This window comes from Streptomyces sp. NPDC001714 (assembly GCF_042892755.1).
Classification (GTDB): Bacteria; Actinomycetota; Actinomycetes; order Streptomycetales; family Streptomycetaceae; genus Streptomyces.
In genome coordinates this window covers 1-57671 of the sequence record NZ_JBIAUL010000023.1, presented here as the reverse complement: position 1 = coordinate 57671, position 57671 = coordinate 1, and the positions used below count along the sequence as shown (strand labels likewise).

At 71.0% G+C, this 57671-nt stretch carries 46 protein-coding genes, 2 tRNA genes and 2 pseudogenes; 18 read left to right on the top strand and 32 right to left on the bottom strand.

From position 1 onward, the window contains the following. Positions 1–426: 426 nt before the first annotated feature. The 11 genes from ACFY0P_RS42665 to bldG form a co-directional block, all read right to left on the bottom strand. Positions 427–503, bottom strand: a tRNA-Thr gene (locus tag ACFY0P_RS42665). A 107-nt stretch (positions 504–610) separates the two neighbouring features. Further along, positions 611–2227, bottom strand: coding sequence for an alpha/beta hydrolase (locus ACFY0P_RS42660; protein ID WP_388926502.1), 1617 nt, complete (start codon positions 2225–2227; stop codon positions 611–613). A gap of 109 nt (positions 2228–2336) precedes the next feature. After that, positions 2337–3542 carry a DNA polymerase III subunit delta' gene (locus tag ACFY0P_RS42655; RefSeq protein WP_388926499.1) on the bottom strand — a complete coding sequence of 402 codons (1206 nt, stop codon included), beginning with the start codon at positions 3540–3542 and terminating at the stop codon, positions 2337–2339. Between the two features lie 183 nt (positions 3543–3725). Continuing rightward, complete coding sequence (gene tmk, locus ACFY0P_RS42650; RefSeq protein ID WP_388926496.1) at positions 3726–7016, bottom strand: dTMP kinase; 3291 nt, start codon at positions 7014–7016, stop codon at positions 3726–3728. A gap of 204 nt (positions 7017–7220) precedes the next feature. Continuing rightward, entirely contained in the window at positions 7221–10052 is a 2832-nt protein-coding gene (gene topA / locus ACFY0P_RS42645) for a type I DNA topoisomerase (protein ID WP_388926493.1), read from the bottom strand. 255 nt (positions 10053–10307) lie between these two features. Further along, entirely contained in the window at positions 10308–10505 is a 198-nt protein-coding gene (locus ACFY0P_RS42640) for a hypothetical protein (protein ID WP_388926490.1), read from the bottom strand. A 352-nt stretch (positions 10506–10857) separates the two neighbouring features. Then, positions 10858–12387 (bottom strand): methyltransferase, encoded by a 1530-nt coding sequence (locus ACFY0P_RS42635; protein ID WP_388926488.1) that lies wholly within the window; start codon positions 12385–12387, stop codon positions 10858–10860. 201 nt (positions 12388–12588) lie between these two features. Further along, positions 12589–13224 (bottom strand): small secreted protein, encoded by a 636-nt coding sequence (locus ACFY0P_RS42630; protein WP_388926485.1) that lies wholly within the window; start codon positions 13222–13224, stop codon positions 12589–12591. Positions 13225–13530: 306 nt separating this feature from the next. Further along, a complete protein-coding gene (locus tag ACFY0P_RS42625; RefSeq protein WP_388926482.1) occupies positions 13531–15942 on the bottom strand; it encodes a sodium-translocating pyrophosphatase in 2412 nt (803 codons plus the stop codon). Between the two features lie 340 nt (positions 15943–16282). Beyond that, the gene (locus ACFY0P_RS42620; RefSeq protein ID WP_388926479.1) at positions 16283–16717 is read right to left on the bottom strand and encodes an ATP-binding protein; all 435 of its coding nucleotides are present in this window, start codon (positions 16715–16717) and stop codon (positions 16283–16285) included. A gap of 251 nt (positions 16718–16968) precedes the next feature. Further along, positions 16969–17310: an anti-sigma factor antagonist BldG gene (bldG, locus tag ACFY0P_RS42615; RefSeq protein ID WP_010986038.1), complete on the bottom strand. Its 342-nt coding sequence runs from the start codon at positions 17308–17310 to the stop codon at positions 16969–16971. 162 nt (positions 17311–17472) lie between these two features. Between bldG and ACFY0P_RS42610 the strand changes: the two genes are divergently transcribed. Further along, on the top strand, positions 17473–19845 hold the full coding sequence (locus ACFY0P_RS42610) for a DEAD/DEAH box helicase (protein ID WP_388926476.1): 2373 nt from the start codon (positions 17473–17475) through the stop codon (positions 19843–19845). Positions 19846–19903: 58 nt separating this feature from the next. Here the strand turns inward: ACFY0P_RS42610 and ACFY0P_RS42605 are convergent, their stop codons facing one another. The 7 genes from ACFY0P_RS42605 to ssd all read right to left on the bottom strand — a co-directional run bounded on the left by ACFY0P_RS42605 (position 19904) and on the right by ssd (position 25036). After that, complete coding sequence (locus ACFY0P_RS42605) at positions 19904–20230, bottom strand: Rv3654c family TadE-like protein (protein WP_388926741.1); 327 nt, start codon at positions 20228–20230, stop codon at positions 19904–19906. A 152-nt stretch (positions 20231–20382) separates the two neighbouring features. After that, positions 20383–20712 (bottom strand): TadE family type IV pilus minor pilin, encoded by a 330-nt coding sequence (locus tag ACFY0P_RS42600; RefSeq protein WP_388926473.1) that lies wholly within the window; start codon positions 20710–20712, stop codon positions 20383–20385. A 28-nt stretch (positions 20713–20740) separates the two neighbouring features. Further along, positions 20741–20929 (bottom strand): DUF4244 domain-containing protein, encoded by a 189-nt coding sequence (locus ACFY0P_RS42595; RefSeq protein ID WP_093500124.1) that lies wholly within the window; start codon positions 20927–20929, stop codon positions 20741–20743. Between the two features lie 76 nt (positions 20930–21005). Next, positions 21006–21794, bottom strand: coding sequence for a type II secretion system F family protein (locus ACFY0P_RS42590; protein ID WP_388926470.1), 789 nt, complete (start codon positions 21792–21794; stop codon positions 21006–21008). After that, positions 21791–22651: a type II secretion system F family protein gene (locus ACFY0P_RS42585; protein ID WP_388926467.1), complete on the bottom strand. Its 861-nt coding sequence runs from the start codon at positions 22649–22651 to the stop codon at positions 21791–21793. The genes ACFY0P_RS42590 and ACFY0P_RS42585 overlap by 4 nt, the downstream gene beginning before the upstream one ends. A 109-nt stretch (positions 22652–22760) precedes the next feature. Continuing rightward, positions 22761–23942: a TadA family conjugal transfer-associated ATPase gene (locus ACFY0P_RS42580; protein ID WP_388926464.1), complete on the bottom strand. Its 1182-nt coding sequence runs from the start codon at positions 23940–23942 to the stop codon at positions 22761–22763. Further along, positions 23939–25036, bottom strand: coding sequence for a septum site-determining protein Ssd (ssd, locus tag ACFY0P_RS42575; protein WP_388926461.1), 1098 nt, complete (start codon positions 25034–25036; stop codon positions 23939–23941). Before ssd ends, ACFY0P_RS42580 begins: the two co-directional genes overlap by 4 nt. Positions 25037–25619: 583 nt before the next feature. On the opposite strand from ssd, the gene ACFY0P_RS42570 reads away from it, so the two are divergent. Then, the gene (locus ACFY0P_RS42570; RefSeq protein ID WP_388926458.1) at positions 25620–26444 is read left to right on the top strand and encodes an HAD family hydrolase; all 825 of its coding nucleotides are present in this window, start codon (positions 25620–25622) and stop codon (positions 26442–26444) included. A 392-nt stretch (positions 26445–26836) separates the two neighbouring features. On the opposite strand, the gene ACFY0P_RS42565 is transcribed toward ACFY0P_RS42570, so the two are convergent. Then, positions 26837–27661, bottom strand: a complete 825-nt coding sequence (locus ACFY0P_RS42565; protein ID WP_388926455.1) for an oxidoreductase — start codon at positions 27659–27661, stop codon at positions 26837–26839. A 100-nt stretch (positions 27662–27761) separates the two neighbouring features. Between ACFY0P_RS42565 and ACFY0P_RS42560 the strand changes: the two genes are divergently transcribed. Beyond that, entirely contained in the window at positions 27762–28742 is a 981-nt protein-coding gene (locus ACFY0P_RS42560; RefSeq protein ID WP_388926452.1) for an ATP-binding protein, read from the top strand. Between the two features lie 24 nt (positions 28743–28766). On the opposite strand, the gene ACFY0P_RS42555 is transcribed toward ACFY0P_RS42560, so the two are convergent. Then, the gene (locus tag ACFY0P_RS42555) at positions 28767–30029 is read right to left on the bottom strand and encodes a hypothetical protein (RefSeq protein WP_388926450.1); all 1263 of its coding nucleotides are present in this window, start codon (positions 30027–30029) and stop codon (positions 28767–28769) included. 335 nt (positions 30030–30364) lie between these two features. Between ACFY0P_RS42555 and ACFY0P_RS42550 the strand changes: the two genes are divergently transcribed. The 6 genes and pseudogenes from ACFY0P_RS42550 (at position 30365) to ACFY0P_RS42525 (ending at position 38609) form a co-directional block, all read left to right on the top strand. Further along, entirely contained in the window at positions 30365–32728 is a 2364-nt protein-coding gene (locus ACFY0P_RS42550; RefSeq protein ID WP_388926447.1) for a SulP family inorganic anion transporter, read from the top strand. A gap of 298 nt (positions 32729–33026) precedes the next feature. Continuing rightward, positions 33027–34985: an acetate--CoA ligase gene (gene acs, locus ACFY0P_RS42545; RefSeq protein WP_388926444.1), complete on the top strand. Its 1959-nt coding sequence runs from the start codon at positions 33027–33029 to the stop codon at positions 34983–34985. A 193-nt stretch (positions 34986–35178) separates the two neighbouring features. Further along, positions 35179–36630: pseudogene (gene nhaA, locus ACFY0P_RS42540) on the top strand (Na+/H+ antiporter NhaA). A 135-nt stretch (positions 36631–36765) separates the two neighbouring features. Continuing rightward, positions 36766–37254, top strand: a complete 489-nt coding sequence (locus ACFY0P_RS42535) for a phage holin family protein (RefSeq protein WP_388926441.1) — start codon at positions 36766–36768, stop codon at positions 37252–37254. After that, a complete protein-coding gene (locus ACFY0P_RS42530) occupies positions 37251–38171 on the top strand; it encodes an alpha/beta fold hydrolase (protein ID WP_388926438.1) in 921 nt (306 codons plus the stop codon). Before ACFY0P_RS42535 ends, ACFY0P_RS42530 begins: the two co-directional genes overlap by 4 nt. Positions 38172–38429: 258 nt before the next feature. Further along, positions 38430–38609, top strand: a complete 180-nt coding sequence (locus ACFY0P_RS42525) for a hypothetical protein (protein ID WP_388926435.1) — start codon at positions 38430–38432, stop codon at positions 38607–38609. Between the two features lie 36 nt (positions 38610–38645). Here the strand turns inward: ACFY0P_RS42525 and ACFY0P_RS42520 are convergent, their stop codons facing one another. The 3 genes from ACFY0P_RS42520 to nth form a co-directional block, all read right to left on the bottom strand. Next, positions 38646–39845 (bottom strand): MarP family serine protease, encoded by a 1200-nt coding sequence (locus tag ACFY0P_RS42520; protein ID WP_388926432.1) that lies wholly within the window; start codon positions 39843–39845, stop codon positions 38646–38648. 119 nt (positions 39846–39964) lie between these two features. Further along, the gene (locus ACFY0P_RS42515; RefSeq protein ID WP_388926429.1) at positions 39965–40672 is read right to left on the bottom strand and encodes an NUDIX hydrolase; all 708 of its coding nucleotides are present in this window, start codon (positions 40670–40672) and stop codon (positions 39965–39967) included. A 97-nt stretch (positions 40673–40769) separates the two neighbouring features. Next, positions 40770–41747, bottom strand: a complete 978-nt coding sequence (gene nth / locus ACFY0P_RS42510; RefSeq protein WP_388926426.1) for an endonuclease III — start codon at positions 41745–41747, stop codon at positions 40770–40772. Positions 41748–42023: 276 nt separating this feature from the next. Between nth and ACFY0P_RS42505 the strand changes: the two genes are divergently transcribed. After that, positions 42024–42698, top strand: coding sequence for a Crp/Fnr family transcriptional regulator (locus tag ACFY0P_RS42505; RefSeq protein ID WP_018547939.1), 675 nt, complete (start codon positions 42024–42026; stop codon positions 42696–42698). Positions 42699–42794: 96 nt separating this feature from the next. After that, a complete protein-coding gene (locus tag ACFY0P_RS42500) occupies positions 42795–43625 on the top strand; it encodes a nucleotidyltransferase (RefSeq protein WP_388926423.1) in 831 nt (276 codons plus the stop codon). Between the two features lie 5 nt (positions 43626–43630). On the opposite strand, the gene ACFY0P_RS42495 is transcribed toward ACFY0P_RS42500, so the two are convergent. The 4 genes from ACFY0P_RS42495 to ACFY0P_RS42480 form a co-directional block, all read right to left on the bottom strand. After that, positions 43631–44497 (bottom strand): MBL fold metallo-hydrolase, encoded by an 867-nt coding sequence (locus tag ACFY0P_RS42495; protein WP_388926420.1) that lies wholly within the window; start codon positions 44495–44497, stop codon positions 43631–43633. A 2-nt stretch (positions 44498–44499) separates the two neighbouring features. Beyond that, complete coding sequence (locus ACFY0P_RS42490; RefSeq protein ID WP_388926417.1) at positions 44500–45375, bottom strand: NUDIX hydrolase; 876 nt, start codon at positions 45373–45375, stop codon at positions 44500–44502. 118 nt (positions 45376–45493) lie between these two features. Further along, on the bottom strand, positions 45494–45958 hold the full coding sequence (locus tag ACFY0P_RS42485) for a RidA family protein (protein ID WP_388926414.1): 465 nt from the start codon (positions 45956–45958) through the stop codon (positions 45494–45496). Beyond that, positions 45958–46113: a DUF4177 domain-containing protein gene (locus tag ACFY0P_RS42480; RefSeq protein ID WP_181806301.1), complete on the bottom strand. Its 156-nt coding sequence runs from the start codon at positions 46111–46113 to the stop codon at positions 45958–45960. Before ACFY0P_RS42480 ends, ACFY0P_RS42485 begins: the two co-directional genes overlap by 1 nt. A 107-nt stretch (positions 46114–46220) precedes the next feature. Between ACFY0P_RS42480 and ACFY0P_RS42475 the strand changes: the two genes are divergently transcribed. Both ACFY0P_RS42475 and ACFY0P_RS42470 read left to right on the top strand, forming a co-directional pair. Continuing rightward, a complete protein-coding gene (locus tag ACFY0P_RS42475; protein ID WP_388926411.1) occupies positions 46221–47198 on the top strand; it encodes an ArsA family ATPase in 978 nt (325 codons plus the stop codon). After that, on the top strand, positions 47195–48586 hold the full coding sequence (locus tag ACFY0P_RS42470) for an ArsA family ATPase (RefSeq protein ID WP_388926408.1): 1392 nt from the start codon (positions 47195–47197) through the stop codon (positions 48584–48586). The genes ACFY0P_RS42475 and ACFY0P_RS42470 overlap by 4 nt, the downstream gene beginning before the upstream one ends. Positions 48587–48597: 11 nt before the next feature. Here ACFY0P_RS42470 and wblA read toward each other — a convergent pair whose 3' ends face one another. After that, on the bottom strand, positions 48598–48936 hold the full coding sequence (gene wblA / locus ACFY0P_RS42465) for a transcriptional regulator WblA (protein ID WP_132856581.1): 339 nt from the start codon (positions 48934–48936) through the stop codon (positions 48598–48600). Positions 48937–49485: 549 nt separating this feature from the next. Here wblA and ACFY0P_RS42460 point away from each other — a divergent pair. Next, a complete protein-coding gene (locus tag ACFY0P_RS42460) occupies positions 49486–51762 on the top strand; it encodes a transglycosylase domain-containing protein (protein WP_388926405.1) in 2277 nt (758 codons plus the stop codon). A gap of 82 nt (positions 51763–51844) precedes the next feature. On the opposite strand, the gene ACFY0P_RS42455 is transcribed toward ACFY0P_RS42460, so the two are convergent. Next, positions 51845–52312, bottom strand: coding sequence for a GatB/YqeY domain-containing protein (locus ACFY0P_RS42455; protein ID WP_388926402.1), 468 nt, complete (start codon positions 52310–52312; stop codon positions 51845–51847). A 103-nt stretch (positions 52313–52415) separates the two neighbouring features. On the opposite strand from ACFY0P_RS42455, the gene ACFY0P_RS42450 reads away from it, so the two are divergent. From ACFY0P_RS42450 to ACFY0P_RS42440, 3 genes are all read left to right on the top strand, one after another. Then, a complete protein-coding gene (locus ACFY0P_RS42450) occupies positions 52416–53342 on the top strand; it encodes a metallophosphoesterase (RefSeq protein WP_388926399.1) in 927 nt (308 codons plus the stop codon). A 134-nt stretch (positions 53343–53476) separates the two neighbouring features. Then, on the top strand, positions 53477–54238 hold the full coding sequence (locus ACFY0P_RS42445; RefSeq protein ID WP_388926396.1) for a Pr6Pr family membrane protein: 762 nt from the start codon (positions 53477–53479) through the stop codon (positions 54236–54238). Positions 54239–54311: 73 nt separating this feature from the next. Next, positions 54312–54385, top strand: a tRNA-Pro gene (locus ACFY0P_RS42440). Between the two features lie 97 nt (positions 54386–54482). On the opposite strand, the pseudogene ACFY0P_RS42435 reads toward ACFY0P_RS42440, so the two are convergent. Further along, positions 54483–54734 (bottom strand): annotated as a pseudogene (locus tag ACFY0P_RS42435) (tyrosine-type recombinase/integrase); the annotation flags it as partial. A 178-nt stretch (positions 54735–54912) separates the two neighbouring features. Between ACFY0P_RS42435 and ACFY0P_RS42430 the strand changes: the two are divergent. Then, on the top strand, positions 54913–55347 hold the full coding sequence (locus ACFY0P_RS42430) for a hypothetical protein (protein WP_388926394.1): 435 nt from the start codon (positions 54913–54915) through the stop codon (positions 55345–55347). 1311 nt (positions 55348–56658) lie between these two features. Here ACFY0P_RS42430 and ACFY0P_RS42425 read toward each other — a convergent pair. Next, positions 56659–56832: a hypothetical protein gene (locus ACFY0P_RS42425; RefSeq protein ID WP_382718003.1), complete on the bottom strand. Its 174-nt coding sequence runs from the start codon at positions 56830–56832 to the stop codon at positions 56659–56661. A gap of 330 nt (positions 56833–57162) precedes the next feature. After that, the gene (locus ACFY0P_RS42420) at positions 57163–57432 is read right to left on the bottom strand and encodes a barstar family protein (protein ID WP_388926391.1); all 270 of its coding nucleotides are present in this window, start codon (positions 57430–57432) and stop codon (positions 57163–57165) included. Positions 57433–57671 lie beyond the last annotated feature (239 nt).

Sequence of the window (57671 nt, the reverse complement as noted above, 5' to 3'; positions counted from 1 at the left end):
GCCTGTGGAGGACTCATAAGAGCTTCCAGCGCAGAACCCCGAAGCAGCACTCGAAGGACTACACGGCGCACGCCCGCGCGTGCTTGCACGAGGGGGAGATTGATTTGCCCTTCGCCCGCCGGACCGCCTCCCCTCGGCGCGCCAGGTGTACGTCGGCAGCCGACACACCGCCGGCAGCGCTGGGGGTCGACATGTCCTCGTCGCGAGAATCGTCCGGCCCACCCAGATCAGCCAGACTCGACGGACCGGCCGCATCCTCTCAACGGGCTTGCTGCTCAACATAGGCCCGCCCCATCCCTGGCCGGAGCCCTCGACTGAGACCAGAACTGAGACCAGGAGGTACCGCGCGGACCGCGCCCAGCGGCGTTGCCGGGTCCGCTGAACGACGAAAGGCCAGCTAGGAAGGGTCCTAGCTGGCCTTTCGGCTGGAGCCGCTTTCGGGATTCGAACCCGAGACCTACGCATTACGAGTGCGTTGCTCTGGCCATCTGAGCTAAAGCGGCGCGTCGCCCGCACTATGGTGCGATCAGCGACGTCGGTAAGTCTACACAGTTTCCGGGGGTGCTCCGTACACGCCCCGGAGCGGTGGCTCCGGGGCGGCCCACAGGGGCTATGAGCAGCGCTTTCCCTCCGGCGGTGGGGTGCCGTTGAGGAGGTAGGTGTTGATCGCGGAGTCGATGCAGGTGCTGCCCCGGCCGTAGGCGGTGTGGCCGTCGCCGACGTAGGTGAGGAGGCGGCCCGAGGAGAGCTGCTCGGCCAGGGACCGGGCCCAGGGGTAGGGGGTCGCCGGGTCGCGGGTGGTGCCGACCACGACGATGGGGGCGGCGCCCTTCGCCTCGATCCGGTGCGGCTCGCCCGTGGCCCGCACCGGCCAGTACGCGCAGTTCAGCGACGCCCACGCCAGGTTCGGGCCGAACACCGGGGACGCCTTCTCGAACTCGGGAAGTGCCTTCTCGACCTCCTCGGGGCTGGTGAAGGCGGGCGGCAGGTCCAGGCAGTTCACCGCGGCGTTGGCGAACATCAGGTTCGAGTAGCGGCCGTCGGGGTCCCGCTCGTAATAGCTGTCGGAGAGGGCCAGGAGACCCGCGCCGTCGTTGTCCTTCATCGCCGTGTGCAGGGCGTCGCGCAGTTGCTCCCACTCCGCCTGGTCGTACATCGCCGCGATCACGCCGGTCGTCGCGAGGGACTCGGTCAGCTTCCGGCCGTCCGGATCGCCGGTCGGGATGGGGTGTGCGTCCAGCTTCTGGAAGAACGTCTTGAGGTTGTCGGCGATCTGCGTGGGAGTGCTGCCCTTGTCGCCGAGCGGGCAGTCGGTGCGCTTCGCGCAGTCCCTGGCGAAGGACTGGAACGCCGTCTCGAAGCCCTCGGTCTGCTGGAGGTTCAGCTCGCGCGCGGACAGGGACGGGTTCATCGCGCCGTCCAGGACCATCCGGCCGACCCGTTCCGGGAAGAGGCCCGCGTAGGTCGCGCCGAGGAAGGTGCCGTACGACGCCCCCACGTAGTTCAGCTTCTGGTCGCCGAGCACCGCCCGCAGGATGTCCATGTCCCGGGCCGAGTCGACGGTGGAGACATGGCGCAGCAGCTGCGCCGAACGCTTCCCGCAGGCTTCCGCGAACGTCTTGAACTCCCCGACCAGCCGGTCCGTCTCCTTCTGGTCGTCGGGGGTCATGTCGGTCTCGGTGAACGTGTCCATCTGCGGCCCGTTCAGGCACTCGACGGGCTCGCTGCGGGCGACTCCGCGCGGGTCCACGGCGACCATGTCGTAGCGCGCCCGGACCTCGGCGGGGTAGCCGATGCCCGCGTACTGCTGGAGGTAGTCCACGGCCGAGCCACCCGGCCCGCCCGGGTTGACCAGCAGCGAGCCGAGCGGCTTCGTCTTGCCGGTCGCCTTCTTGCGGGCGACCGCCAGCCGGACGTCACCCGCGCCAGGATCGGCGTAGTCCAGCGGGGCCTTCATCGTCGCGCACTGAAAACCGGGGACGCCGCACTCGCGCCAGCTGAGCTTCTGGTCGTAGTACGGGGCCAGCGTGGACGGGGTCGAGCGGGGCAGCGCGGCCAGCTGGGCGGTGCCGGCCGACGTGGACGCCGACGTCGCCGTCGACGCGCCCCCCGCCGAGGAGCACCCGGAGGCGAGCAGGGCGGCGGCCGAGAGCAGGGCGGCCGCCATGGTCCGGGTGCGGGCCCGGGGTCGAATTCGGGTCTGGCGGGGGATTCGCCTGATGTGCATCAATCGAGCGTAACGCCGAGAAATGATCTCCGTGCCGTGCGTGGTGACTGTGGCTCGTACGGGTGACCCTGGTCAACGCCGTGCACGTCCAGCGCGCCGGATGTCGCCGTCAGCCCGCTCTGAGCGCCATCGTCATCGCCTCCACCGCCAGCAGCGGCGCCACGTTGCGGTCGAGGGCCTCCCGGCAGGCGCCGATCGCCTCGATCCGGCGCAGCGTGGCCTCGGGCGAACCGGCGCGGGCCAGCCGCTCCAGGGAGTCCTCGGCGTCCACGTTGGCGATCGCGACCCTGGAGCCCAGCTGGAGGGCGAGGACGTCGCGGTAGAAGCCGGTGAGGTCCGTGAGGGCGACGTCGAGGCTGTCGCGCTGGGTCCTGGTCCGGCGGCGCTTCTGCATGTCCTCCAGGTCCTTCATCACGCCCGCCGTGCCGCGCGGCAGCCGTCCGCCCTGGGCCGCGCCGAGCGCCGCCTTCAGCTCCTCGGTCTCCTTGCCGTCCATCTCCTCGGCCAGCTGCTTGGCGTCCTCCGCCGCCGCGTCCACCAGCTCCTGGGCCGCCTTCAGGCACGCGCCGATCTCGTCCAGCCGCAACGGCAGCTTCAGCACGGCCGCACGGCGCTCCCGGGCGGCCGGATCGGTGGCCAGCCGACGGGCCCGGTCGACGTGCCCCTGGGTGGCGCGGGCGGCGGCCGCGGCCACCTGGGGCTCGATGCCCTCGCGCCGGACGAGCATGTCAGCGACCGCCTCCACCGTGGGCGTGCGCAGGTTCAGGTGGCGGCAGCGGGAGCGGATCGTGGGCAGCACGTCCTCCAGCGAGGGCGCGCAGAGCAGCCAGACCGTGCGGGGGGCGGGCTCCTCGACGGCCTTGAGGACGGCGTTGGCCGACTTCTCGTTCAGCCGCTCGGCGTCCTCGACCAGGATGATCTGCCAGCGTCCGGTCGCCGGGGCCGTGTACGACTTGCGGACCGTGTCGCGCATGTCCTTGACCAGGATCTCGGCGCCGACGGCGGCGACCGTGGTGACGTCCGCATGGGTGCCGACCAGCGCGGTGTGACAGCCGTCGCAGAAGCCGCAGCCGGGGGCGCCGCCCAGGGCGCGGTCGGGGCTCACGCACTGGAGGGCGGCGGCGAAGGCCCGCGCCGTCTGGTTCCGGCCGGCGCCGGGCGGGCCGGTGAACAGCCAGGCATGCGTCATCTTCGACGATTCCGGGAGCGGCTGGTCGGTCGCGGCGGCGGTGACGAGGGCGTCGGCGTCCCGGGCGGCGGCGGTGAGCATCTCACTCACCCGCTCCTGCCCGACGAGGTCGTCCCACACGGTCATGGGTCACGCCGCCCTTTCGTCATGTCGCCGTACGTACCGGCTCGAAGATCCCGGCTCACCGGCTTCCGTGGTCGGAAGTCCGCCGGTCCTGCGGTCCGGTCTCCATTGTGCGGGTGCCCACTGACAACAGGGGCGGTGCCGGCCGGCATCCCGACCCGCACCGCCCCCGCCGCGCCTGAGCCCTCAGCCGCGCCGACCGCGGCCGCGGCGGCCCCGCTCGTCGTCGTACTCCGACTCCTCGTACGACCCCAGCAGCTCGTCCGCCAGTGACGGCAGGTCGTCCAGGGGGGTCTCCTCGGCCCAGTCCGGCCGGGGGCGCCGACGCGACTGGGCCGAACCGTCGGCGTCGACCTGCGGCAGCTCACGGGTGCGGCCCTCGGAGCCGTCGGGGTCCCCGCCCGACCGCTCGTCCCGGAAGAACCCGGGCGGCATCCGGTCCGCCGGGGCGTCGGAGGGAGCCACGGCATCATCACGCACGGGAGGCAGCACGGCGGTCTCGTCGGCCGCACCGGACGGCACCGACGGCAGTACGGCCGTCTCGTCCGCCGCCCCCACGGGAGGCAGCACCGCGGTCTCGTCAGCGGCGCCCGGCGGCACCGGCGGCAGCACCGCCGTCTCGTCCGCCGCCCCCGCAGGCCGCACCGGCGGCTGCGGCAGCTCCGCCGTCACCTCGGCGTCGGACTCGTGGGCCGCGGGTGCCTGCTCGTCCCGCACCGGGCGCAGCACCTTCGTCTCGTCGTCCCGGGCGTCCGGCTTGCGGTCCACGGCCTCCGGCCGCACCACCGGCGTCGGCATGGTCGTCGCCTCCGGTGTGACACCGGGAGCCGTCGGCTGCCGTGCAGCGGACTGCTGGGCGGCCATGTCGGCCGCTGCCGCCGCCTCCGCCGCGGCGCGGCGTGCCTGCTCGGCCTTGAGCAGCGCCTCCTCTGCCTTGCGCTGCTTCTCCAGACGCCGTTCCTCGGCCTCGGCGCGCAGCCGGGCCTCTTCCTCGGCCCGCTTGCGGCGCTGTTCCTCCTCGGCCTTGCGGCGGGCCTCGGCCTCCGCGCGGGCCTTCTCCTCGGCGAGCAGCCGGGCCTGCTCCTCCTCTGCCCGCTTGCGCGCCTCCTCGGCCCGCAGCCGGGCCTCCTCCGCCTGCCGTTCGGCCTCGCGGCGCTGCGCCTCCTCCAGCTCGCGGCGCTTGCGCTCCTCCTCCTCGGCACGGAGCTTGGCGAGCTGCTCCTGGCGCTCGCGCTCCAGGCGCTCCTCCTCGGCCTTGCGCGCGGCCTCTTCCTCGGCCTTGCGGCGGGCCTCCTCCTCGGCCTTCTTTCGGGCCTCCTCGGCCGCCTTGATCTCGGCCTCGGACAGCGGCAGCACCGTGTCGAGCCGGGCCCGGATGACGGTGGTGACCGACTCGGGTTCCTGACCGGCGTCGACGACCAGGTAGCGGCCGGGGTCGGAGGCGGCCAGCGTGAGGAAGCCGGCCCGCACGCGTGCGTGGAACTCGGCGGGCTCCGACTCCAGCCGGTCGGGCGCCTCGGTGAACCGCTCGCGGGCGGTCTCCGGCTCCACGTCCAGCAGGACGGTCAGGTGCGGGACAAGACCCGCGGTCGCCCAGCGGTTGATACGGGCGACCTCGGTCGGGGACAGGTCGCGGCCCGCGCCCTGGTAGGCGACGGAGGAGTCGATGTACCGGTCGGAGATGACGACCGCGCCGCGCTCCAGAGCGGGCCGGACGACCGTGTCGACGTGCTCCGCGCGGTCGGCGGCGTAGAGCAGGGCCTCCGCGCGGTGCGACAGACCGGCGGAGGAGACGTCGAGGAGGATCGAGCGCAGCCGCTTGCCCACCGGGGTGGCACCCGGCTCACGGGTGAGGACGACCTCGTGGCCCTTGGCGCGGATCCACTCCGCGAGGGCCTCGGCCTGGGTGGACTTCCCGGCGCCGTCGCCGCCCTCCAGGGCGATGAAGAAACCGTTGGCCGTGGGCGTCTGCGCCGGGTCGTCGCCACCGAGCAGCGCGTCCCGCAGGTCGTGCCGGAGCGGTACACCCGCGCGGTCGTCGACCTTGGCGAGCACCAGCGCGGCGACCGGCAGCAGCAGCGCGCCGACCAGCATCAGCGTGAACGCGGCGCCGCCGTGCGCGAACACGAACTTGCCGTTCTCCAGCCGGTGCGGCCCGATCAGCGCGGCCACCAGGGGGGCGATCAGCGCGCCGAGCGCTATGGCGACCCGGACCACCGCGTGCAGGTGCTCGGTCGTCCGCGCCCGGCGGAACTCCTCGGTCTCCTGGTCGAGCAGGGTGTGCCCGGTGTTGGCGGCCACGCCCGCACCGATGCCGGCCAGCGCGACGATCAGCAGGACGCTGGTGACGTCCGGGACCAGGCCCGCGGCGAGCAGGGCGATGCCGGTGAAGGCGATCGCCAGGAACAGCATGCGGCGGCGGGAGAGCGTCGGCAGCAGCGAGGGCGCCGTACGGATGCCGAGGGCGACCCCGCCGGTCAGGGCGAGCACCAGCAGGCCGTACAGCACCGGACCGCCGTGCAGCTCCCGGGCGTGCAGCACGGAGACGGCGACGGCGGCGGAGATCGCCCCGGCGACCGCGGCACAGGCCAGCACCAGGAGCGGGATGGCGCCGGTGCGGCCGGTGTCGGTGCCGGCGGCGGTCTTGGGGCGGCGCAGGCCCTCCAGCGGCGACCGCGCGCGGGGGGTGCGGGTGCCGGGCACCTCCAGGTAGACCAGGACCGAGAGGGAGGCGGCGAACAGGCCTGCGGCCACGTACGAGCCGAGGGCCGCCTGGTGCTGGGCGAACCAGGCGATGCCCGTGCCCAGCAGGTTGTTGATCAGCGATGCGCCGACCAGCGCGGCGGCCGCGAGCGGGACCGCCAGGAACGTCGTCCGCAGCGAGAGGCGACGCAGGGCGTCCAGGTGGTCGGGGAGCGGTCGTACCGTCGCGCCCTCCGGGGGCGGGGCGGGCAGCAGCGCGGGGGCCGCGCTCTCCCGGCAGACGGTCCAGAAACGTTCGGCGACTCCGGTGACGAACGCCGTCACCAGGACGAGCGTCAGGGCGTTCGCCGGGGTCCAGTCGATCCACAGGGGCGCGATGATCAGCAGAATCGTGCGCAGGCCGTCGGCTCCGACCATGGTCCAGCGACGGTCCAGCGGACCGTCCTGCGCGGTCAGCGTGGTGAGCGGGCCCAGCAGGACCGCACCGAAGAGCAGGGTGGCGAGAATGCGCACCCCGAAGACGACCGTCACCGCGAGCGCCGCACCGCGGTAGCCACCGCCGAACGAACCCTGGGCCACGGCTGCCTGGAGCGTGAGCACGACAAGCACCAGCAACGCCAGGCTGTCGCCGATCCCGCTCACGAGCTGGGCGCTCCACAACCGCCTCAGTTCGGGTCGGCGCAGCAGAGAGCGGACGGCACGCTCGCGGGAATCCGCTACCAGCGCGTCGTCCGGATCTGTCTGGGGGGCCGTTGGCTGCTCGGCTCGCGTCATGCTTTCAGCCTATCGGCAGCCGCCGACAGCCCGCCGCGACCGTCCACAGGTACACACGCCCCGACACCAAGTTGATGCCGGGGCGTGCACAATGCGAAGCCGATGTGAGGACTTGAGGGCGCCTGAGCCATCCTCGGACGACCACCCGCTCAGTCCTCCGCGGCCGTCTTGGCCCGCTCAGTCCTCCGCGGCGTCTTGGCCCGCTCAGTCCTCCGCGGCCGTCTTGGAGGCCGTCGCCTTCTTGGCGACCGTCTTCTTCGCGGCCGTCGTCGTCTTCGTGGCGGCGGTCTTCTTGGCCGCCGTCTTCTTCGCCGGGGCGGCCTTCTTGGCGGCCGCGGTCTTCTTCGCGGGCGCCTTCTTCGCCGTCTTCTTGGCGGGCGCCTTGGCCCGCTTCTCGGCGAGCAGCTCGTAGCCGCGCTCCGGGGTGATCTCCTCGACGCTGTCGCCGGAGCGCAGGGTCGCGTTGGTCTCCCCGTCGGTGACGTACGGCCCGAAGCGGCCGTCCTTCACCACCACCGGCTTCTCGCTGACCGGGTCGGTGCCCAGCTCCTTCAGCGGCGGCTTGGCGGCGGCCCGGCCGCGCTGCTTGGGCTGGGAGTAGATCTGCAGCGCCTCTTCGAGGGTGATCGTGAAGAGCTGGTCCTCGGAGGTGAGCGAGCGCGAGTCCGTGCCCTTCTTCAGGTACGGCCCGTAGCGCCCGTTCTGCGCGGTGATCTCCTGGCCCTCGGCGTCGGTGCCGACGACGCGCGGCAGCGACATCAGCCTGAGCGCGTCCTCCAGCGTGACCGTGTCCAGGGACATGGTCTTGAAGAGCGACGCGGTGCGCGGCTTGACCGCGTTCTTGCCGGTCTTCGGGGTGCCCTCGGGGAGCACCTCGGTGACGTACGGGCCGTAACGGCCGTCACGGGCGATGATCTGGTGGCCGGTCTCCGGGTCGGCGCCCAGTTCGAAGTCGCCGCTCGGCTTGGCGAGCAGCTCCTCCGCGAGTTCGACGGAGAGCTCGTCGGGGGCCAGGTCCTCCGGCACGTCCGCGCGCTGGTGGCCCTCGGAGTCCTTCTCGCCACGCTCGATGTACGGGCCGTAGCGGCCGACCCGCAGCACGATGCCGTTGCCCACCGGGAACGACGACACCTCGCGCGCGTCGATCGCGCCCAGGTCGGTCACCAGTTCCTTGAGGCCGCCGAGGTGGTCCCCGTCGCCGTTGCCGGCGTCGGCCGCGCCGCCCGCGGCCGTGCCTTCGCCCTCACCGAAGTAGAAACGCTTCAGCCACGGCACGGCCTGGGCCTGCCCGGCGGCGATGCGGTCGAGGTCGTCCTCCATCCGGGCGGTGAAGTCGTAGTCGACCAGCCGGCCGAAGTGCTTCTCCAGGAGGTTGACCACGGCGAAGCTCAGGAAGGAGGGCACCAGGGCCGTCCCCTTCTTGAACACGTATCCCCGGTCGAGGATCGTGCCGATGATCGACGCGTACGTCGACGGGCGGCCGATCTCGCGCTCTTCCAGCTCCTTGACCAGCGAGGCCTCGGTGTAGCGGGCCGGGGGCTTGGTGGCGTGCCCGTCGACCGTGATCTCCTCGGCGCTGAGCGCGTCGCCCTCGCCGACCTGGGGGAGCCGGCGCTCGCGGTCGTCCAGCTCGGCGTTCGGGTCGTCGGCGCCCTCGACGTAGGCCTTGAGGAAGCCGTGGAAGGTGATCGTCTTGCCGGAGGCGCTGAACTCCACGTCCCGGCCGTCGGAAGCGGTGCCACCGATCTTGACGGTCACGCTGTTGCCGGTCGCGTCCTTCATCTGGGAGGCGACGGTCCGCTTCCAGATCAGCTCGTAGAGCTTGAACTGGTCGCCGGTCAGGCCGGTCTCGGCGGGCGTGCGGAAACGATCACCCGAGGGGCGGATCGCCTCGTGCGCCTCCTGCGCGTTCTTGACCTTCGCGGCGTAGGTCCGCGGGGCGGAGGGCAGGTAGTCGGCGCCGTACAGCTGCGTGACCTGGGCGCGGGCGGCCGCGATCGCGGTGTCGCTCAGCGTGGTGGAGTCCGTACGCATGTACGTGATGTAGCCGTTCTCGTACAGCTTCTGCGCCACCTGCATGGTGGCCTTCGCGCCGAAGCCGAGCTTGCGCGAGGCCTCCTGCTGGAGCGTCGTCGTACGGAACGGGGCGTAGGGCGAGCGGCGGTACGGCTTGGACTCGACCGAGCGGACCGAGAACCGGGTGTTCTCCAGCGCGGCGGCGAGGGCGCGGGCGTTCGCCTCGTCGAGGTGGAGGGTGTTCGCGGTCTTCAGCTGCCCGAGCGAGTCGAAGTCACGGCCCTGGGCGACGCGCTTGCCGTCGACGGCCTGGAGGCGGGCGACCAGGGAGGACGGGTCGCTGGGGTCGCCTGCCCGGCCGGTCCCGAAGGTGCCGGTCAGGTCCCAGTACTCGGCGGACCGGAACGCGATGCGCTCGCGCTCCCGCTCCACCACGAGCCGGGTCGCCACGGACTGGACACGGCCGGCCGACAGGCGCGGCATGACCTTCTTCCACAGGACCGGCGAGACCTCGTAGCCGTAGAGGCGGTCGAGGATGCGGCGGGTCTCCTGGGCGTCGACGAGCTTCTGGTTGAGCTGGCGCGGGTTGGCGACGGCGGCCCGGATCGCGTCCTTGGTGATCTCGTGGAAGACCATCCGCTTGACGGGGATCTTCGGCTTGAGGACCTCCTGGAGGTGCCAGGCGATGGCCTCGCCCTCGCGGTCCTCATCGGTGGCGAGGAAGAGCTCGTCGGACTCCTTCAGCAGGTCCTTGAGCTTCTTGACCTGCGCCCTCTTGTCGGCGTTGATCACATAGATGGGCTGGAAGTCGTGCTCGACGTCCACGCCGAGGCGCCGGACCTCGCCGGTGTACTGCTCGGGCACCTCCGCGGCGCCGTTGGGAAGGTCACGGATGTGCCCGACGCTCGCTTCGACGACGTATCCGGGGCCCAGATAGCCCTTGATCGTCTTCGCCTTGGCAGGCGACTCGACGATGACGAGTCGGCGGCCGCCCTGTGCGGTCTCGCTGGTCGGGGACAACTTCGCTCTTCTCTCCGGTCGACGCTGGGGCCTCCCCAGGCCTTGCTCCCGGGGTCGTGGGACGGGCAGGGATGCCCGCTCACTTGGTGACGCTGCGGAGTGTGACGGTACATCCCGCCCCCGTGTCAAACGGGAAAAGCCCACAACGGCCACTCGAACGGTAACCCGACTACCGCCATTCCTGCCGCCCGGAGTCCCCGGTCGCCTTCTGGGCCCTGTCCGGAGTGTGACGCTCCGATCACCGGAGGGCTACCTTCAGAGGCGGGTCAGGCAGTACGCCCCGAGGCCCAGCGAGATCACCGCGGCGAGGCTGGCGAGGGTCGCCGATGCGACCTGACTCACACCCTGGGCGACGGGTTCGCCACGCCGGAGCCGGGTGCCAGTCCACACCAGCAGTGCGCCTCCGAACAGGGCGAACACCACCCCCGCGAAGATCGCCGGTGCGCTTTCCATGGCCCGCGCTCCCCTTCCCTGCTGCCCGTGACTGCCCAGCGCCCGGAGACTGGCACGTACGGGCGGCGCCCGGGAGGCCGACGGGCGAAATCGAGGTGAACGAGCGGCCGCCACATCCTCGAACATGCAATCGACGGACGAGCGGCGGACCGGCGATGGACCACAGGGCGAACCTTCCGGCCAGATTTTTCCGGCCTTTTTCTTCTCCCGGCGTGTCCCACAGGACCGCACACGGGTCCTCCCACGGTCCCCGCAAGGGTCCTCCCCGGCCCTCGCACGGGTCCTCCCACGGCCCTCGCACGAGTCCTCCCGCCGCCCTCGCACGAGTCGCCCGGGCACGTCTGCCGGTCCGTCAGACCGCCGGCTCCAGGAACCCCTGCTCCACCAGCAGCCGGATCTGGGCGGGCGTACGGTCGCGCAGCAACACCGGATCCTCGCCCGTCAGTTGCGCGATGGCGTCGAGAATCCGCCCCGCGCTCAGCGTGCCGTCGCACACCCCTGCGAACCCGGCGCCCACCGTGTCCACCTTGGTCGCGCGGCGCATCCCGCGGTGCTGGCGCAGCACCACGTGCTCCGGGTCCTCGGCGCCGGGCAGCCCGACCTGCTCCTGGACCACCTCGACGGCGAGCCTGAAGTGGCCTTCGAGGAGATCCGCGTCGTCGTGGCCACGGAGGTAGTCGAGGCGGTCGAAGTGCGCGCGGATCGTCTCGCCGAGCGGCTGTTCGATCGGATGCGGCCACTCCTCGACGGTGACGGAAGGCACAGCGGCCCCCGTCCTGCGCAGCGTGATCCAGCCGAATCCCACCCCCTTGACCTTGCGCGCCTCGAACTCGTCGAGCCACGCGTCGTACGCCGCCTGGTACTCCGCCGGGTCCCCGCGGTGGTCGCCGGAGTCCCTGAGCCACAGCTCGGCGTACTGGTTGACGTCCTGCACCTCGCGCTGCACGATCCACGCGTCGCAGCCACGCGGCACCCACGACCTGACCCTGTCCTGCCAGTCCTCCCCCGCAACGTGCTGCCAGTTGGCGAGGAACTGCGCGAACCCGCCCTCGTTCAGCCGCTCCCCGGCCTGTTGAACGAGTGAGCGGCACAGATCGTCCCCGCCCATCCCGCCGTCCCGGTAGGTCAGCCGGGCGCCCGGAGAGATCACGAACGGCGGGTTGGACACGATCAGGTCGTACGTCTCCTCCTGCTTGACCGGCTCGAACAGCGAGCCCTCGCGCAGGTCGGCCGCCGGTGCGCCGGAGAGTGCCAGCGTGAGCGCCGTGATGTGCAGCGCGCGCGGGTTGAGGTCGGTCGCCGTCACGCGCGTGGCGTGCTGGGCGGCGTGCAGCGCCTGGATCCCGGAGCCGGTGCCGAGGTCGAGGGCGGCGGCGACGGGGGTGCGGACGGTGATGCCGGCGAGGGTCGTGGACGCGCCGCCGACCCCGAGGACGACCCCTTCGTGTCGCCGACCGATGCCGCCCGCGCCGCCGACGGCACACCCGAGGTCGGAGACGATGAACCAGTCCTCGCCGTCGGGCCCGCCGTACGGCCGTACGTCCACGGTGGCCGCGACCTCGCCGCCGCCCACCCGGGTCAGCCAGCCGCTGTCCAGGAGGTCGCCGACAGGCAGGACGTCGGCCACGCGCGCGTGCGGCACGGGCTGCTGGAGGAGGAACAGCCGGACGAGAGTCTCCAGGGACGTGTCCCCGCGGGTCGCCCGCAGTGCGGGCACCGTCTCGCTGCGGGCCAGCGCCGCGTAGGCGGGCGCGCCGAGCAGGTCGAGCAGTCCGTCGGCGGTGAAGGAGGAGCCCAGCAGGGCGGTGCGCAGCCGGGCGGCGACGTCGGGGCGGTCGGAGGCGGGCAGGGTGGCGAGGCCGGAGTCAGTCACGCCCTCCATTGTGGCCCGCTGCCATGCCCGGCCGCGGGCTCAGCACACGGCCGTGGACCACCGGACTCCGCTCCGCACACGGCCGTGGACCACCGGCCTCCGCTCCGCACACGGCCGCGGACCACCGGACTCCGCTCCGCACACGGCCGGGGACCACCGGACTCCGCTCGGCACACGGCCCCCATCCAGCGAGAGGCTCGGCCCTGTGCCTCAGCCCGCGGTCGACGAGGCCGACGACGAAGCCGTCGACGCCGGAGTCGACGCCCCGGTCGACGTCGTCGAAGAGACCTTCTTGCAGCTGGCCTGCTCGGCGATCGCGTCCTTGACCTCGCCCTGCTCCAGGGCGTTCAGCGCCGCGGTGCCGCTCTTGCTCTGCGTCTCCAGCTGCGTCGTCTGGGAGGCGACGTCCTGCAGACCGGAGGCGAACTTCGCCTGGTCCTTGGTGTCGAGCGCGTCGACCTTCTTCTTCAGGTCGGCGTAGGACGCGGAGAGGCTGTTGAGGGTCGTGACGACGTTCTGCTGGCGCTTGGCGCCGTCGTCCACCCCGGGGGGCGCGCCGGCGCTGCTGATGGCCGCGGCGAGCGCCTTGTAGCCGTCGGACATGTCCTGGAAGGCCTTGGAGTCGGTCTTCTGGATGGTCGCGGCCGAACTCGTGGTGTCCGAGGCCGTCGTGGAGATCGCCTCGTTCGCCGCCTTGATCTTCGCGTCCTGCGCCGGCACCGCGTCGCACACGGTCTTGGCCCAGGCGATCAGCTTCGGGTCGGTGCCCTTGTTGCTGCTGCACCCGGACAGCGCCACTACCAGTACCGCACCGCCGGACAGTGCGGCCGCGAGCTTCTTGTTCACCGGATCGGTCCCTTCCATGGCTCTCGGCCCCCGGAATCTACACGGCGGACGGACAGCACCCCCATGGAAGCACCCATTAAGTATGCTTTTGGGGCGATTTACACCAAGGGAGAGAAGGCTCACGGCGAGACGAGGCGCACATCCCGGCCCCGAGCGCGCTCCGGCAGGTTCCGGCGCTCTTCGGCGCGCGACAGGCGGAAAGCGCCCCGGCGTACGAAACGGGCGGACGGCGTGTCAGCACACGCCGTCCGCCCGCTCGTTGACCGGTCCCCCTCGCGAGGGCCCCGGTGGGTGTCGTAAGACCGCCTACGAAACCACCGCGGGATCGGCCGACTTGGCCACGCGGTCGGCGCTGTCCTCGTCCTCGCCGACGGCGATACCGCGCCGCTTGGACACGTACACCGCGCCGACGATCACGATCAGCGCGAGGACCGCGATCAGGATCCGGATGCCGATGCTCTTGTCATGGCCGTAGGAGAACTTGATCACCGCGGGCGCGATGAGCAGGGAAACCAGGTTCATGACCTTGAGCAGCGGGTTGATCGCGGGTCCCGCGGTGTCCTTGAAGGGGTCGCCGACCGTGTCGCCGATGACCGTGGCGGCGTGGGCCTCGCTGCCCTTGCCGCCGTGGTGGCCGTCCTCGACGAGTTTCTTGGCGTTGTCCCAGGCACCACCGGAGTTGGCCAGGAAAACCGCCATCAGGGTGCCCGCGCCGATCGCGCCCGCGAGGTAGGAACCGAGGGCGCCGACCCCGAGCGTGAACCCGATGAAGATGGGCGCCATCACGGCGAGCAGTCCCGGCGTGGCCAGCTCGCGCAGGGCGTCCTTGGTGCAGATGTCGACGACCTTGCCGTACTCGGGCGTCTCCGTGTAGTCCATGATCCCGGGGTGCTCGCGGAACTGCCGCCGCACCTCGAAGACCACCGAACCAGCCGACCGCGACACGGCGTTGATGGCGAGTCCGGAGAAGAGGAACACCACCGCCGCGCCGGCGATGAGGCCGACCAGGTTGTTGGGCTGCGAGATGTCCATGGACAGGGTCAACGGGGCGCCCGCACCGGTGAGTTTCGCGCCCACGTCCTGCACGTTCGTGGTGATCGCGTCCCGGTACGAGCCGAAGAGCGCCGACGCCGCGAGGACGGCGGTGGCGATGGCGATGCCCTTGGTGATGGCCTTGGTGGTGTTGCCGACGGCGTCCAGGTTGGTGAGCACCTGTGCGCCCGCGCCCTCGACGTCGCCGGACATCTCGGCGATGCCCTGGGCGTTGTCGGAGACCGGCCCGAAGGTGTCCATGGCGACGATGACGCCGACCGTGGTGAGCAGGCCGGTGCCGGCCAGCGCCACCGCGAACAGCGCGAGCATGATCGACGTGCCGCCGAGCAGGAACGCGCCGTAGACCCCGAGGCCGATCAGCAGCGCGGTGTAGACGGCCGATTCGAGGCCGAGCGAGATGCCGGCGAGGACGACCGTGGCCGGGCCGGTCAGCGAGGATTTGCCGATGTCCATGACCGGACGCCGGTTGGTCTCGGTGAAGTAGCCGGTCAGCTGTTGGATGACGGCCGCGAGCAGGATGCCGATGGCGACCGCGACGAGCGCGAGGATCCGCGGGTCGCCGTCCTTGGCCCGGATGGCCGCGTCGGAGATGCCGTGGAGGTCCGCGTACTTGCTGGGCAGGTAGACGAAGACCGCGATCGCGACGAACACGAGCGAGATCACCGCGGAGATGAAGAAGCCGCGGTTGATGGCGGTCATGCCGCTGCGGTCGCTGCGGCGCGGGGCGACCGCGAAGATGCCGATCATCGCGGTGAGCACGCCGATGGCCGGCACCAGGAGCGGGAAGGCGAGTCCGGAGTCGCCGAAGGCCGCCTTGCCGAGGATCAGCGCGGCGACCAGGGTCACGGCGTACGACTCGAAGAGGTCGGCCGCCATGCCCGCGCAGTCGCCGACGTTGTCGCCCACGTTGTCGGCGATGGTCGCGGCATTGCGCGGGTCGTCCTCCGGAATGCCCTGTTCGACCTTTCCGACCAGGTCGGCGCCGACGTCGGCGGCCTTGGTGAAGATGCCGCCGCCGACACGCATGAACATGGCGATCAGGGCGGCACCGAGGCCGAATCCTTCGAGCACCTTCGGCGCGTCGGCCGCGTACACCAGCACCACACAGGAGGCGCCGAGCAGGCCGAGCCCCACCGTGAACATGCCGACGACGCCGCCCGTGCGGAAAGCGATCTTCATGGCCTTGTGCGAGACGGCGGTGAGATCCTTTTCCGGTTCGCCTTCCGCCGGGGTGGCTTCCCGGGCCGCCGCGGCGACGCGCACATTGCTGCGTACGGCGAGCCACATGCCGATATAACCGGTGGTCGCCGAGAAGGCCGCGCCGATCAGAAAGAAGATCGACCGGCCGGCGCGCTGGTTCCAGTCGTCCGCGGGCAGCAGCAGAAGCAGGAAGAACACCACGACGGCGAATACGCCGAGAGTGCGCAACTGCCGGCCCAGATAGGCGTTCGCGCCTTCCTGGACCGCCGCCGCGATCTTCTTCATGCTGTCGGTGCCCTCGCCCGCCGCGAGCACCTGGCGTACCAGGATCCAGGCGACCACGAGCGCGGCCAGCGCCACGGCGGCGATGACCGCCACCAGGACCCGGTTGTCGTCGGTCAGGACTGCGGCTGCGAAGGTTGTGGGGTGATGGCCCAACTGATGAGGGGTAGAAAGCCCCGCCATTCGTCCTCCTTGACGCTTGGGCTGAGCTCAAGATGTGGACGGATTCTAGGTACCCGCGAGTGATCTAAACAGGGGACGGTAAACGGAATTAGCCTTCTCGTGCTCTTCAGCAAATGATCGTGGTCCCCCCGGGGAACCCGAAAGCGGTAATGCCCTAAAAGCATTGACGGCGACCGTTTACTTGATCAAATTATCGCCCGATTGATCGTGAATGAATTCACTAAACACATCGCACGAGATCACTTTACGACCGGCCGCAGGTGACACGGCCGCGGGGACGTGCGGACATGCCGAAGGGCCCCACTCGGTGGGGCCCTTCGGTACACAGACAGGGTGGCTCTCAGGTGAGCGCGACTCCGGGCGGGATCGTCGGCCAGGTCATGCGGATCAGCCCGCCGTGCTCCCCCGCCGTGACCTCCACGTCGTCCACGAGGCCGCTGATGACCGCGAGGCCCATCTCGTCCTCCTCGGCCTCCACGTCCACGTCCGCCGCGCCACCGCGCGCCCGGTCACCGGGAACGGAACGGGGTGCCTCGTCGCCGACCTCGATGGAGAACTGTTTCTCGTCCTCGATCAGCGCCACCCGGACCGGATCGGTGATGGCGGCGGCCTGGTGCAGACCCACGGCACGGGAACAGGCCTCGCCGACGGCCAGCCGGACCTCGTCCAGGACGGCCTCGTCCACTCCGGCCCTGCGAGCCACCGCCGCCGCCACCAGTCGGGCGGTGCGGACGTGCTCGGGCAGCGCGCTGAAGCGGAGTTCAACGGTGGCCATACGTCCCCCTCGGAACTACGGGCGTGCGGTGGGGGGGGGCCGGGCCGCCGAAGAACCCGGAACCCCCCGATGAATTGCGTCCGCCGCGGGCACTGCGGCCCGTGCACGGCTGCCGGCACGGGCACGCGGGCCCGAACGGGCGGGGGTGACACGGGCGTCCGTACGGCGCAGTGGCGGGTACGAGCCCGTGCCGAGGGCCGGCCGGACGGTACGGACCGATCGGCGGTCCGGGTACGTCGGCCGGCCCGGGGTCAGTCGGTGGCCGCCACCGCTTCCTCGACCGAGGTGTGGATCGGGAACACCTTGGTGAGGCCGGTGATACGGAAGATCTTCAGAATGCGCTCCTGGTTGCAGACCAGGCGCAGCGAGCCCTCATGGGCACGCACCCGCTTCAGGCCACCGACCAGCACGCCGAGCCCGGTGGAGTCGAGGAAGTCCACGCCCTCCATGTCGACGACGAGGTGGAAATTCCCGTCGTTCACCAGCTCGACCAGCTGCTCGCGCAGCTTGGGCGCGGTATATACGTCGATTTCGCCACCGACCTCGACGACCGTACGATCGCCGACTGTACGAGTCGACAGGGACAGGTCCACGGATCCTCCAGCACCTTGCTATCGAGCGGTCGCCCCTCGGGACACCTCGGCTTGCGGCCCCCGGGACGGTTCGCCAGCCGCGATGGCATTCAATCACTTACGGCAGGCGTGCACGACGCCTTGGCCCCATTGTCCGTCATGCCAGTGACACACTCGGTCCCGATGGCCATAAATCACCGATCCGATCGAACGCCGGTTCCGGCCGTGTCCGGGTTCTCTCCGGGCACGGTCCTGGACCGGCTCGCCTCCGGGCCGAGCCGGGCTTCGCGCATCACTCATACGGAGCACTTGCCCCCGCGTGCGGGTCGGCATGCCGTCTGGCCTGACCGGATTCGTTCGGAGGTCGTCGCGGCCGTGCAGGAGTGCGGCATCGACCATCCCTGGGAGCACCAGGCGCTGGCCGCCGAGCACGCCCTGGACGGCGACTCGGTGGTGGTCGCCACCGGCACCGCCTCCGGCAAGTCCCTGGCCTACCTCGTACCGGTCCTGTCCACCCTCCTGGAGGGCTCCGAGGCCGCCAACGGCCGCGGCGCCACCGCCCTCTACCTGGCGCCCACCAAGGCGCTGGCGGCCGACCAGTGCCGTGCCGTGAAGGAACTTTCACAACCGCTGGGAAACTCGGTGCGCCCCGCCGTGTACGACGGCGACACCCCGTACGAGGAACGGGAGTGGATCCGCCAGTACGCCAACTACGTGCTCACCAACCCCGACATGCTGCACCGCGGGATCCTGCCCGGACACGCCCGCTGGTCCTCCTTCCTGAAGTCGCTGAAGTACGTCGTCGTCGACGAGTGCCACACCTACCGGGGCGTCTTCGGCTCGCACGTCGCCCAGGTGCTGCGCCGGCTGCGCCGCCTGTGCGCCCGCTACGGCGCCTCCCCGGTCTTCCTGCTGGCCTCCGCGACCGCCGCCGAGCCGGCCGTGGCCGCCGGCCGTCTCACCGGCCTGCCGGTCGTGGAGATCGCCGACGACGCCTCCCCGCGCGGCGAGCTGGTCTTCGCCCTGTGGGAGCCGCCGCTGACCGAACTGCATGGCGAGAAGGGTGCCCCCGTCCGCCGTACCGCCACCGCCGAGACCGCCGACCTGCTGACCGACCTCGCCGTGCAGGGCGTGCGCTCGGTCGCCTTCGTGCGCTCCAGACGCGGCGCGGAGCTGATCTCCGTCATCACCCAGGAACGGCTGGCCGAGGTGGACCGCTCCCTCGCCCGGCGTGTCGCGGCCTATCGCGGCGGCTACCTCCCCGAGGAGCGGCGCGCCCTGGAGCGCGCGCTGCACTCCGGGGAACTCCTCGGACTTGCCGCCACAACGGCCCTGGAGCTGGGCGTGGACGTCTCCGGGCTGGACGCCGTACTGATCGCCGGATACCCCGGTACGAGGGCCTCTGTGTGGCAGCAGGCGGGTCGAGCGGGCCGCGCCGGGCAGGGCGCCCTCGCGGTCCTGGTCGCCCGCGACGACCCGCTGGACACCTTCCTCGTCCATCATCCCGAGGCCCTGTTCGACCAACCGGTGGAATCGACCGTCCTCGACCCCGACAACCCGTACGTCCTCGCCCCGCACCTGTGCGCCGCCGCGGCCGAGATCCCCCTCACCGACGACGACCTCGACCTCTTCGGCCCCGCCTGCAAGGAACTGCTGCCGCAACTGGAGGCCGCGAAGCTGCTGCGCCGCCGGACGAAGGCCTGGCACTGGACCCGGCGGGAGCGGGCCGCCGAGCTGACCGACATCCGCGGCGAGGGCGGCCGCCCTGTACAGGTCGTCGAGGCGGGCACGGGACGCCTGCTCGGCACGGTGGACGCGAGCGCCGCCCACTCCACGGTCCACGAGGGCGCGGTCCACCTCCACCAGGGCCGCACCTACCTCGTGCGCTCCCTGGACCTGGAGGACTCGGTGGCCCTGGTCGAGCAGGCCGAGCCGCCGTACTCCACGGTCGCCCGCGACACCACGGCCATCTCCGTCCTGGAGACCGACACCGAGATCCCCTGGGGCGACGGCCGCCTCTGCTACGGCTCCGTCGAGGTCACCAACCAGGTGGTCTCCTTCCTGCGCCGCCGGCTCATCACCGGCGAAGTGCTGGGCGAGACGAAACTCGACCTCCCTCCGCGTACGCTGCGCACCCGCGCGGTGTGGTGGACCGTCACCGAGGACCAGCTCGACGAGGCCCGGATCAACCCGGAGATCCTCGGCGGCGCCCTGCACGCCGCCGAGCACGCCTCCATCGGCCTGCTCCCGCTCTTCGCGACCTGCGACCGCTGGGACATCGGCGGCGTGTCGATCCCGCTGCACCCCGACACGCTTCTGCCGACCGTCTTCGTCTACGACGGCCACCCCGGCGGCGCGGGCTTCGCGGAGCGCGCCTTCCACACCGCCCGCACCTGGCTGACGGCCACCCGGGAGGCGATCGCCGCGTGCGAGTGCGACGCCGGGTGCCCGTCCTGCATCCAGTCCCCCAAGTGCGGGAACGGGAACGAGCCGTTGCACAAGCGGGGGGCGGTGCGACTCCTCACGGTGCTGCTGAAGGGGGCGCCGACGGGGTAGTCGTTCGGCTGCGGGTCGGTGGAGGCTCGTCGCGCCCCCCGCGGCGGAGCCGCAGATGTCACAGCCCCGCGCCCCTTTTGGGGCGCGCTGTCAGGGCGTGCGTCGCAGCGGGGCCGGCCCTCGCTCGAACCTCGGCCGTGAACGGCCTCCCGCCCGAGACCGCAGAGACATCCGAGACGTCACCGACGATCACGCACCGCGTCAGCCGCGCGCCCTGTGCCCGTGCCACCCGGTCCGCCAACGCACAGGCCGCCGTGGTCCCCTCGGCCCAGTGGTCCGCCGCAGCGAGGGCGGCCATGTCGGCGCCACCGGCCGCGCGATGCCGGACGACCACGGCGTGCCCCAGCCCCAGCACCACCCCGAACACCGCGCACAGCACGGCGATCGCCCCGACACTCCAGACGGTGGCAGAGCCTTGATCACGCGCCCCGCCGAAACGCGCCCCGAAGAGGCGCGGGGCTGTGACATCTGCGGCTCCGCCGCGGGGGCGCGGCCCACCCCCACGCGGCGGCAGCCACCCGACCACCGCACGCCCCCTCACGGCACCACCTCCGCCGGCCCCTCCGCCAAGGCGACCGCCGACTCCCGTACCTCGAACGGCAACGCGCCCAGCACCGGCGGCCTCGCCACCACCGTCACCCGCACCTCGCCGCCGTCCCGAGCCACCGTCACCGCCGCCCCGTCAGGCGCCGCCTCCTTCGTCACCGCGACCACCGCGTCCTCTGTGTCCTGCCGCGCCGCGGCCCGCGCCCCGGTGCGGGCGGCGTCCACGCACCGGATCTGGGCGGCCACCACGAGCAGCCCCCACACCAGCGCCATCGTGAACGCCACCAGCACCGGCAGCACCACGGCCGCCTCCGCCGTCACGAACCCCCGGTCCGCCCCGCGCCCCCGCTCACATCCGCGCACTGAGGGCTCGTTTCACGATGGCCTGGAGCTCCGCGCTGACCTGCCCGCTCGTCACGACCGCGTAGAGGACCGCCGCGAACCCGACGGCGGCGATGATCCCCATCGCGTACTCGGAGGTGACCATTCCGGCATCCCGGCGTACCAGCTTCCACATCTTCCAGTACATCTCACGCATCTCGACTCCCTTGAACTGGTTCGAACTAGCTTGGAATTGACATCGGTTCCCGTCGGCGGCCCCGCTATCGCGCCCTTCATCCACCACCCCCTCGCAGCACCCCGCCCGCGAGTCCGATCACCACGGGCAGCACACCGACCGCGATGAACGCGGGCAGGAAACACAGCCCCACCGGCGCCGAGATCAGCACGGCCGCCCGTCGTGCCCGCGCGGTCGCGCCCCTTGCCCACTCCGCGCGAGCGTCCGAGGCGAGCCGGGCGACGGGTGCGGCCGCCGGCATCCCGGACTCGTCCGCGCGTTCCAGCAGCCGGGCCAGGGCGGCGGCACCCGGCAGCCCGGCCAACCGCCGCCAGGCAGCCGCCGGTTCACCGCCCAGCCGCACCTCCGCCGCGCCCCGCGCCAGCCCCTCCCCGACAGGCCCGCCGAGGGCCTCTCCGACGGCCTGGGCGGCGACCACCGGCCCGGCTCCGGCGGCGATGCAGGCTGCCAGGAGGTCGGCGGCGAGCGGGAGTTGGCGCGCCGCTTCGGCCGCCTCCGCCTCAGCCGTCCGGTCCCCGTCGCCCGCCTGGCTCCGCCACCGCCACAACCCCACCCCGACGCCGAGCCCCAGCAGCGCCCCGACGACCCCGCCGACCAGCACCCAGCCGCCGCACACCACACCGACGACCGGCAGCCACCTGCGAACGGCGCCGCCGACCTCGGAGTGCCGCTCCGCCCGCACGGACCTCTCCAGGCCGAGCAGTTCGGCCACCTTCCGCCGGGCCCAGCGCCTGCGCCTGGCCCTCTCCAGCCGCCATGCCGACCAGCCCAGGGCCGCCAGCACCGCGGCCGTCACCCCCAGCCTGTGGACAACCTCCGCGCTCACGCCGCCTCAGCTCCCCGCACGATCCGGGCCGCCCACCACATCCCGGCGCCCTCGAACGCCGCGCCGACGACCAGGCAGCCCAGCCCTGCCCCGGTGTGCAGCAGCACCCGCAGCGGGTCGGCGCCCAGGGCCGAGCCGAGCAGGAGACCGAGGGCGGGCAGGGCGGCGAGCATCACGGTGGTGGCCCGGGCGCCCGACAACTGGGAGCGCAGGTCGGCCCGTTGGTCCCGTTCGGCGCGCAGGGCGGCGTCCAGACGGTCGAGACCGGCCGCGAGCCCGGCGCCCTGGTCGACGGCCACCCGCCAGCAGGCCGCGAGCCCCCGCAGGCCGTCGGCGCCGGGCTGCCGCGCCGCCACCGCCAACGCCCCCGGCACGTCCCCGCCGAAGCGCGCAGCCGCGACCACGGCAGGCTGGGCCTCACCGAGCCCGCCTGAGTCCCGTGCGGCCCGCAGCAGCGCCTCACCCGGCTGCCGTCCCGCGCGCACCTCGCCGGCGAGCGCCCCGCACAGTGCGATCACCGCGTCGGCGCGCGCCTGCCGGGTCCGCCGCGTCTGCCGGGCCTGCCGCATCCGGCGCAGCATCGGCACCCCGGCCGCCCCCGCGAGGACCGGAAGGGCCGAGGCGGCAAGGAGCGCGAGCGCCACACCGACGGCCAGGGCCCACCACTCACCGCGCCAACGGCCGCGCAGCCGCCGGAGTTCCCCGAGCGCCTGCTCCCAGGAGGGCGGCCCGGTGGTCACCACCCCACCGCCGGCGAGCAGCAGCCGCGTCCGCCGTACCTCACGCTGCCGCTCGGCCAGCAGCCAGGCCATGACCCCACCGCACACCACGGCCGCGCCGATCGTCGTCTCACCCATCACACGTTCCCCTTTCAACTCATGGATCACTGACGTCACTTCAGAACCAATGGAACCCACAGACCGGACGGAGCTCACGGGTCGGACAGAGCTCACCGGCCGGACGAGCTCATGGACAGGTCGCGTTCTTCCCAAGCAGCCCCCGCAGCCGTTCCCACCCCTGCTCCCGCGCGAACTCCGCCGCGTCCCAGCGCAGCGCCGGTACCGTCCGCACCAGCCCGGAGGAGTCCCGCTCCAGGACGTGCACCTCGGCGATCCGCCGCCGGCCCGCGCGGTCCCGTACGAGGTGCAGCACCACCGACAGCGCGGCCGCCAGCTGGCTGTGCAGGGCGGCCCGGTCGAGCCCGGCGGCCGTGCCGAGGGCTTCCAGGCGGGCCGGTACGTCCGCGGCCGCGTTGGCGTGCACGGTGCCGCAGCCGCCCTCGTGGCCGGTGTTGAGCGCGGCCAGCAGGTGGACCACCTCGGGCCCGCGGACCTCGCCGACGACGAGCCGGTCGGGCCGCATCCGCAGGGCCTGCCGGACCAGGTCCTCCAGGGTGACGAGGCCGGCACCCTCCTGGTTGGCGGGTCTGGTCTCCAGCCGTACGACGTGCGGATGTTCGGGCCTGAGCTCCGCCGAGTCCTCGGCGAGCACGATCCGCTCGCCCGGGCCGACGAGACCGAGCAGGGCACTCAGGAGGGTCGTCTTGCCCGTGCCCGTGCCACCGCTGACCAGGAAGGACAGCCTGGCCGCGATGAGCGCCCGCAGGATCCGGTCACCGCCCGGGGGCACGGTTCCGGCCGCGACCAGTTCGTCGAGGGTGAACGCCTGTGGACGGACGACCCGCAGGGACAGGCAGGTGCAGCCGATGGCCACCGGGGGCAGGACCGCGTGCAGACGGGTGCCGTCGGGCAGCCGGGCGTCCGCCCAGGGACGCGCGTCGTCCAGGCGCCGACCGGCCACCGCGGCCAGCCGCTGCGCGAGACGCCGTACCGCCGCCGCGTCCGGGAAGGTGACCCGGGTGAGTTCGAGGCCGCCGCCGCGGTCCACCCAGACCCGGTCCGGGGCGGTCACCAGGACGTCGGTGACCGTGGGGTCGGCCAGCAGCGGCTCCAGGGGACCGCTGCCGACCAGTTCGGAGCGCAGTCGCTCGGCCGCGCCGAGGACTTCGGCGTCGCCGAGTACCCGCCCCTGGGCGCGCAGCGCCTGGGCCACCCGCGCGGGTGTCGGTTCGGCGCCGCTCTCGGCGAGCCAGCGCCGTACCCCGTCGAGCAGGGCCGGGCCGTCCGCGTCCGCGCTGCCCGGCCTCACGCGACACCACCGGCCTCGACCAGCGTGCGCTCCCAGAAGCCCTTGCAGAAGCGGGCCAGCGGTCCGCGAGCGACGGACCCGGGCGGTTTCCGGCCCGGGCGGGCCAGGCCGGGTTCGGCGGGTACTTCGCCGGCCAGCGGCAGGCCGAGCAGCCGGGCCACCTCGCGGTCGTCCAGACCGGGCGCGTACGGCCCCCGTACCGCCACCCTGAGGTCGCGTACGACCATGCCGACGGTGGCCGCCACCCGTCCGGCGGCCGCGACGGCGCGGAGTTCGGCGGGGACCACCAGGACCGCGAGGTCGAGCTGGGTGAGGACCTCGGCGACCTCGTCGTCCAGGCGGCGTGGCAGGTCGACGACGACCGTGCCGCCGCGCCGCCGGGCGGCGGCGAGCACCGCGCGGACGGCGGGCGGCGGGATGGCCACGCAGTCGCCGCGGTCCCAGCTGAGGATCCGCAGTGAGTGCAGTTCGGGCAGCGACTCCTCCAGGGCGCCGCTGCCGAGCCGGCCGCGCGAGGCGGCGAAGGCGGGCCAGCGCAGGCCCTCGGCGGTCTCGCCGCCGAGGAGGACGTCGATCCCGCCGCCCAGCGGATCCGCGTCCACGAGCAGGGTGCGCACTCCCTCCCGCGCGGAGGTGACGGCGAGCGCGCAGGCCAGCGTGGAGGCGCCGGCCCCGCCCCGGCCGCCGATCACGCCGACGGTGAGGGCCGGGCGGCCCACACCCTCGACGACGTCGGCGATCCGGTCCACGAGCCACTGCTCGCCGTCGGGCAGCATCAGGACGTGGTCCGCGCCGATCTCCACGGCCCGTTTCCACACGTCGGGGTCGTCCTGGTCGAGGCCGACCAGCACCACCCCGCGTCGGCGCGCGGCCCCGCGCACCCGTCGGGCGGCGTCGTCGCCGACCAGGACGAGCGGGGCGGACTCCCAGCCGCCGCGTTCCGGTGGGCCGTGGTGGACCTCCGGTTTGGCTCCGGCCGCGGCGCACAGGCGCAACAGGTCGTCGAGGAGTTCGGCGTCCTCGGTGACGATCATCGGGCGTCCGGGCCGTCCCGAGGCGGCGGACGGCGGGTCCTGGGTGACAGTTCCGGCCACGTGAGCTTCCCCCTTGGCTGCGTTCTCACGCATGGCCCCTGCGGCCATGCGATTCCCAAACGTGTGAAGAACCGGCAAGCGGCTCCATATGCACGGCCGACAGAAACCGGCCATTGGCGCCCGACAAACGGAACCCGGCCATGAACTCGCCGCCGCCGGAGCGCGCTGGAATCACGGTGCAGCGAACCCGGAAATCGTGTGGATCTTGGTCCAAAACTGTGGACGACTCGATGGTTGTGAATATCGCCGTCACCCATACCGGTGAGGCCCGTTCTGGGGCGGGTGCGACTTCCACAGCGCAGCGCTACAACTACCCAGCGTGACGGATCATGGGTACGCCAAGAGGGCGGCCGAAGCCGCCCGGCCGAGGCCTCACGGCCCGCAAGAGAGGAGGAAAACCCACCCGGACATGCGACGACCCCCACCGGGGGGGAGAGTGGGGGTCGTCTCCACGGCCGACTCGGGGGGGGAGGAGCCGGACCGGGTTAGCACGGTCGCGAACGATCCGTGACTTCCATGGTGTACCCGAGAGCCCTCTCAGGCAAACCCACGCGCCCCACCTTACGCCGAATGGTGGGCGCCTATGCTCGGGGGCGTGGAAAACCACTCCTTGCCCCGCACAGCAGCCTTCTTTGACCTGGACAAGACGGTCATTGCGAAGTCGAGCACGCTCACGTTCAGCAAGTCGTTCTACCAAGGCGGTCTGATCAACCGCAGGGCGGCGCTGCGCAACGCGTACTCCCAGTTCGTGTTCCTGGTCGGCGGTATGGACCACGACCAGATGGAGCGCACGCGCGCATACCTGTCCGGTCTCGTCCGTGGCTGGAATGTCCAGCAGGTCAAGGAGATCGTCGCCGAGACCCTGCACGACCTGATCGACCCGATCATCTACGACGAGGCCGCCTCCCTCATCGAGGAGCACCACAGGGCCGGCCGGGACGTCGTCATCGTCTCCACCTCGGGCGCCGAGGTGGTCGAGCCGATCGGTGAACTCCTCGGTGCCGACCGCGTGGTGGCCACCCGCATGGTCGTCGGCGACGACGGCTGCTACACCGGCGAGGTGGAGTACTACGCGTACGGGCCGACCAAGGCCGAGGCCGTCCGGGAGCTGGCCGCCTCCGAGGGGTACGACCTCGACCGCTGCTACGCCTACAGCGACTCGGCGACCGACGTGCCGATGCTCCAGGCCGTCGGGCATCCGCACGCCGTGAACCCGGACCGCGCGCTGCGCCGCGAGGCCCTCGCCCGCGGGTGGCCGATCCTGAACTTCAACCGGCCGGTACGGCTCAAACAGCGGATCTCCGCGCCCCCGCGCCCTGCCCTGGTCGCCGCGGCGGCCATAGGCGCGGCGGCCGCCACCGCGGGCCTGGTCTGGTACGCGAGCCGGCGCCGGAGCACGGTCGCCTGAACCGGCCGCTCCCGACCTCATTCACCCGTTCGCCCCATCAGCATCCCTTTGATGCGTCTTTGAACCTAAAAGTAAAGAACTGAGGGCAGGACTTCCGCTTGCTCCGGGCTTGCAGTACAAAGGGGTTAGCGGCCCGCGAGACCAAAGGACATCCGCGAGGATCACCTTTAAAACGCATTTGGCCCCACGGACCCAGCATGGACATCGGGCACCCACGCGACGTCGACCCGTCGATTACGGGCCAGCCGCACCAGGTGACGGGCAAAGTACCCGACCTGATGGGCGACATATCGAGGACGCCTGGTAACCCGGTGAGTCATGCCAGCGGCGGTACGAGAAATCGTACCGCCGCAACCCTTTTCCCAGGCCCCGCGCCGCCCTCCGCCCGGGCTCTACGCCGCCCCGCGCTGCAGCGCCTCGCAGACCGCGGTCGACTCGCGCACGCCGAGTTCCACCGCGCGCCCGCAGTGCGCGATCCAGGCCGCCATCCCTTCCGGAGTTCCGGAGACATAGCCGTCCAGGGCCGCCAGATAGGAAGCGCGGCCCAGCTCGGCGTGGCCGACCTCGGCGGGGCAGATCGCCTTGGGGTCGAGACCGCTGCCGATCAGCACGATCCGCTCGGCCGCGCGGGCGACCAGCCCGTTGCACGAGGTGAAGGGCCGCAGCGCGAGCAGTTCGCCGTGCACCACCGCGGCCGTCACCAGTGCGGGCGCCTCGCTCCCCGCGACGATCAGCTCGGAGAGCCCCTCCAGGCGCCCCGACACCTCGTCGGCGTCCGGCAGCTCCAGTTCCACCAGCGGCTCGTCGACGCCCTCGCCGGCCCGGCGCGGCCTGCCGACCTCGTCATCGTCCGTCGCGGCCGCCACCAGGTGCAGCCGGGCCAGCACGCGCAGCGGCGACTGCCGCCAGATGGACAGCAGCTGGCCCGCTTCCGCGGTCAGCCGCAGGGCCGCGCCGACCACGCGCGCGTCGTCGTTCCCACCGAAGTCGGAGCGCCGCCGCACCTCCTCCAGCGCCCAGTCGGCACCGGACAGCGCGGCACTGCCCCGGGCGGCCCGCAGCGCGGCCTCCGAGGTGACGGCGTTGCTGCGGCGCCGCATGATCCGGTGCCCGTAGACCCGGTCCACGGCCTTGCGCACGGACTCCACGGACTCGGCCACCCCGGGCAGCGACCCCAGGGCCGCGAGCGGATCGGCGGTCGCACCTGTCGTACTCATGAGTACGACACTACGCACCCCGCCCTGGGGCTCCACGAAGGAGTGGTCTTCTTCACTCCATGTGCCACGCACAGCTATCGGCCGACTACCCTTCGTGAACATGAAAATTGCTTTCGTCGGGAAGGGCGGCAGCGGCAAGACCACGCTCTCCTCCCTGTTCATCCGCCATCTCGCGGCCGGCGGCGCGCCGGTCGTCGCCGTCGACGCCGACATCAACCAGCATCTGGGCCCCGCGCTCGGCCTCGAGGAGACGGAGGCGGAGGCACTGCCCGCGATGGGCGAGCGGCTCTCCCTGATCAAGGAGTACCTGCGCGGCCACAACCCGCGCATCGCCTCCGCCGCGACGATGATCAAGACCACCCCGCCAGGCGAGGGTTCGCGGCTGGTCCGGGTACGGGAGCCCAATCCGGTGTACGACGCCTGCGCGCGGCCGGTGGAACTCGACGGCGGCGCCGTCCGTTTGATGGTCACCGGGCCCTTCACGGACGCCGACCTGGGGGTCTCCTGCTACCACTCCAAGACAGGAGCGGTGGAGCTGTTCCTGAACCACCTCGTCGACGGCCCCGACGAGTACGTCGTGGTCGACATGACGGCGGGGTCGGATTCCTTCGCCTCCGGCATGTTCACCCGCTTCGACATCACGTTCCTCGTCGCCGAGCCGACCCGGAAGGGGGTCTCCGTCTACCGCCAGTACAAGGAGTACGCCCGGGACTTCGGCGTCGTCCTGAAGGTCGTCGGCAACAAGGTGCAGGGGCAGGAGGACATCGACTTCCTGCGCTCGGAGGTCGGGGACGACCTGCTGGTCACGGTCGGGCACTCGGACTGGGTGCGCGCCATGGAGAAGGGCCGCCCGCCCCGGTTCGAGCTCCTGGAGGACCCCAACTCCCGCGCCCTGCGCGCCCTCAAGGTGGCCACCGACGCGACGTACGAGCTGCGGGACTGGGAGCGCTACACCCGGCAGATGGTCCACTTCCACCTGAAGAACGCCCTGTCGTGGGGCAACGAGCGCACCGGGACCGACCTGGCGGCGCAGATCGACCCCGGCTTCGTGCTCGGCGAGGGAGTGGCCGCCCCCGTCTGACGGACGGCCACTTCGGTCCTGTGCCTACGACTTGACGGCCGGCGCCCCGGGCACCCCCTTCGGTGCCGGGGCGGGACGGCCGGACAGGAAGGCCTCCCAGCCCTGCCGCGGTGCCTCGCCCACGTTCAGGGTGCGCAGCCTCTTCAGGACCTGCGGATCCTGGGCGTCCAGCCAGTCGGCCAGCTGACGGAAGGAGACACAGCGCACGTCGGGCTTGTTGCAGACGTCCGCGACCACCTCGTCGAGGGCACGCATGTAGGTGCCGCCGTTCCAGGACTCGAAGTGGTTGCCGATGACGAGTGGTGCGCGGTTGCCGTTGTAGGCCCGGTTGAAGCCCTGGAGCAGCCCGTCGCGCATCTGCTCGCCCCAGTAGTCGTACTTGTCGGGGTCACCCTGGGTCGACGTGCCGGACTGGTTGACCATGAAGTTGTAGTCCATGGTCAGCTGCTCGTAGGAGTGGCCGGGGAAGGGGACGAGCTGCATCGACAGGTCCCACAGCCCTTCCCGCTTCTTGGGCCAGACCTGGTCGTTGACACCACTGGTGTCATAGCGGAAGCCCAACTGGCTCGCCGCCTTCACGAAGTTCTTCTGCCCCTCCAGGCAGGGGGTGCGGGCGCCGATGAGCTCCTTGTCGTAGTCGAAGGGCAGCGGTGCGGCGTTCTTCATGCCCGTGTTGGTCTTCCAGGTCTTCACGAACTGCTTGGCCTGGGCGATCTCGCTCTTCCACTCGGCCACCGACCACTCGCCGACCCCGCCGTCCGGGCCGCAGAAGTGCCCGTTGAAGTGGGTGCCGATCTCGTTGCCCTCCAGCCAGGCCAGCCGTAGCTGCTTGACCGTGTCGGCGATGCCCTGCTCGTCGTTGAAGCCGATCTCGGAGCTGCCGGGCGAGTGCTGCGGGGGCCGGTAGAGGTCACGCTTCTCCTCGGGCAGCATGTAGACGCCGCTGAGGAAGAACGTCATGTTCGCGTGGTTCTCCTTGGCGACCTTGCGGAAGTGCGAGAACAGCTTCTGGCTGTCCTCGCCCGAACCGTCCCAGGAGAACACCACGAACTGCGGAGGCTTCTCACCGGCCTTGAGCCGCTCGGGCCGGGGCAGATGCGGCTGCGCCCCGGTGTAGGCGGTGGACCCGTCGCCGATCAGACGGACCACACTCTGGGGCGCCGGCGCTCCCTTCTCCGGCCCGGACGCCCCTTGCTCGGAGTTCGTACCGGTCGCGCAACCGGCGACCGACGCGGCACAGGCCGCGGCGGCCACGGCGCCGACCGCAATCCTCTGGGTGGCGGCCAATTCCGCTCACCTTCTTCCTTCTCTCGGCGAACGCCGGTGACGGCGTTTTATGGCGATGTGCCGGGTATCTGCCGACAGCCCGGCCAAGGTCGCATAGGACCGAGAGAGGGATTAATACGACAAGCCGATGAACTGCTCACTTCACCCATGGAGGTGAGAAGGTGCCCCATTTGCGCAGAAAATCCATGCCTGACCTTTACTCTGCATTACGATTCGTTTACCGAGCGTTGATTCATCCCGCCACTGCACGCCGTGACCCATGGCCGCGACCGAGGCCCCCGCCCCAGGTGAGGGCCCCGGATCCGCGACCGCACTGCCCGGAGGAGACGGGAACCATGTCATCAGCCTGCGTACCCACCCACCCCGAGAGCCTCGGCCTGGCCCGAGCCGCAACTCCCAAGGCCGTCACCGGCGCTGACCGGCCGCAGCACCCGCCCGCGCCGACGCCTCCGCGCCGACGCCTCCCCGTCGCGGGCGCCGACCTGTCCGCGTCCGTCGCCGTGTTCCTGATCGCCCTGCCGCTCTCCCTCGGCATCGCCCTCGCCACCGGTGCCCCGCTCCAGGCCGGCCTGGTGGCGGCGGCCGTCGGCGGCCTGGTCGCCGGCCGGCTCGGCGGCTGCCCGCTCCAGGTCAGCGGCCCCGCCGCCGGACTCACCGTGGTCACCGCCGACCTGATCCACCGGTACGGCTGGCAGGCCACCTGCGGCATCACCGTCCTCGCCGGACTGGCCCAACTGGGCCTGGGCTGCCTGCGGGTGGCCCGCACCGCGCTCGCCGTCAGCCCGGCGGTGGTGCACGGCATGCTCGCCGGTATCGGCGTCACCATCGCGGTCGCCCAGCTGCATATCGTCCTCGGCGGCACCCCGCAGAGCTCGGTCCTCGCCAACGTACGGGCGCTGCCCGCCCAGTTGGCGAACCTGCACCCGGCCGCGGTGGCGGTGAGCGCGCTGACCCTGGCCCTGCTGTTCGGCTGGCCCAGGATCCCGGGCAGGGCGGGCCGCCTGCTCGGGACCGTCCCGGCCGCCCTGGTCGCCGTCGCCGGTGCCACCGCGACCGCCTCGCTCACCGGGCTCACCCTGCCCCGGGTCGACCTGCCGTCCTGGAGCAGCCATGCCCTGGCGGGGCTGCCCGAGGGGCCGGCGCTCGGCCTCGTCGCCGCAGTGCTCACCACCACGCTGGTGTGCAGCGTGCAGTCGCTGCTGGGCGCGGTCGCCGTGGACAAGCTGGTGGCAGGCCGCACCGGACCCCAGTCCCGGCTCGGCCGCTCCGACCTGGACCGGGAGCTGCTCGGTCAGGGCGCGGCCAACATCGTGTCGGGGGCGCTCGGCGGGCTGCCGGTCGCGGGGGTCGCGGTGCGCAGTTCGGCGAATGTGCAATCCGGTGCGGAGAGCCGGAACTCCACGATGCTGCACGGCGTTTTCGTAGTAGTCGCCGCGCTGCTGATGGTCCCCGTCCTGGATCTCATCCCGCTCGCCTCGCTCGCCGCCCTGGTGATGGCCGTCGGCATCCAGATGGTGTCCCTGCACCACATCCGCACGGTGACCCGCCACCGCGAAGTGCTGGTGTACGCCGTCACCACGCTCGGGGTGGTTCTCCTCGGCGTCCTGGAGGGCGTGGTCCTCGGGGTCGCCGTGGCCGTCGCCCTCGCCCTGCACCGCCTCGCCCGGACCCGCATCACCCACGAAGAGAAGGGAGGAGTCCATCACGTACACGTAAGAGGACAGCTGACGTTCCTCGCGGTGCCCCGGCTCAGCAGAGTCCTGCATCTCGTACCCCAAGGCGCCCACGCCGTAGTGGAGTTGGACGGTTCGTTCATGGACCACGCGGCGTACGAGTCACTGCGGGACTGGCGCAGGGCCCACACCGCACAGGGCGGCTCCGCCGAACTGACCGGCTGCCGCGCGGGCGTCCGCTCACCGGAGTACGGGCACGACCCGGAGTACGGTCGCCACCCCGAGCCGCACGCGGGTCACGGTGACGGCCTCAAGCGCCGGCTCGGGAGATCGGCCGGTGCGGGTCATGAACTCGCCCGCGGGATCCGCGCGTTCCAGCGCCACACCGCGCCCCTGGTCCGGGACGAGCTGGCCCGGCTGGCGCGCGAGGGGCAGCGGCCGTCGCAGCTCTTCCTCACCTGCGCCGACTCCCGGCTCGTCACCTCGATGATCACCTCCAGTGGCCCAGGTGACCTGTTCGTGGTCCGCAACGTCGGCAATCTGGTCCCTCTTCCGGGTGAGGAGAACGGCGACGACTCGGTGGCGGCCGCGATCGAGTACGCGGTGGACGTGCTGAAGGTGCGGTCCATCACGGTGTGCGGGCACTCCGGGTGCGGGGCGATGCAGGCGCTGCTCGGCTCCGGGACCGGGGGTGCGGCGACCCCGCTCGGGCGGTGGCTGCGACACGGGCTGCCGAGCCTGGCACGGCTGGCGGACGAGGGCGGAGCGGGAGCACGGCTGGCCGGGCGGGTGGCGGCGGACACGGTGGAGCGGCTGTGCCTGACCAACGTGGTCCAGCAGTTGGAGCACCTGCGGGCGCACGACTCGGTGGCGCGGGCGCTGGCCGCCGGTGAGCTGCAGCTGCACGGGATGTACTTCCATGTGGGCGAGGCGCAGGCGTACCTGCTGAGCCGGGACGGTGGGGACGGAGAGGGAGGGGTGTTCCAGGGGGTACCCGGTACGGAGGAGCTGCCCAGCCCGGCGTGAGCGAAAGGGCGGCCGGGCCGGTCGGGCCGGTCGGGGACGCACCGGCCTGTACGGGCCGGCATGGGCGAGTCCGGCATGCCCCTGTGTGCCACGACGGGCCGGCACTGGCAGGCTCGGCACGCCCGATCGGGGCACCCCCCCGGCCCTACCCCGCCTCACCCCGTCAGCCCCGGCCCCACCCCGCCTCGCCGATCCTGATAGGTCTAAACCAATTATTCGGCGGCCCTTGTCACCGGGGCCCCAGGTCTGATGAGCTGTGGCCTGGGACACAACGGACACCCTTCGAAAGGGAGATGTCGTGAGCAACGAAAGCCTGGCCAACCTCTTGAGGGAGGAGCGACGCTTCGCGCCGCCCGCTGACCTGGCCGAGAACGCCAATGTCACGGCCGAGGCGTACGAACAGGCCAAGGCTGACAGGCTCGGCTTCTGGGCCGAGCAGGCCCGCCGGCTGACCTGGGCCAAGGAGCCGACCGAGACGCTGGACTGGTCGAACCCGCCGTTCGCCAAGTGGTTCAAGGACGGCGAGCTCAACGTCGCGTACAACTGCGTGGACCGGCATGTGGAGGCCGGGCACGGCGACCGGGTCGCCATCCACTTCGAGGGCGAGCCCGGCGACAGCCGTGCGATCACCTACGCCGAGCTGAAGGACGAGGTCTCCAGGGCGGCCAACGCCCTGCTGGAGCTCGGAGTTCAGAAGGGCGACCGGGTCGCGGTCTACATGCCGATGATCCCGGAGACGGCGATCGCGATGCTCGCCTGCGCCCGGATCGGCGCCGCGCACTCCGTGGTGTTCGGCGGCTTCTCGGCGGACGCGCTCGCCACCCGTATCCAGGATGCGGACGCCAAGGTCGTCATCACCTCCGACGGCGGCTACCGGCGCGGCAAGCCGTCCGCGCTCAAGCCGGCCGTGGACGAGGCGATCGGCAAGGTGGACAACGTCGAGCACGTGCTGGTCGTGCGCCGCACCGGGCAGGAAGTGGCCTGGGACGACTCGCGGGACGTGTGGTGGGACGAGATCGTCGAGCGGCAGTCGGCCGAGCACACGCCGGAGGCGTTCGACGCCGAGCACCCGCTCTTCATCCTCTACACGTCCGGTACGACGGGTAAGCCGAAGGGCATCCTGCACACCTCGGGCGGCTACCTCACCCAGGCGTCGTACACGCACTGGGCGGTGTTCGACCTCAAGCCGGAGACGGACGTGTACTGGTGCACGGCCGACGTCGGCTGGGTGACCGGCCACTCGTACATCGTGTACGGGCCGCTGGCCAACGGCGCGACGCAGGTGATGTACGAGGGCACCCCGGACACCCCACACCAGGGCCGGTTCTGGGAGATCGTGCAGAAGTACGGGGTGACGATCCTGTACACGGCGCCGACGGCGATCCGCACGTTCATGAAGTGGGGCGACGACATCCCCGCGAAGTTCGACCTGAGCAGCCTGCGGGTGCTCGGCTCGGTCGGTGAGCCGATCAACCCCGAGGCGTGGATCTGGTACCGCAAGCACATCGGTGCCGACCGGACGCCGATCGTGGACACCTGGTGGCAGACCGAGACCGGCGCGATGATGATCTCGCCGCTGCCGGGAGTCACCGCGACGAAGCCCGGTTCCGCGCAGACCCCGCTGCCCGGCATCTCGGCGACGGTCGTCGACGACGAGGCGCACGAGGTACCGAACGGCGGTGGCGGCTACCTGGTGCTGACCGAGCCGTGGCCGTCGATGCTGCGCACGATCTGGGGCGACGACCAGCGGTTCCTGGACACGTACTGGTCCCGGTTCGAGGGCAAGTACTTCGCCGGTGACGGTGCGAAGAAGGACGACGACGGTGACATCTGGCTGCTCGGCCGGGTGGACGACGTCATGCTCGTCTCCGGGCACAACATCTCGACCACCGAGGTGGAGTCGGCGCTGGTGTCCCATGCGTCGGTCGCCGAGGCGGCCGTGGTCGGCGCGGCGGACGAGACGACCGGTCAGGCGATCGTCGCCTTCGTGATCCTGCGCGGCACGGCGAACGCCGAGGACGAGGGGCTGGTCGACGAGCTCCGCAACCACGTGGGCGCCACGCTCGGCCCGATCGCCAAGCCGAAGCGGGTGCTGCCGGTGGCGGAGCTGCCGAAGACCCGCTCCGGCAAGATCATGCGCCGGCTGCTGCGCGATGTCGCCGAGAACCGCCAGCTCGGCGATGTCACGACGCTGACCGACTCGACGGTCATGGACCTCATCCAGGCGAAGCTGCCCGCGGCGCCCAGCGAGGACTGACCCCGACCGGCACGGCCCTGAAAGGGCGCCCGGCGCGAAACGCGCCGGGCGCCCTTTTTGCACCTACCGTGAAACTCACCTGACAACTCCCACCACACCTTAGGCAAACTAAGCAAAGTAACGTGGCCTCAAGGTGTGCCGGGAAGTCTGGTCGGCAAGTAGCCCTGTCCTGCCCACCGACCGGAGGTCCCCCGTGTCCGCGCCCCGCACCGCCCCCGTCCAAAAGGTCCTCGGCCGGCTCTCACTGCCCGAGCGGACCATCGTGGCGGACGCGCTGCGGACCGAGACCGTCGGCGGTGTGCTGCTGCTCGTCGCCGCGATAGCCGCGCTGGTCTGGGCGAACATACCCGCGCTCCACCACAGCTACGAGAGCGTCGCCGACTTCCACTTCGGCCCCGGCGCCCTCGGCCTGGACCTCTCCGTCGCCCACTGGGCCGCCGACGGCCTGCTCGCCGTCTTCTTCTTCGTCGCCGGCATCGAGCTCAAGCGCGAACTGGTCGCCGGCGACCTGCGGGACCCGAAGGCGGCCGTCCTCCCGGTGGTCGCCGCGCTGTGCGGGATGGCCGTACCGGCGCTCGTCTACACCCTCACCAACCTCTCCGGCGGCGGTTCCACGCAGGGCTGGGCAGTGCCCACGGCCACCGACATCGCCTTCGCGCTGGCTGTGCTGGCGGTGATCGGCACCTCGCTGCCGGGCGCCCTGCGCGCCTTCCTGCTCACCCTCGCGGTCGTCGACGACCTGTTCGCGATCCTGATCATCGCGATCTTCTTCACCGAACGCATCGACTTCGCCGCGCTCGGCGGCGCGGTCCTCGGCCTCACCGTCTTCTGGCTGCTGCTGCGCGGGGGCGTGCGCGGCTGGTACGTGTACGTGCCGCTCGCGGTCGTGATCTGGGCGCTGATGTACAACAGCGGCGTGCACGCGACCATCGCCGGTGTCGCCATGGGCCTGATGCTGCGCTGCACCACCCGCGAGGGCGAGGAGCACTCCCCCGGCGAGCACATCGAGCATCTGGTGCGGCCGTTGTCGGCGGGACTGGCCGTGCCCCTGTTCGCGCTCTTCAGCGCCGGCGTGACGGTGTCCGGAGGGGCGCTCGGGGACGTCTTCACCAAGCCGGAGACGCTCGGGGTCGTCCTCGGGCTGGTCGTCGGCAAGACCGTCGGGATATTCGGCGGGACCTGGCTGACCGTCCGCTTCACCCGGGCCTCGCTCAGCGACGACCTCGAATGGGCGGACGTCTTCGCGGTGTCCTCGCTGGCCGGTATCGGCTTCACCGTCTCGCTGCTCATCGGCGAACTGGCCTTCGCGGGTGACGCCGTCCTCACGGACGAGGCCAAGGCCGCCGTTCTCGCCGGATCGCTCATCGCGGCCCTGTGCGCCACCGTGCTGTTGAAGATACGCAACACCCGCTACCGCAGGCTGGTCGAGGCCGAGGAGCGGGACGACGACCTCGACGGCATCCCTGACGTGTACGAGCAGGACGACCCGGCTTACCACCTGCGGATGGCGGAGATCTACGAGCGGAAGGCCGCCGAACACCGCAGGATCGCAAAGGAGAAGGCCGCCTCCTAGGGGGCCGGCGGGCGTGACGCGCTTGCCGAAGTGCCGGACGGGGCAGGCGAGCAGGGCGGCCGTCCGGCATGATCTGACGAGACGGTACAAAAAGACCGGCACAAAAAGACCGGTACAAGAATCCGGTGCAGGAAGACCTGTCCAGGACGACCGGTGCAAGAAAACCGGTGCAGGACGACGATGACGAAGACGCAGAGGGAGACCGCGATGAGCGCACCCGACGGCAGCCCGGTCGGTGCCGAACGCAGCATCGGCCAGCTGTTCGCCTCGGCCACGGCCGAGATGTCGGCGCTGGTGCACGACGAGATCGCGCTGGCCAAGGCCCAGCTGAAGCAGGACGTCAAGCGGGGCGCGACGAGCGGCGGCGCGTTCTCGGCGGCCGGGGTGCTGCTGCTGTTCTCCCTGCCCATGCTCAACTTCGCGCTGGCGTACGGCATTCGGACCTGGAGCCACTGGAATCTCGCGATCTGCTTCCTGCTCTCCTTCGCGGCGAACGTCCTGGTGGCCGTCGTCCTCGCGCTGATCGGCGTGGTGTTCGCGAAGAAGGCCAAGAAGGGGCAGGGCCCGCAGAAGGTGGCCGCGTCCATGAAGGAGACCGCGGGCGTCCTGCAGAACGCCAAACCGCATCCGCGCCCGGAACTCCCCCAGGACGACGTGCGCGCCATCGAGGCGGCTGTGGGACGCTCGTCGTCATGACGGACCCCGCTCCCTCGGCCGTACGGCTGGAGGGCCCCTGGACGCACCGGGACGTCGCCGCGAACGGCGCCCGCTTCCACATCGCCGAGCTCGGCGACGGACCGCTGGTCATGCTGGTGCACGGCTTCCCCCAGTTCTGGTGGACCTGGCGGCACCAGCTGGTCGCGCTCGCCGACGCGGGTTTCCGGGCCGTCGCCATGGACCTGCGCGGCGTCGGCGGCAGCGACCGCACCCCGCGCGGCTACGACCCGGCGAACCTCGCCCTCGACATCACCGGCGTGATCCGCTCCCTGGGTGAGCCGGACGCCGCCCTGGTCGGCCACGACCTGGGCGGCTACCTGGCGTGGACGGCGGCCGCGATGCGCCCGAAGCTGGTACGACGGCTCGCGGTGGTGTCCATGCCGCACCCGCGGCGCTGGCGCTCGGCGATGCTCCGGGACCGCCGGCAGACCGCCGCCGCCTCCTACATCTGGGGCTTCCAGCGGCCCTGGATCCCCGAGCGGCAGCTCACCGCCGACGACGGGGCACTGGTCGGGCGGCTCATGCGGGACTGGTCCGGGCCGCGGCTGCCGGACGACGAGGCCGTGGAGACGTACCAGCGGGCCATGTGCATCCCGTCCACCGCGCACTGCTCGATCGAGCCGTACCGCTGGCTGGTGCGCTCGCTGGCGCGCCCGGACGGCATCCAGTTCAACCGCAGGATGAAGCGCCCGGTACGCGTCCCGACCCTGCATCTGCACGGCTCCCTGGACCCGGTCACCCGCACCCGCAGCGCGGCCGGCTCCGGCGAGTACGTCGAAGCGCCGTACCGCTGGCGGCTGTTCGACGGGCTCGGGCACTTCCCGCACGAGGAGGACCCGGTCGCGTTCTCCACCGAGCTGGTCAACTGGCTCAAGGATCCGGAGCCGGACCGTTGAAGTGACATTGCGCTCCGACCGGCCGGGGGTCCGGGGGGTCATCCCCCGGACAGCACAGCCCGCACGAGGAGGACCCGGTGGGCACCCCCGAACTGGTCAACTGGCTGAAAGAACCCGAACCCGATCGGTGACCGCGCCGATGCGCCCGGTATCCGGATCTGCACACCTGTTCTACGAACGGCCACATGCCCGGCGCATAGGCCGATTGGGGGGCGCGCGGGAGGTTATCGACCTTGGGGCAGGGGCAGACGTCGGGGTATGGGCTGGACGCACGACTACAGTGACGCACCCCGCAACCGCCGTACGACAGGCGGCCCGAACCCCTACCGAGGAGCCGCCCCGCAGCTGCCGGGCACGGACCTCAGGGTGGGGATTCCGCACATCCTGCGCCGCCGGGCCCGCTGGGTCTCGGTACGTCTGCGCCATACCCGCGGCTGACACCCCGAAGGACCCCGTAGTACCCGGACGGGGCTCCTAGAGGGCGCAGCTGTCGGTGCCCACCTGCTGGCTCGCGGTACGGCCCCGGGCGATGTCCGCCCGGATCTCGCCGGCCGTGAGGGCGTACCCGGTGTCTGCGTCGTCCAGTGACTTCGCGAAGACGACCCCGTACACCCTGCCCTCGGGCGTGAGCAGCGGGCCGCCGGAGTTGCCCTGGCGGACGGTCGCGTACAGCGAGTAGACGTCACGGCGGACGGTGCCGCGGTGGTAGATGTCCGGGCCGTTGGCCGTGATCCGGCCGCGCACCCGGGCGGGCCGGACGTCGTACGAGCCGTTCTCCGGGAACCCGGCGACGATCGCGCTGTCGGTCGTGTCCGCGTCCTTGACGGAGAACTTCAGGGATTTGGCCCGCAGGTTCGGCACGTCCAGTACCGCGATGTCGCGCTGCCAGTCGTAGAGGACGACCTTGGCGTCGTACTTGCGCCCCTCGCCGCCGATCTGGACGGTGGGCTCGTCGACGCCGCCGACCACGTGGGCGTTGGTCATGACGCGGCGGTCGGCGAAGACGAAGCCGGTGCCCTCCAGGATCTTGCCGCAGCTCTGCGCGGTGCCCGTCACCTTGACGATGGACTGCTTCGCGGTGGTGGCCACCGCACTGTTGGCGAGGGCCGGGTCGGGCGGCGAGACGTCGGTGATCGGCTCGTTCGCGAAGGGGCTGAAGACCTGCGGGAAGCCGTTCTGCGCGAGGACCGCGGAGAAGTCCGCGAACCAGGTGTCGGCCTGGTTGGGCAGCGCTCTGGACACCCCGAGCAGCACCTTGGAGTTGCGTACCTCCTTGCCGAGCGTCGGCAGGGTGGTGCCGGCGAGGGCGGAGCCGATCAGCCAGGCGACCAGCAGCATCGCCACCACGTTGACCAGCGCGCCGCCGGTGGCGTCCAGGGCGCGGGCCGGGGACCAGGTGATGTACCGGCGCAGCTTGTTGCCCAGGTGGGTGGTCAGGGCCTGGCCGACGGAGGCGCAGACGATGACGACGACCACGGCGACGACCGCGGCGGTCGTGCCCACCTCGGCGTTGTCGGTCACCGCGTCCCAGATCACCGGCAGGACGTACACGGCGACGAGCCCGCCACCCAGGAAGCCGATCACCGACAGGATGCCGACGACGAACCCCTGGCGGTAGCCGACGATCGCGAACCACACGGCGGCGACCAGCAACAGGATGTCCAGCACGTTCACCGAGTCAAGCCTCGCCTCGTCGCTTCGCGGTCTCTACAGGTCATCCGGGGGCCCGGCCCGCCGCGAAGCGGCAATCGGACACGGCGTCCCCCGGATGACACAGCACGGTGGACACCCTGTCATGACCGCCAGTCGAGCGGGACCAGCTTCTCGCGGTCCCAGGAGCGCTCCCATCCCGCATAGTGCAGCAGTCGGTCGATCACCCCGGCCGTGAACCCCCACACCAGGGTCGATTCGACCAGGAATGCCGGACCTCGGTGGCCGCTGGGGTGCACGGTGGTGGCCCGGTTGGCCGGATTCGTGAGATCCGCCACGGGGACGGTGAAGACCCGCGCCGTCTCGTTCGGATCGACCACGCCCACCGGCGTCGGCTCGCGCCACCAGCCCAGCACCGGGGTGACCACGAACTTGCTCACCGGGATGTACAGCCTGGGCAGCACCCCGAACAGCTGGACGCCGGCCGGATCCAGCCCGGTCTCCTCCTCGGCCTCGCGGAGAGCGGCCCGCAGCGGCCCGTCGGCCTTCGGGTCGCCGTCCTCGGGGTCGAGGGCGCCACCGGGGAAGGAGGGCTGCCCGGCGTGCGAGCGCAGCGAACCGGCCCGCTCCATCAGCAGCAGCTCGGGGCCCTGCGCTCCCTCGCCGAACAGGATCAGCACGGCCGACTGCCGCCCCGCCCCGTTCTCCGGCGGCAGGAAGCGGCTCAGCTGGAGCGGCTGGACCGTCTCGGCGGCCCGCACCACCGGGCCCAGCCATTCGGGCAGGCCCTCCTTGCTGAGCACCACGCCCCCGCGTGGACCGTCCGTCTGCGCCCTGCTGCTGTGTGTCATGGCATCCCCCGTCCTGCCCTGCTCCCCCGTCCTGCCCGCTCCAACGCCCGAAGTCTCCTTGATCGTTCCGTTCTCCGTCCCTGAGAGGGCCCCTGGGTCATGTCCCTGATACGGCGCCCAGCGGCGGCGCCGGCCGGCCGCCCGCGTCCAGATACGCCTGCGGCGGCTTGAGCCGCTGGCCGGGGAAGCCGCCCTTCTCGTACTTGAGCAGCTTCTTCGCCTTCTCCGGGTCGGTCTCGCCCTCCCCGTAGGCCGGGCAGAGCGGGGCGATGGGGCAGACGCCGCAGGCGGGCTTGCGGGCGTGGCACATCCGACGGCCGTGCCAGATCACGTGGTGCGAGAGGTCGGTCCAGTCGCTCTTGGGGAACAGCGCGCCGACGGCCGCCTCGATCTTGTCGGGGTCGGTCTCCGCGGTCCACCGCCACCGCCGGACCAGGCGCTGGAAGTGCGTGTCCACGGTGATGCCGGGGCGCCCGAAGGCGTTGCCGAGCACGACGAACGCGGTTTTGCGGCCGACGCCGGGCAGCTTGACGAGGTCGTCGAGCCGCCCCGGCACCTCGCCGCCGAACTGCTCGACAAGCCCCTTGGAGAGCCCTATCACCGACTTGGTCTTGGCCCGGAAGAACCCGCAGGGGCGCAGGATCTCCTCGACCTCCTCCGGGTTGGCGGCGGCCAGGTCCTCGGGGGTGGGGTACTTCGCGAACAGCGTCGGGGTGGTCTGGTTGACCCTGAGGTCGGTGGTCTGGGCGGACAGCACCGTGGCGACCAGGAGCTGGAAGGGGTTCTCGAAGTCCAGCTCGGGGTGGGCGTACGGGTAGACCTCGGCGAGCTCGCGGTTGATCCGACGGGCCCGGCGGACGAGCGCGGTCGGCGACTCGGGCTTCCCGGTCGGCTGCGGCTTCTCGGCGGCGGCCTTCTCGACCGCCGCCTTCTTGGCCACCGCCTTCTTGGCCACCGCCTTCTTGGCCACCGCCTTCTTGGCCACCGTCTTGGCCGGCGCCTTCTTCACGGCTTTCGCCGCTTTTGCCGCCTTTTTCGGTTCACCGGAGACGGCATCGGACCCTTGTTCGCCCACAGCGGAATCACCTCGTACAACCACCCGCCCAGCCCCCTTGGCCTGTGCTCTCACCGGCGATTTGGACACCCGGCCAGCCTAAAGCCCGGCACCGACATCCGCCCCGGACCCGGAAGATCAGCCCCCGATTGGACCCCTGCCGCTTACCCAGGCACACCTGTGCGGCATCCTTGTGACAGATCACACTGTTTGGACGGTCCGGCAAAATGGGGAGCACGGTCCCCTGGTACCAAGGGGGAGCAAGATCCCCTGAGCAGGTCGACAAGGAGAGAACTCGTGGACGACGTTCTGCGGCGTAACCCGCTCTTCGCGGCGCTCGATGACGAGCAGTCCGCGGAGCTGCGTGCCTCCATGAGTGAGGTGACCCTCGCCCGTGGCGACTCCCTGTTCCACGAGGGCGACCCGGGCGACCGGCTCTACGTCGTCACCGAGGGCAAGGTCAAGCTTCACCGCACCTCCCCCGACGGCCGCGAGAACATGCTCGCCGTCGTCGGCCCCGGCGAGCTGATCGGCGAGTTGTCGCTGTTCGACCCGGGCCCGCGCACGGCGACCGCCACCGCGCTGACCGAGGTCAAGCTGCTGGGCCTCGGCCACGGCGACCTCCAGCCCTGGCTTAACGCGCGCCCCGAGGTGGCCACCGCCCTGCTGCGTGCCGTCGCCCGCCGGCTGCGCAAGACCAACGACGCCATGTCCGACCTGGTCTTCTCCGACGTTCCTGGCCGGGTCGCGCGCGCCCTGCTGGACCTCTCCCGCCGCTTCGGCGTGCAGTCCGAGGAGGGCATCCACGTCGTCCACGACCTCACGCAGGAGGAGCTGGCCCAGCTGGTCGGCGCGTCCCGCGAGACCGTGAACAAGGCGCTGGCGGACTTCGCCCAGCGCGGCTGGCTGCGCCTGGAGGCGCGGGCCGTGATCCTGCTGGACGTCGAGCGGCTGGCGAAGCGGTCCCGGTAGGCGCCGGATTTCTGGGGGCTGCCGCCCCCAGACTCCCGCATCATCGGCCTCCGGCCTCGTCCTCAGTCGCCGGACGGGCTCAGAGATGGTTGCCCCATGCCTGAAACGGTCCCGTCCAGAGGCCTCGACCCCCTGGGCTTCATCGAGCGCGAGGGCTCGCACGCGCGCGTGCCGCACGTCTTCCGCCCCGTGGTCGCCGCCGCCCGCGACCGGCTCCTGGACGTCTTCGGGGCGCGGCTGGACAGCGCCTACCTCTACGGCTCGATCCCGCGCGGCACCGCGCGGGTGGGGCGCAGCGACCTGGATCTGCTGGCCGTCCTGCGGGCGGAGCCGACCGACGCCGACCGGACGGCGGCCGACGCGCTCGCCGAGGCCGTCGACAAGGAGTTCCCTGAGATCGACGGGGTCGGGATCCTGCTCGACTCACGGGAACGGCTGCTCAGCGAGGACGAGCGGTACGACGGGGGCTGGTTCGTGGCCTGCCTGTGCACCCCGCTGCTCGGGGAGGACCTCGCCGAGCTCCTGCCCCGGTACCGCCCCGACTCGCTGCTCGCCCGCGAGACCAACGGCGACCTGGCCGGGTTGCTGCCGCGCTGGCGGGAGCGGATCGCGGCCGCGGGCGACACCGAGGAGGCCCTGCGGCCCCTGGTGCGCTTCATGTCACGGCGTCTGGTCCGCACCGCCTTCACCCTCGTCATGCCCCGCTGGAACGGCTGGACCAGCGATCTGCACGAGATGGCCGACGCGTTCGCCGGCTACTACCCGGAACGGGCCGAGCAACTGCGCCGCGCCGCCGAGTCCGGGTACGAGCCGGTCGGCGACCGCGTCGTACTGCGCTCGTACGTCGACGACCTGGGCCCCTGGCTCGCCACCGAGTACGCGCGCGTGCACGGCGTGAAGGCGCGCCGGCCCGAGGGCTCGGCCTAGACGGACTAGAGCTCGGACCAGAACTCGGGCTGGAGCTCGGACTGGATCAGCCCGTGCTCCGTCAGGTAGTCCAGCTGGGCGCGTACCGACAGTTCCGCCGCCGGCCACAGCGAGCGGTCCACGTCGGCGTACACGTGGGCGACGACCTCGGCGGGGCTGCGGTGGCCGTTCTCGACGGCCGTCTCGACCTGCGCCAGCCGGTGGGCCCGGTGGGCGAGGTAGAACTCGACGGCGCCCTGGGCGTCCTCCAGGACGGGCCCGTGGCCCGGCAGGACGGTGTGGACGCCGTCGTCGACCGTCAGCGACCGCAGCCTGCGCAGCGAGTCCAGGTAGTCGCCCAGACGGCCGTCCGGGTGCGCCACGACCGTCGTACCGCGCCCCAGGATGGTGTCGCCGGTCAGGACCGCGCGGTCGGCCGGCAGGTGGAAGCTCAGGGAGTCGGCGGTGTGGCCCGGGGTCGGCACGACCCGCAGCTCCAGCCCGCCGGTCGTGATCACGTCACCGGCCGCCAGGCCCTCGTCGCCGAGCCGCAGCGCCGGATCGAGGGCACGCACGCGCGTGCCGGTCAGTTCCGCGAAACGCACGGCGCCCTCGGCGTGGTCCGGGTGGCCGTGGGTGAGGAGGGTGAGCGCGATGCGTTTACCGGCCTTCTCGGCGGTGTCGACGACGTTCTTGAGATGGCCGTCGTCCAGCGGACCCGGGTCGATCACCACGGCCAGGTCGGAGTCGGGCTCCGCGACGATCCAGGTGTTGGTGCCGTCCAGGGTCATCGCGGAGGCGTTGGGCGCCAGCACGTTGACGGCCCGCGCGGTGGCGGGGCCCGGGAGGACTCCGCCGCGCGGCTGGCCGGGCAGGGCTGCTGCGTCCGTCATGGTCAGGCTCCACCGGTCGTCAGGTCGGTCGGTATGTGCTTGGTGAACTCGTCGTGGCCCGGCCAGCTCAGGACGATCTCGCCGTCCGCCACCCGGGCGCGGGCCAGCACCGGGGTCATGTCCCGCGCGGGCGCCGCCGCGAGCGTCTCCGCTGCCGTCGCGTACGGCAGGAGCTGGCGCAGGGTGGCGATGGTGGGCGGCATCATCAGCAGCTCGCCCTTGTCGTAGCCGACGGCGGCCTCCGCCGGGCGGATCCACACCGTGCGGTCGGCCTCCGTGGAGGCGTTGCGGGTGCGCTGGCCCGCGGGCAGCGCGGCGACGAAGAACCAGGTGTCGTAGCGGCGGCTCTCGAACTCAGGGGTGATCCAGCGCGTCCAGGCGCCCAGCAGGTCCGAGCGCAGGACCAGGCCCCGCCGGTCCAGGAACTCGGCGAAGGACAGGTCGCGGGCGACCAGGGCGGCACGGTCGGCCTCCCAGTCGTCCCCGGTGGTGTCGCCGACGACGGCGTCCGGGGCGGGACCGGCGAGCAGCACACCCGCCTCCTCGTACGTCTCCCGGACGGCCGCGCAGACGATCGCCTGGGCGCCCGACTCGTCGACGCCGAGCCGGGCGGCCCACCACGCGCGCGTGGGGCCCGCCCAGCGGACCTGGTGGTCGTCGTCGCGCGGGTCGACGCCGCCGCCCGGATACGCGTACGCGCCTCCGGCGAAGGCCATGGAGGCGCGTCTGCGCAGCATGTGGACGACGGGACCGTCCGGGGTGTCCTTCAGGAGCAGCACGGTGGCCGCACGCTTCGGGGCCACCGGCACGAGGGTGCCCTCCGCGTGTGCGCGGATGCGGTCCGGCCACTCGGGGGGATACCACTGTCCATCGGCCATTACCGGAGGCTATCCCGTAGGGAGCGAATGTTCGAGGGGGCTTCGGCGGGCCACGGCGCCACGGCTACGGCTACGGCCGTGGCTTTGACCGTGACTTTGGCCGTGGCCGTGGCCGTGGCTACGGCTGCAGCTCGACCTGGACCTCGACCTCGACCGGCGCGTCCAGCGGCAGCACCGCGACGCCCACCGCGCTGCGCGCGTGCACGCCCTTGTCGCCGAGGACCTCGCCGAGCAGTTCGCTGGCGCCGTTGATCACGCCCGGCTGCCCGGTGAAGTCGGCCGCGGAGGCGACGAAGCCGACGACCTTCACCACGCGCGCGATCCGGTCCAGGTCGCCGGCGACGGACTTCACGGCGGCCAGGGCGTTCAGCGCGCAGATGCGGGCCAGCTCCTTGGCCTCCTCGGCGGTGACCTCGGCGCCGACCTTGCCGGTGACCGGAAGCTTGCCGTCCACCATCGGCAGCTGGCCGGAGGTGTAGACGTACGCACCGGACCGCACGGCCGGCTGGTAGGCGGCGAGCGGCGGGACGACCGCCGGCAGCGTGAGACCGAGTTCGGCCAGCTTGGCCTCGACGGCGCTCATCAGGGCTTCTCCCGCTTCAGGTAGGCCACGAGCTGCTCGGGGTTGGGCCCGGGCACCACCTGGACGAGCTCCCAGCCGTCCTCGCCCCAGGTGTCCAGAATCTGCTTCGTGGCATGGACGAGCAGCGGCACGGTTGCGTATTCCCACTTGGTCATGTGGCCGACTGTATCCGCTGTGACGGACGGGACACGTGGCCCACCGCACGCACGGTTATCCACAGCCTCCCGCGTGAGTGTCCGGCCGACTGGTTAGTCTCGAAGATGTGAGCAGGCTCCAGGTCGTCAGCGGCAAGGGCGGGACCGGAAAGACGACGGTCGCCGCCGCACTCGCGCTGGCCCTCGCGACCGAGGGGAAGCGGACGCTTCTCGTGGAGGTCGAGGGTCGGCAGGGCATCGCCCAGCTCTTCGAGACGGAGGCGTTGCCCTACGAAGAGCGGAAGATCGCCGTCGCGCCGGGAGGCGGTGAGGTCTACGCGCTCGCCATCGATCCCGAACTGGCCCTTCTGGACTACCTCCAGATGTTCTACAAGCTCGGCGGGGCGGGCCGGGCGCTGAAGAAGCTCGGCGCGATCGACTTCGCCACCACCGTCGCGCCCGGCCTCAGGGACGTGCTCCTGACCGGCAAGGCGTGCGAGGCGGTGCGCAGGAAGGACAAGGCCGGGCGGTTCATCTACGACTACGTCGTCATGGACGCCCCGCCGACCGGCCGCATCACCCGCTTCCTGAACGTCAACGACGAGGTGGCCGGGCTCGCCAAGATCGGCCCGATACACAATCAGGCGCAGGCCGTGATGCGGGTGCTGAAGTCCAAGGAGACGGCCGTGCACCTGGTCACCCTGCTGGAGGAGATGCCGGTCCAGGAGACCGCCGACGGCATCGCCGAACTGCGTGCCGCGCGGCTGCCGGTGGGCCGGGTCATCGTGAACATGGTCCGGCCGGAGGTGTTGGACGCCGCCGACCTGGAACTCGTACGGAGGGTGCCGCGCACCGCCGTGGCGCAGACGCTGTCGGCGGCCGGGCTCGGCGGGGCACGGCGCGGCGGGAAGGCCGAGCAGCTGGTGGACCCGCTGCTGGCGCAGGCGGCCGAGTACGCCGAGCGGTACGCGCTGGAGCACGAGCAGCGCGCGGTCCTCGCCGAGCTGGACCTGGAGCGGCACGAACTGCCGCTGCTCGCCGAGGGGATGGACCTCGCGGGCCTGTACGAACTCGCCACCGAGCTGCGGGAACAGGGGATGTCATGACTCCGGATCCGGACCCGGCCAAGGACCCTGCCAAGGACCCTGCCAAGGAACCGGCGCAGGACGGCGCACGCCGGCTGGCCCACGCCCCCGCGCTCGACGTCGATCCGCTGCTCGACGACCCGGACACCCGGATCGTGGTGTGCTGCGGATCGGGCGGCGTCGGGAAGACCACCACCGCGGCGGCCCTGGGCCTGCGCGCGGCCGAACGCGGCCGCAAGGTCGTGGTGCTGACCATCGACCCGGCCAGGCGGCTCGCCCAGTCCATGGGCATCGACTCGCTGGACAACGTGCCGCGGAAGGTGAAGGGCACCGAGGGCCCCGGCGAACTGCACGCCATGATGCTCGACATGAAGCGCACCTTCGACGAGGTCGTGGAGGCGCACGCGGACGCCGAGCGGGCGGCCGCCATCCTGGCCAACCCCTTCTACCAGTCGCTCTCGGCGGGCTTCGCGGGCACGCAGGAGTACATGGCGATGGAGAAGCTGGGCCAGCTGCGGGCCCGGGACGAGTGGGACCTGATCGTGGTCGACACCCCGCCCTCCCGCTCCGCCCTGGACTTCCTGGACGCGCCGAAGCGGCTCGGCTCCTTCCTGGACGGCCGGCTGATCCGCCTGCTGACGGCCCCCGCGAAACTCGGCGGCCGCGCGGGCATGGCCTTCCTGAACGTCGGCATGTCGATGATGACCGGCACGCTCGGCAAGCTGCTCGGCGGGCAGTTGCTGAAGGACGTACAGACGTTCGTGGCGGCGATGGACACGACGTTCGGTGGGTTCCGCACGCGCGCGGACGCGACGTACAAGCTGCTTCAGGCGCCCGGTACGGCGTTCCTGGTGGTGGCGGCTCCGGAGCGGGACGCGCTGCGCGAGGCCGCGTACTTCGTGGAGCGGCTGGCCGCGGAGGACATGCCGCTGGTCGGTCTGGTCCTCAACCGGGTCCACGGCAGCGGCGCCGACCGGCTGTCGGCCGAGCGTGCGCTCGCCGCCGCGGAAAATCTTGAGGAGCCCCGCATTGTGGATCAGGGGGGCGGGAAAGCTGGACTTCGTAACTCTCCCGACACGTACGGCAGTTCTGAATCACCCGCGCCCGTGCCGTCCGAGTCCCGGCCCGACGGATCCCCCTCGTCAGGGCCCGCGGACACCACTGACGAATCCCCCTCGTCAGAAAGCCCGGACCGCACCGTCGACCAGCTCACCGCAAGCCTGCTGAGGCTGCACGCCGAGCGCATGCAGCTGCTCTCCCGCGAGCAGCGCACACGTGACCGCTTCACCGCACGCCACCCCGAGGTGGCCGTGGTGGAAGTGGCCGCGTTGCCCGGCGATGTGCACGACCTCACGGGGCTGCGGGACATCGGTGACCGGCTCGCGGCCGGCCGGCCGGAGCTGCCGTAGACCTGTCCGGTCTAGCTCACGGCCGCGTAGTTCTCGTACACCTCGTCGCTGTCGAGGGGGACGATTCCGGTCCCCCGCTCGTACTCCGAGCGCGCTGTCTCCAGGAGCCTGCGCCAGGAGGTCACGGTGGGCCGCCTGCGCAGCAGTGCGCGACGCTCCCGCTCCGTCATGCCTCCCCACACGCCGAACTCGACGCGATTGTCCAGCGCGTCGGCCAGGCATTCCGTGCGTACCGGACATCCGGTGCACACCGCCTTGGCCCTGTTCTGCGCTGCTCCTTGAACGAACAGTTCATCCGGATCGGTAGTGCGGCAGGCAGCCTGCGCACTCCAGTCGGTTACCCAGCCCATACCGGCGCCGTCCTCTCCCGAATCGAGGCTCCCCCACGGCGGCAGCGGCATATTCACCGCCGCCAGTTGAGGACGTTACGGAAGGTGGGCACAGCGCAACACCCCCTTCGGGCCCAATCTTGAATGGCCCGAACGGACTATGGGTAAGCGGCAGATCACCCGCGGGAGTGAGCTGACGACATGCGTGATGATCGCGGCAAACCGGGACAGCCGTGGCGCGCCACAACGGACGCCGAGTGACACACGAGGCGGATTCGGACACACCATCAACACATCACCCGAAAAAAAGTGGGCAGGTTCCGGAACGATTCGGGGTCGCCGGACGTATTGATACGTGGCCGCACTGCTGTGACAGTTGAGAGCAGCTTAGGCCAAGGCCTGTACGCGTGTCCGGCGAATGGCAAGGTAGACCGTTCATGTCGTCGTGCCGTGCGCCGAGTCACGCCGGCTCCGCGGGACCTGGTCCTGTATGTCACGATCCGGCACTTGAACATCCCGAGAGCAGCCCGCTCTCCCGGAATGCTCATCCCTACGGATTAGGCTGCCCCCATGCCAAAGAAGCGCTCGGGCGGTGGTCTGTCGACCACGCAGCAGGCCGCCAAGTTCCTCGGTGTCAGTGTGCTCGCGGGAGCCGTGATGGCGGGCATCGCGCTGCCCGCGGCCGGGGCCCTGGGTCTCGCGGCCAAGGGTTCGGTACAGGGCTTCGACGAGATCCCGGCCAACCTGAAGAGCCCGCAGCTCAGCCAGCGCACCAGGATCCTGGACAGCAAGGGCAACCAGATCGCCCAGGTCTACTCCCGTGACCGCACGGTGGTGGACCTCAAGGACATCTCGCCCTACATGCAGAAGGCGATCGTCGCGATCGAGGACTCGCGCTACTACCAGCACGGCGCCATCGACCTGAAGGGCGTGCTGCGCGCGCTGAACAAGAACGCACAGAGCGGCGGGGTCGCCCAGGGCGCGTCCACGCTCACCCAGCAGCTGGTGAAGAACTACTTCATCGAGGAGGCCGGCGACGACCCGACCAAGGTCGCCGAGGCCACCCAGCAGACCCTCGGCCGCAAGGTCAAGGAGCTGAAGTACGCGATCCAGCTGGAGGAGAAGCTCGGCAAGAAGAAGATCCTCGAGAACTACCTGAACATCACCTTCTTCGGCGAGCAGGCCTACGGCGTCGAGGCCGCCTCCCAGCGCTACTTCTCCACGCACGCCAAGGACCTCAACCTCCAGCAGTCGGCCCTGCTCGCAGGCATCGTGCAGTCGCCGAGCCGCTACGACCCGGTCAACGACGAGGCCGAGGCCACCAAGCGGCGCAACGTGGTGCTGGAGCGCATGGCCCAGCTCGGCGACATCTCCCAGGCGGAGGCCGACAAGGCCAAGGAGGCCCCGCTCGGGCTGCACGTCACCCAGCCGAAGAACGGGTGCATCACCGCCGTCAAGGGCGCCGGATTCTTCTGCAAGTACGTCGAGAACGTCTTCCTGACCGACCCGACCTTCGGCAAGACCCGCGAGGCGCGCGCCAAGCTCTGGAACCAGGGCGGCCTGACCATCCGTACGACGCTGGACCCGCAGGCCCAGGACTCGGTGCAGACCTCGATCAAGGACCACGTCTACAAGTCCGACTCGGTCGCGGCCGCCGCCACCCTCGTGGAGCCCGGCACCGGCAAGATCCTGGCGATGGGGCAGTCGAAGCCGTACGGCTACAACAAGAACGAGACCGAGTACAACTTCTCGGTCGACCGGGACTACGGCGGCTCCAACTACGGCTTCCCGACGGGTTCGACGTTCAAGCCGTTCGTGGCCGCGGCCGCCATCGAGGGCGGCACGCCGGCGACACAGGAGTACTCGTCGCCGTACAAGATGAACTACCCGAGCCCCGTGCAGCAGTGCGACGGCAAGCAGTGGGTCAACACGGACGGCGAGCAGGTACAGAACGAGAACGAGTCCGAGGTCGGGCCGTACCAGATGAAGAAGGCGATGGCGAAGTCCATCAACACCTACTTCGTCCAGCTGATCTCCGACATCGGTCTGTGCCCGGTGGTCAAGATGACCGACTCGCTCCATGTCCACCAGGGCGACGGCTCGAAGCTTCCGCAGACCCCGTCCATCGCCCTCGGCGCGATCGGCCTCTCCCCGCTGACCATGGCGAGCGCGTACGCCACCTTCGCCGACCGCGGCATGTACTGCACGCCGGTCGCCATCGAGTCGATCACCCAGAAGGTCGGCAACGAGCAGAAGTCGATCCCGGTCCCGAAGTCGACCTGCTCGCGGGCGATGAGCGAGAAGACCGCGGACACGATCAACACCCTGCTGCGCGGTGTGATCGACTCCGGTACCGGCCAGCAGGCCGGCCTGGACGACCGGGAGAGCGCGGGCAAGACGGGTACCACGGACTCCCGCAAGAACGCCTGGTTCGTCGGCTACACGCCCAACCTCGCGGGCGCGGTCTGGGTCGGCAGCGCCAAGCAGAACATCGAGATGACCAACATCACCATCGGCGGCGTCTACCACTCCGAGGTCTTCGGCGCCGACACCCCGGGCCCGATCTGGAAGGACGCCATGACGGGCGCCCTGGAGGGCAAGTCGGACGAGTCCTTCAACCTCGTGGACATCCCGGACGAGAACGACCACGACAAGGGCAAAGGCAACGGGAACGGCAACGGGGGCGCCGACACCGGCGGCCTGATCGGCGGTCTCATCGGCGGCGCCAACGACGGCGGCACGACGGACGGCGGCACCACCCCGACCCCGACCTTCTCCCTCCCCGACGGCTTCATCCAGGGGAACACGAACGGGGGCCGCAACGGGAACGGCGGGAACCGGGGCTGATCCTCAGCTCCGACCCGGTACGACGGCGGGGCCGCACCTCTCGGAAGAGGTGCGGCCCCGCGTCGTACCGCCAGCCGCCCGCTCAGCCCTGGAGCCGCCTCTTCACCGCGGCGGCGACCCGGCCGCCCTCGGCCAGGCCGGCCACCTTCGGGTTCACGATCTTCATCACGGCGCCCATGGCCCGCGGCCCCTCGGCGCCCGCCGCCTTCGCCTCCTCGACGGCCTGGGCGACGATCCCCTCCAGCTCGTCGTCGCTGAGCTGCTTCGGCAGGTAACCGGCGAGGACCTCGCCCTCCGCCTTCTCCCGCTCGGCACTCTCGGCACGGCCGCCCTGAGTGAAGGCCTCGGCCGCCTCCCGGCGCTTCTTCGCCTCCTTGGCGATCACCTTGAGCACCTCGTCGTCGGAGAGCTCACGCTTCTCCTTGCCCGCGACCTCTTCGTTGGTGATCGCGGCGAGCGTCATCCGGAGCGTGGCCGAGCGGAGCTCGTCCCGTCCCTTGATCGCGGCGTTGAGGTCGTCCTGCAGCTTCGACTTGAGCGTGGTGGTCATGGCACCGATTGTCGCAGGTGCCGCACGCCCGACGCCCGCCGATTTACCCGCTTCACGTACCGCCCGGTCTCTGAGCGCTCGCTCGGTCTGACACGATGGTCGTATGCGCGCTCGTTACGGAGTACCCCTGGGAGTCGCGGCGTTCGGCGCCGCGGGTGTGTTGTACGCGGCCGGCTACGAGGTCCGTTCCTTCCGCCTGCGCCGGGTGACGGTCCCGGTCCTCCCGCCGGGGATGCGCCCGCTGCGCGTGCTCCAGGTCTCCGACATCCACATGGTGAGCGGCCAGCGCAAGAAGCAGCGCTGGCTGCAGTCGCTGGCGGGCCTGCGCCCGGACTTCGTGATCAACACGGGCGACAACCTGTCCGACCCGGAAGCCATCCCGGAGGTACTGGACGCGCTGGGCCCGTTGATGGAGTTCCCCGGCGCGTACGTCTTCGGCTCCAACGACTACTACGGTCCCAAGCCCCGCAACCCCGCCCGCTACCTGCTGGAGAAGGTGAGCGGCAAGCACGGCCTGAACGGCAACCCGCCGGTCGTCGGGGCGATCCACATCGACTGGGAGGACCTGCGGGACGGCTTCGACGGTGCGGGCTGGCTGAACCTCACGAACACGAGGGGCACCCTGAAGATCGAGGGCGTCTCGGTGGAGCTGACGGGACTGGACGACCCGCACATCAAGCGCGACCGCTATCCGCAGGTGGCGGGCGGCCCGTCCGCCACGGCGGACTTCTCGATGGGCGTCGTGCACGCCCCGTACCTGCGCGTCCTGGACTCCTTCACGGCGGACAACTACCCCCTGGTCCTGGCCGGCCACACCCACGGCGGCCAGCTCTGCGTCCCCTTCTACGGCGCCCTGGTCACCAACTGCGACCTGGACGCGGACCGCGTGAAGGGCCTGTCCACGCACACCGCCGAGGGCCGCACGTCCTACCTCCACGTCTCCGCGGGCTGCGGCACGAACCGCTACACCCCGGTCCGCTTCGCCTGCCCGCCGGAGGCGACGCTGCTGACGCTGGTGGGGCGGGAGTAACCGAGGGGACTCAGCCGGAAGTGCGACCCGGGCGCCCCTGGGCGCCCGGCCCCCGCAGGGGACCGATGGAGGGAATAACCCACCCGGCGTAGACCAGCATGCCGAATATGCCCCTTTCTCCCTAATTTGGGGGCATGACGACTCCTCCGATACCCCGGGACATCCCCGATCTCCCCGCGGTCCCGGGCACGCCCGTACTGATGCCCGGATACGTTCCGGCGACGGCAGTGGTCGCCCCCGTCCGCCGCCCCCTGACCGCGGTGTTCCGCCTCCTGACGGCCGTGCTGGCGTCGGCGGGCGTGGCCCTGGAGCTGCTGCTGGGCAGCCCGGACCGGATCCTGAGCTACTTCGGAGTCCAGGCGGCGGTGCTCCTCGCCCTGGTCAGCCTCGTCTCGGCCCGCCGAGCCTGGCAGGCGGCCCGCCCCCTGCCCTCGGCCCTGACCGGCGCGGCACTCCTCTACGCCGCGATCTCGTCCTTGGTCTACCACCTGCTCCTGGGCCACACGACCCCGCCGTTCTCGATGACGGGCTCGACACACCTTCCGGTGGCCTGGCACGGCCAGTGGCTGGCCCTGCAGCTCCTCTACACGGCGGCCCCCGCGGCAGCACTCGTGGACTGGCTCGTCCTCACACCCCCGGCCCGCCTCCACCTCCGCCAGACGCCGGCGTGGATGCTGTACCCCCTGGCCTACCTGACCTTCACCCTCGTCCGGGCGGAGCTGGTCCTCCCCGGCACGCCGGGCCGCTATCTCTACCCCTTCCTGGACGCCGAGCAGCACAGCTACCGCGCCACCCTCGCCAACGCCCTCCTCCTGGGCCTCGCCTTCTACGCCCTGGCAGTCCTCCTGGTAGCCCTGGACCACACCCGCCCGAACCCGGTCGGCCGCCGCCCCTAAACCGGATTTCGTCTCCAGCCACCAGTGGGCTAAAGTAAACGACGTCGCCGCGAAAGCAGCACAGCAGCGACGCCGGGGTGTAGCGCAGCTTGGCAGCGCGCTTCGTTCGGGACGAAGAGGTCGTGGGTTCAAATCCCGCCACCCCGACAGCCGAAACAGCAGATCAACCACCTACTCACGTGAGTAGGTGGTTGATCTGTTTTGGGCTGCGTGTCTATCTGCGTGACTATCGCTTCCCGAGTGTCTACGACCGCTGTGGATCGGCGCCGAAGATCCCGTCCATGACCACCGCGCCAGTCTGGATCACGGGCCGGATCTGCTTCCGATAGACCTCCTCGGTCACGGCCGTACCCGAATGGCCGACAAGCCGGGAGATCTCCTCCAGCGGGACACCCCGGTCGGAGAGCAACGACACGAAGCTGTGCCGGAGCTCCCGGGGCGTCCACTCGTCGGCGTTGATCCCGTCGACGTCCTTGAGCGCCTGACGGATCCTGCGAGCCGAGGCCTGCACGGTGAAAGTCACCCAGGCCAGCACCCGCATCACATGGACGATCCGACCGGTGGTCTTCCTGCCGCTAGCTCATCGACAAGACGTCCACCTCCCGCCCTGTGCATACGCCTTCAGGCCCCGCGCAGGGTCCTCAACATCGGGCGTGCCTGATTAGGGTGCTTGCATGAAGGAGACGGACGGGACAAGGCGCGAGCTCAGGCAGCTTGGAGAACTTGCCGATGTGTACGACTTCCTGGAGGAAGTCCGACTCCGACCAGGTATGTGGATTCACCGCAGTTCCCTGCAGCATCTGAACTCCATGCTCATCGGCTACCGGGTCGCTTTGGGCATCCACGACATCGCGGAGCCCTTCGACTTCTGGAACCCCGGCACGCAGGGCCGCTTCTCCGAGTGGCTGTGGCAGCGCCTGGGCCGCCACTCCGCCCTCGGCTGGCCAACGGAGCTCGAGCGCGAAGCGGAGCGACTCGGCAGGCCCGTCATGGAGATGTTCTTCGAGTTCTTGGACGAGTTCCGCACTACCGATCACCAGCTTCGGGCCGAGCCAGAGACCGGCATCCGCATCCGGGCGGAAGCCCAACAGTCCCTCGCCTCAGACTGAGTTACAACTTTCTCTACTGGTCAAGCCGGCTGCGCTCCGCTCCGCCGGGCGCGCTCCCGGCTCCGCCGCGGGCGCCGCTCCTGCCTTCGGCCCGCTCCGCCCGCGCTGCGCCGACGCGCGCCCACGTGACGAGAGCCGGGTCATGAGTCGATCACCGTAGAACGCGGCCACGGTCAGAACGAGCCTCCGGCGGGGGCGCTCAGGCTCCGAGATGGCGGGGGCGCCGTTCGCGAGTGCCGGCGCGTCAGTGGCGTGCGCGGGGTGCTCCCATCCCGCCTGCCATCGACCCAGGCAGAGCCGAGCAGATGCGGCCCAGGGCGTCCAGGTCGTTCGTACAGTGGCGCGCTCCACCTGGACGCCATGAACCACGCCCGCTCCACGGTGTGTGGGCCGACGGCAGACGGGATGAGAGCTGAGGTGAGTGGTGGGTGGAGGTGAGGACGGAAGCTGCACGAACTGCCACGAAAGGGTGCATATTCGTCACTTATCAGCCCGGTAGAGCTTGATGTCCTTGTTGACGAAGAGGTGCACGTAACCGCACCTCCAGCAGATCAGGCCCGTAGCTGTCTCGTCAGCCCACGCCAACTTCATGAACTCCATCCCTGCGCTGTTGAGCAAGACACCCCGCTCTCGGAACACGTCCCCCTGGCAGACCTGGCACTTGAGCCAGACGTCCCCCAGTGCTGCACGTACCGGCTTCGCCATCGAGTGAACGCCCCCGCCCCTGCTCTCTTGTGGACAGAACGAGACTACGCAGGCGGCGCGAACCGCTCACAGCCCCCATGAGCGCTCAGTAGCGTCGTCCGCACAGGTAGGCCGCCTGCCCATCGAGAGTGCGACAGAGGGGCACACGTGCCCTTTGCGTGCCCGACCGAGCAGCGACCGGCGGGGAGCAACGGGGAACACCGGAGAGCACCCCGAGAACCCGCACGTCAGCGACTCGCCAGCTCAAGCCCGATACGCGATCTTCCAAACTGGTGCTCCGTGCCGAATGAGACAGCCCTTGTCAAGACCGCGTGCGGCGGCTGACACCAGCGGCTGACACCAACAAGCACGAACAACCGCGATCGACGCCGGACCTCAGTGGACGATCGACCGAGGCACAGGGGCCATTGGTCGACGTTGACAGACCCCCGTGATCGACCTGATAAGGATGAGGCCAGATTTCAAATCCTGTGGCCAACACGAGGCGCCGTCCCCAAACCATGGGCGGCGCCCCGCTGGCTAGCCTGGACACGGATACGGCCCCTGGTACTGCGGCTCGCTGGATGGGCATCGCGTTGTAAACGGTGCACCGATGTCATGACCTTGTTAGCCCTTGAAGGAGCCCTTGGTCCGCTCTTTCGCGCCCCGCACCCTGCCCCGCGCTTCGAGAGCGGCGCCTTTTGCGGCAAGGGTTTCCTTGTGCACCGCGTGGGCTGCCTTCCGCACGGTCTTTCCGACGACCTGTTCGGCCTTTGCCTTGGCTCTTTCTGCGGCACTCATCTCGATACCTCCACGTCACTGGCCGTGTGCCCTTGAGGCAGGGGTCACAACCACCGCAGCGACCAGCAGTCGCCTCAGCAGCATCCGCCGACCGAGCACCGAGCGTCCTTACACGCTGAGCCGCAGGTCAGAGGGTGGGCGAGGTGATTTGTTTGTGAGCGGTTTAAGAGCCTGACTTCGTCGGCCGGGCCGTCTGTGGGACGTCCGAGGGTGATCAGCGACGACCTGTGACGACCAGTAGCGACAGTCGTCCAGGGCGACAGCCGCAGGTCACCCGATTGGATCTGCGACACTGATACCACCATGCCCAAGCCCGGAGATTGCTCATCGCTAGGCATAATCAGCGACGAACTCCGGGCGGTACGCGGCTCGGTAGTTGTCGAGCGCCCGCTGAAGCATGGTGGCCCCGCGCGGAACGCCGGCCGTGAGCTGGTCCCAGCCGAGGAAGCGCACATGGTCTGGGATGCTGACCAAGCCGGTGATTGCGTCCCAGAAGGCATCCCAGTTCATGCCGTAGAAGCCCGGGAAGCCCAGCTCCCGCATCAGAAGCAGGTGCAGGGCGCGCTCGTCGGTCACCTCGCTGACGTCAATGGTGATCACGGCGACATGCTTGCACGTGGTTGCGCCGTTCTGACATCCACGAGTGACATCAACGACAGCGGACGGCGGCGACAGCCAGCAGCCGCGTGCGGCACCGGTACACGAGGCGGGCCATAGCCCGACCGGGTGGAGAACGAACTCCTAAGACGCCGTCTCATTTGGCGTGCTGGGTAGTCTGCACTGTGTGGTGATGGTTGAGCGCATGGTGCCGGACGAGTTGTGGGAACTGTTCCAGCGGG

Coding starts and splice junctions, on each gene's coding strand:
- ACFY0P_RS42535 (WP_388926441.1), top strand. CDS start 36,766: ATGAGCGCACCCGACGGCAGCCCGGTCGGTGCCGAACGCAGCATCGGC.
- ACFY0P_RS42560 (WP_388926452.1), top strand. CDS start 27,762: ATGAAAATTGCTTTCGTCGGGAAGGGCGGCAGCGGCAAGACCACGCTC.
- ACFY0P_RS42565 (WP_388926455.1), bottom strand. CDS start 27,661: ATGAGTACGACAGGTGCGACCGCCGATCCGCTCGCGGCCCTGGGGTCG.
- ACFY0P_RS42515 (WP_388926429.1), bottom strand. CDS start 40,672: ATGACACACAGCAGCAGGGCGCAGACGGACGGTCCACGCGGGGGCGTG.
- ACFY0P_RS42495 (WP_388926420.1), bottom strand. CDS start 44,497: ATGACGGACGCAGCAGCCCTGCCCGGCCAGCCGCGCGGCGGAGTCCTC.
- ACFY0P_RS42530 (WP_388926438.1), top strand. CDS start 37,251: ATGACGGACCCCGCTCCCTCGGCCGTACGGCTGGAGGGCCCCTGGACG.
- ACFY0P_RS42430 (WP_388926394.1), top strand. CDS start 54,913: ATGAAGGAGACGGACGGGACAAGGCGCGAGCTCAGGCAGCTTGGAGAA.
- ACFY0P_RS42570 (WP_388926458.1), top strand. CDS start 25,620: ATGCTCGGGGGCGTGGAAAACCACTCCTTGCCCCGCACAGCAGCCTTC.
- ACFY0P_RS42425 (WP_382718003.1), bottom strand. CDS start 56,832: ATGAGTGCCGCAGAAAGAGCCAAGGCAAAGGCCGAACAGGTCGTCGGA.
- ACFY0P_RS42610 (WP_388926476.1), top strand. CDS start 17,473: ATGGCCATAAATCACCGATCCGATCGAACGCCGGTTCCGGCCGTGTCC.
- ACFY0P_RS42470 (WP_388926408.1), top strand. CDS start 47,195: ATGACTCCGGATCCGGACCCGGCCAAGGACCCTGCCAAGGACCCTGCC.
- ACFY0P_RS42640 (WP_388926490.1), bottom strand. CDS start 10,505: ATGGAAAGCGCACCGGCGATCTTCGCGGGGGTGGTGTTCGCCCTGTTC.
- wblA (WP_132856581.1), bottom strand. CDS start 48,936: ATGGGCTGGGTAACCGACTGGAGTGCGCAGGCTGCCTGCCGCACTACC.
- ACFY0P_RS42525 (WP_388926435.1), top strand. CDS start 38,430: ATGGGCTGGACGCACGACTACAGTGACGCACCCCGCAACCGCCGTACG.
- ACFY0P_RS42655 (WP_388926499.1), bottom strand. CDS start 3,542: ATGACCGTGTGGGACGACCTCGTCGGGCAGGAGCGGGTGAGTGAGATG.
- ACFY0P_RS42490 (WP_388926417.1), bottom strand. CDS start 45,375: ATGGCCGATGGACAGTGGTATCCCCCCGAGTGGCCGGACCGCATCCGC.
- ACFY0P_RS42445 (WP_388926396.1), top strand. CDS start 53,477: ATGACGACTCCTCCGATACCCCGGGACATCCCCGATCTCCCCGCGGTC.
- ACFY0P_RS42485 (WP_388926414.1), bottom strand. CDS start 45,958: ATGAGCGCCGTCGAGGCCAAGCTGGCCGAACTCGGTCTCACGCTGCCG.
- ACFY0P_RS42585 (WP_388926467.1), bottom strand. CDS start 22,651: ATGGGTGAGACGACGATCGGCGCGGCCGTGGTGTGCGGTGGGGTCATG.
- ACFY0P_RS42625 (WP_388926482.1), bottom strand. CDS start 15,942: ATGGCGGGGCTTTCTACCCCTCATCAGTTGGGCCATCACCCCACAACC.
- ACFY0P_RS42660 (WP_388926502.1), bottom strand. CDS start 2,227: ATGCACATCAGGCGAATCCCCCGCCAGACCCGAATTCGACCCCGGGCC.
- ACFY0P_RS42620 (WP_388926479.1), bottom strand. CDS start 16,717: ATGGCCACCGTTGAACTCCGCTTCAGCGCGCTGCCCGAGCACGTCCGC.
- ACFY0P_RS42450 (WP_388926399.1), top strand. CDS start 52,416: ATGCGCGCTCGTTACGGAGTACCCCTGGGAGTCGCGGCGTTCGGCGCC.
- ACFY0P_RS42550 (WP_388926447.1), top strand. CDS start 30,365: ATGTCATCAGCCTGCGTACCCACCCACCCCGAGAGCCTCGGCCTGGCC.
- ACFY0P_RS42635 (WP_388926488.1), bottom strand. CDS start 12,387: ATGGAGGGCGTGACTGACTCCGGCCTCGCCACCCTGCCCGCCTCCGAC.
- ACFY0P_RS42455 (WP_388926402.1), bottom strand. CDS start 52,312: ATGACCACCACGCTCAAGTCGAAGCTGCAGGACGACCTCAACGCCGCG.
- tmk (WP_388926496.1), bottom strand. CDS start 7,016: ATGACGCGAGCCGAGCAGCCAACGGCCCCCCAGACAGATCCGGACGAC.
- ACFY0P_RS42460 (WP_388926405.1), top strand. CDS start 49,486: ATGCCAAAGAAGCGCTCGGGCGGTGGTCTGTCGACCACGCAGCAGGCC.
- ACFY0P_RS42595 (WP_093500124.1), bottom strand. CDS start 20,929: ATGCGTGAGATGTACTGGAAGATGTGGAAGCTGGTACGCCGGGATGCC.
- ACFY0P_RS42480 (WP_181806301.1), bottom strand. CDS start 46,113: ATGACCAAGTGGGAATACGCAACCGTGCCGCTGCTCGTCCATGCCACG.
- ACFY0P_RS42500 (WP_388926423.1), top strand. CDS start 42,795: ATGCCTGAAACGGTCCCGTCCAGAGGCCTCGACCCCCTGGGCTTCATC.